At 37.2% G+C, this 47,218-nt stretch carries 43 protein-coding genes, 6 pseudogenes and 1 riboswitch; of the genes and pseudogenes, 39 read left to right on the forward strand and 10 right to left on the reverse strand.

The window, feature by feature from the left end:
• The gene (locus NGR58_RS04935) at nucleotides 1–93 is read left to right on the forward strand and encodes an IS3 family transposase (protein WP_407077141.1); all 93 of its coding nucleotides are present in this window, start codon (nucleotides 1–3) and stop codon (nucleotides 91–93) included.
• Nucleotides 94–162: 69 nt separating this feature from the next.
• On the opposite strand, the pseudogene NGR58_RS04940 reads toward NGR58_RS04935, so the two are convergent.
• Nucleotides 163–2,082 (reverse strand): annotated as a pseudogene (locus NGR58_RS04940) (sucrose-specific PTS transporter subunit IIBC).
• 234 nt (nucleotides 2,083–2,316) lie between these two features.
• On the opposite strand from NGR58_RS04940, the gene NGR58_RS04945 reads away from it, so the two are divergent.
• From NGR58_RS04945 to NGR58_RS04990, 10 genes are all read left to right on the forward strand, one after another.
• Nucleotides 2,317–3,795, forward strand: coding sequence for a sucrose-6-phosphate hydrolase (locus tag NGR58_RS04945; RefSeq protein ID WP_258088520.1), 1,479 nt, complete (start codon nucleotides 2,317–2,319; stop codon nucleotides 3,793–3,795).
• 53 nt (nucleotides 3,796–3,848) lie between these two features.
• A complete protein-coding gene (locus NGR58_RS04950; protein WP_258088521.1) occupies nucleotides 3,849–4,832 on the forward strand; it encodes a LacI family DNA-binding transcriptional regulator in 984 nt (327 codons plus the stop codon).
• 313 nt (nucleotides 4,833–5,145) lie between these two features.
• Complete coding sequence (gene treR, locus NGR58_RS04955; RefSeq protein ID WP_258088522.1) at nucleotides 5,146–5,850, forward strand: trehalose operon repressor; 705 nt, start codon at nucleotides 5,146–5,148, stop codon at nucleotides 5,848–5,850.
• A 13-nt stretch (nucleotides 5,851–5,863) separates the two neighbouring features.
• Nucleotides 5,864–6,352, forward strand: a complete 489-nt coding sequence (locus NGR58_RS04960) for a PTS sugar transporter subunit IIA (protein ID WP_258088523.1) — start codon at nucleotides 5,864–5,866, stop codon at nucleotides 6,350–6,352.
• A gap of 16 nt (nucleotides 6,353–6,368) precedes the next feature.
• Nucleotides 6,369–7,880: a PTS transporter subunit EIIC gene (locus tag NGR58_RS04965; RefSeq protein ID WP_258088524.1), complete on the forward strand. Its 1,512-nt coding sequence runs from the start codon at nucleotides 6,369–6,371 to the stop codon at nucleotides 7,878–7,880.
• Between the two features lie 21 nt (nucleotides 7,881–7,901).
• Nucleotides 7,902–10,211, forward strand: coding sequence for a glycoside hydrolase family 65 protein (locus tag NGR58_RS04970; protein ID WP_258088525.1), 2,310 nt, complete (start codon nucleotides 7,902–7,904; stop codon nucleotides 10,209–10,211).
• Between the two features lie 5 nt (nucleotides 10,212–10,216).
• On the forward strand, nucleotides 10,217–10,894 hold the full coding sequence (pgmB, locus tag NGR58_RS04975) for a beta-phosphoglucomutase (RefSeq protein ID WP_258088526.1): 678 nt from the start codon (nucleotides 10,217–10,219) through the stop codon (nucleotides 10,892–10,894).
• A gap of 534 nt (nucleotides 10,895–11,428) precedes the next feature.
• Nucleotides 11,429–12,841: an amino acid permease gene (locus NGR58_RS04980; protein WP_258088527.1), complete on the forward strand. Its 1,413-nt coding sequence runs from the start codon at nucleotides 11,429–11,431 to the stop codon at nucleotides 12,839–12,841.
• 17 nt (nucleotides 12,842–12,858) lie between these two features.
• Complete coding sequence (locus NGR58_RS04985) at nucleotides 12,859–13,287, forward strand: universal stress protein (RefSeq protein ID WP_258088528.1); 429 nt, start codon at nucleotides 12,859–12,861, stop codon at nucleotides 13,285–13,287.
• 183 nt (nucleotides 13,288–13,470) lie between these two features.
• The gene (locus NGR58_RS04990) at nucleotides 13,471–14,871 is read left to right on the forward strand and encodes a flavocytochrome c (protein WP_258088529.1); all 1,401 of its coding nucleotides are present in this window, start codon (nucleotides 13,471–13,473) and stop codon (nucleotides 14,869–14,871) included.
• A gap of 68 nt (nucleotides 14,872–14,939) precedes the next feature.
• Here NGR58_RS04990 and NGR58_RS04995 read toward each other — a convergent pair whose 3' ends face one another.
• Entirely contained in the window at nucleotides 14,940–15,698 is a 759-nt protein-coding gene (locus NGR58_RS04995) for an SDR family oxidoreductase (protein ID WP_258088530.1), read from the reverse strand.
• A 371-nt stretch (nucleotides 15,699–16,069) separates the two neighbouring features.
• Between NGR58_RS04995 and NGR58_RS05000 the strand changes: the two genes are divergently transcribed.
• The 4 genes from NGR58_RS05000 (at nucleotide 16,070) to NGR58_RS05015 (ending at nucleotide 20,161) form a co-directional block, all read left to right on the forward strand.
• The gene (locus tag NGR58_RS05000; RefSeq protein WP_258088531.1) at nucleotides 16,070–17,086 is read left to right on the forward strand and encodes a zinc-dependent alcohol dehydrogenase family protein; all 1,017 of its coding nucleotides are present in this window, start codon (nucleotides 16,070–16,072) and stop codon (nucleotides 17,084–17,086) included.
• A 3-nt stretch (nucleotides 17,087–17,089) separates the two neighbouring features.
• A complete protein-coding gene (locus NGR58_RS05005) occupies nucleotides 17,090–17,824 on the forward strand; it encodes a fructose permease (protein WP_258088532.1) in 735 nt (244 codons plus the stop codon).
• Between the two features lie 17 nt (nucleotides 17,825–17,841).
• The gene (locus tag NGR58_RS05010; RefSeq protein WP_258088533.1) at nucleotides 17,842–18,225 is read left to right on the forward strand and encodes a VOC family protein; all 384 of its coding nucleotides are present in this window, start codon (nucleotides 17,842–17,844) and stop codon (nucleotides 18,223–18,225) included.
• Nucleotides 18,226–18,418: 193 nt separating this feature from the next.
• On the forward strand, nucleotides 18,419–20,161 hold the full coding sequence (locus NGR58_RS05015; protein WP_258088534.1) for an ABC transporter permease/substrate binding protein: 1,743 nt from the start codon (nucleotides 18,419–18,421) through the stop codon (nucleotides 20,159–20,161).
• A gap of 96 nt (nucleotides 20,162–20,257) precedes the next feature.
• On the opposite strand, the gene NGR58_RS05020 is transcribed toward NGR58_RS05015, so the two are convergent.
• Together NGR58_RS05020 and NGR58_RS05025 are read right to left on the reverse strand one after the other, a co-directional pair.
• Nucleotides 20,258–22,486: a phospholipase D family protein gene (locus NGR58_RS05020; RefSeq protein WP_258088535.1), complete on the reverse strand. Its 2,229-nt coding sequence runs from the start codon at nucleotides 22,484–22,486 to the stop codon at nucleotides 20,258–20,260.
• A 233-nt stretch (nucleotides 22,487–22,719) separates the two neighbouring features.
• Nucleotides 22,720–23,220, reverse strand: coding sequence for a DoxX family membrane protein (locus NGR58_RS05025; RefSeq protein ID WP_258088536.1), 501 nt, complete (start codon nucleotides 23,218–23,220; stop codon nucleotides 22,720–22,722).
• 663 nt (nucleotides 23,221–23,883) lie between these two features.
• On the opposite strand from NGR58_RS05025, the pseudogene NGR58_RS10275 reads away from it, so the two are divergent.
• Nucleotides 23,884–24,818, forward strand: a pseudogene (locus tag NGR58_RS10275) (AEC family transporter).
• Nucleotides 24,819–25,348: 530 nt separating this feature from the next.
• Here the strand turns inward: NGR58_RS10275 and NGR58_RS05035 are convergent.
• Both NGR58_RS05035 and thiT read right to left on the reverse strand, forming a co-directional pair.
• Nucleotides 25,349–25,573 carry a hypothetical protein gene (locus NGR58_RS05035; RefSeq protein WP_258088537.1) on the reverse strand — a complete coding sequence of 75 codons (225 nt, stop codon included), beginning with the start codon at nucleotides 25,571–25,573 and terminating at the stop codon, nucleotides 25,349–25,351.
• A 291-nt stretch (nucleotides 25,574–25,864) separates the two neighbouring features.
• A complete protein-coding gene (gene thiT / locus NGR58_RS05040; protein ID WP_258088538.1) occupies nucleotides 25,865–26,434 on the reverse strand; it encodes an energy-coupled thiamine transporter ThiT in 570 nt (189 codons plus the stop codon).
• A gap of 73 nt (nucleotides 26,435–26,507) precedes the next feature.
• Nucleotides 26,508–26,609, reverse strand: a riboswitch (TPP riboswitch).
• Between the two features lie 643 nt (nucleotides 26,610–27,252).
• Here thiT and NGR58_RS05045 point away from each other — a divergent pair.
• From NGR58_RS05045 to NGR58_RS05100, 12 genes are all read left to right on the forward strand, one after another.
• The gene (locus tag NGR58_RS05045; protein ID WP_258088539.1) at nucleotides 27,253–27,501 is read left to right on the forward strand and encodes a helix-turn-helix domain-containing protein; all 249 of its coding nucleotides are present in this window, start codon (nucleotides 27,253–27,255) and stop codon (nucleotides 27,499–27,501) included.
• Between the two features lie 851 nt (nucleotides 27,502–28,352).
• Nucleotides 28,353–28,634: a hypothetical protein gene (locus tag NGR58_RS05050; protein WP_216811198.1), complete on the forward strand. Its 282-nt coding sequence runs from the start codon at nucleotides 28,353–28,355 to the stop codon at nucleotides 28,632–28,634.
• Nucleotides 28,635–28,639: 5 nt separating this feature from the next.
• On the forward strand, nucleotides 28,640–28,867 hold the full coding sequence (locus tag NGR58_RS05055) for a hypothetical protein (RefSeq protein WP_216814488.1): 228 nt from the start codon (nucleotides 28,640–28,642) through the stop codon (nucleotides 28,865–28,867).
• 20 nt (nucleotides 28,868–28,887) lie between these two features.
• Nucleotides 28,888–29,214 (forward strand): hypothetical protein, encoded by a 327-nt coding sequence (locus NGR58_RS05060; RefSeq protein WP_216814487.1) that lies wholly within the window; start codon nucleotides 28,888–28,890, stop codon nucleotides 29,212–29,214.
• 23 nt (nucleotides 29,215–29,237) lie between these two features.
• A complete protein-coding gene (locus tag NGR58_RS05065) occupies nucleotides 29,238–29,669 on the forward strand; it encodes a single-stranded DNA-binding protein (RefSeq protein ID WP_258088540.1) in 432 nt (143 codons plus the stop codon).
• A 9-nt stretch (nucleotides 29,670–29,678) separates the two neighbouring features.
• Nucleotides 29,679–30,698 (forward strand): hypothetical protein, encoded by a 1,020-nt coding sequence (locus NGR58_RS05070; RefSeq protein WP_258088541.1) that lies wholly within the window; start codon nucleotides 29,679–29,681, stop codon nucleotides 30,696–30,698.
• A gap of 286 nt (nucleotides 30,699–30,984) precedes the next feature.
• The gene (locus tag NGR58_RS05075) at nucleotides 30,985–31,293 is read left to right on the forward strand and encodes a hypothetical protein (protein WP_131473524.1); all 309 of its coding nucleotides are present in this window, start codon (nucleotides 30,985–30,987) and stop codon (nucleotides 31,291–31,293) included.
• A gap of 61 nt (nucleotides 31,294–31,354) precedes the next feature.
• A complete protein-coding gene (locus NGR58_RS05080; protein WP_258088542.1) occupies nucleotides 31,355–32,092 on the forward strand; it encodes a DNA/RNA non-specific endonuclease in 738 nt (245 codons plus the stop codon).
• Between the two features lie 2 nt (nucleotides 32,093–32,094).
• Nucleotides 32,095–32,775 (forward strand): hypothetical protein, encoded by a 681-nt coding sequence (locus NGR58_RS05085; RefSeq protein WP_258088543.1) that lies wholly within the window; start codon nucleotides 32,095–32,097, stop codon nucleotides 32,773–32,775.
• Nucleotides 32,768–33,115, forward strand: a complete 348-nt coding sequence (locus NGR58_RS05090) for a hypothetical protein (protein WP_115470850.1) — start codon at nucleotides 32,768–32,770, stop codon at nucleotides 33,113–33,115. The genes NGR58_RS05085 and NGR58_RS05090 overlap by 8 nt, the downstream gene beginning before the upstream one ends.
• Nucleotides 33,108–34,196 carry a MobP2 family relaxase gene (gene mobP2, locus NGR58_RS05095; protein WP_258088544.1) on the forward strand — a complete coding sequence of 363 codons (1,089 nt, stop codon included), beginning with the start codon at nucleotides 33,108–33,110 and terminating at the stop codon, nucleotides 34,194–34,196. Before NGR58_RS05090 ends, mobP2 begins: the two co-directional genes overlap by 8 nt.
• 519 nt (nucleotides 34,197–34,715) lie before the next feature.
• Nucleotides 34,716–34,808: a putative holin-like toxin gene (locus tag NGR58_RS05100; protein WP_219843355.1), complete on the forward strand. Its 93-nt coding sequence runs from the start codon at nucleotides 34,716–34,718 to the stop codon at nucleotides 34,806–34,808.
• An 858-nt stretch (nucleotides 34,809–35,666) separates the two neighbouring features.
• On the opposite strand, the gene NGR58_RS05105 is transcribed toward NGR58_RS05100, so the two are convergent.
• The gene (locus tag NGR58_RS05105) at nucleotides 35,667–36,842 is read right to left on the reverse strand and encodes an IS256 family transposase (protein WP_258088545.1); all 1,176 of its coding nucleotides are present in this window, start codon (nucleotides 36,840–36,842) and stop codon (nucleotides 35,667–35,669) included.
• A gap of 771 nt (nucleotides 36,843–37,613) precedes the next feature.
• On the opposite strand from NGR58_RS05105, the gene NGR58_RS05110 reads away from it, so the two are divergent.
• The 10 genes and pseudogenes from NGR58_RS05110 (at nucleotide 37,614) to NGR58_RS05150 (ending at nucleotide 44,177) form a co-directional block, all read left to right on the forward strand.
• On the forward strand, nucleotides 37,614–37,775 hold the full coding sequence (locus NGR58_RS05110; RefSeq protein ID WP_258088546.1) for a hypothetical protein: 162 nt from the start codon (nucleotides 37,614–37,616) through the stop codon (nucleotides 37,773–37,775).
• A gap of 12 nt (nucleotides 37,776–37,787) precedes the next feature.
• Nucleotides 37,788–37,868, forward strand: a pseudogene (locus tag NGR58_RS10280) (DUF1541 domain-containing protein); the annotation flags it as partial.
• The gene (locus NGR58_RS05115) at nucleotides 37,854–38,825 is read left to right on the forward strand and encodes a DUF1541 domain-containing protein (RefSeq protein ID WP_407077145.1); all 972 of its coding nucleotides are present in this window, start codon (nucleotides 37,854–37,856) and stop codon (nucleotides 38,823–38,825) included. The pseudogene NGR58_RS10280 and the gene NGR58_RS05115, both read left to right, overlap by 15 nt.
• 38 nt (nucleotides 38,826–38,863) lie before the next feature.
• Nucleotides 38,864–39,292, forward strand: a pseudogene (locus NGR58_RS05120) (DUF305 domain-containing protein).
• 187 nt (nucleotides 39,293–39,479) lie between these two features.
• The gene (locus NGR58_RS05125; protein ID WP_115470854.1) at nucleotides 39,480–39,935 is read left to right on the forward strand and encodes a CopY/TcrY family copper transport repressor; all 456 of its coding nucleotides are present in this window, start codon (nucleotides 39,480–39,482) and stop codon (nucleotides 39,933–39,935) included.
• Nucleotides 39,936–39,976: 41 nt separating this feature from the next.
• A pseudogene (locus NGR58_RS05130) lies at nucleotides 39,977–40,087 on the forward strand (cation transporter); the annotation flags it as partial.
• Nucleotides 40,088–40,177: 90 nt separating this feature from the next.
• Nucleotides 40,178–40,312 (forward strand): annotated as a pseudogene (tcrZ, locus tag NGR58_RS05135) (copper chaperone TcrZ); the annotation flags it as partial.
• Between the two features lie 138 nt (nucleotides 40,313–40,450).
• A complete protein-coding gene (tcrB, locus tag NGR58_RS05140; protein ID WP_258088548.1) occupies nucleotides 40,451–42,568 on the forward strand; it encodes a copper-translocating P-type ATPase TcrB in 2,118 nt (705 codons plus the stop codon).
• Between the two features lie 534 nt (nucleotides 42,569–43,102).
• The gene (locus tag NGR58_RS05145; protein ID WP_258088549.1) at nucleotides 43,103–43,693 is read left to right on the forward strand and encodes a site-specific integrase; all 591 of its coding nucleotides are present in this window, start codon (nucleotides 43,103–43,105) and stop codon (nucleotides 43,691–43,693) included.
• Between the two features lie 157 nt (nucleotides 43,694–43,850).
• Nucleotides 43,851–44,177 carry a helix-turn-helix domain-containing protein gene (locus NGR58_RS05150; protein WP_258088550.1) on the forward strand — a complete coding sequence of 109 codons (327 nt, stop codon included), beginning with the start codon at nucleotides 43,851–43,853 and terminating at the stop codon, nucleotides 44,175–44,177.
• 63 nt (nucleotides 44,178–44,240) lie between these two features.
• Here NGR58_RS05150 and NGR58_RS05155 read toward each other — a convergent pair whose 3' ends face one another.
• A complete protein-coding gene (locus NGR58_RS05155) occupies nucleotides 44,241–45,413 on the reverse strand; it encodes an iron-containing alcohol dehydrogenase (protein ID WP_150280105.1) in 1,173 nt (390 codons plus the stop codon).
• A 556-nt stretch (nucleotides 45,414–45,969) separates the two neighbouring features.
• Here NGR58_RS05155 and NGR58_RS05160 point away from each other — a divergent pair.
• Nucleotides 45,970–46,722: an alpha/beta hydrolase gene (locus tag NGR58_RS05160; protein ID WP_258088551.1), complete on the forward strand. Its 753-nt coding sequence runs from the start codon at nucleotides 45,970–45,972 to the stop codon at nucleotides 46,720–46,722.
• Nucleotides 46,723–46,794: 72 nt separating this feature from the next.
• Here the strand turns inward: NGR58_RS05160 and NGR58_RS05165 are convergent, their stop codons facing one another.
• Complete coding sequence (locus NGR58_RS05165) at nucleotides 46,795–46,917, reverse strand: hypothetical protein (protein WP_258088552.1); 123 nt, start codon at nucleotides 46,915–46,917, stop codon at nucleotides 46,795–46,797.
• Between the two features lie 205 nt (nucleotides 46,918–47,122).
• A complete protein-coding gene (locus NGR58_RS05170; RefSeq protein WP_407077141.1) occupies nucleotides 47,123–47,215 on the reverse strand; it encodes an IS3 family transposase in 93 nt (30 codons plus the stop codon).
• Nucleotides 47,216–47,218 lie beyond the last annotated feature (3 nt).

Consider the following 47,218-nt stretch of genomic DNA (forward strand, 5'->3'; position numbering starts at 1 on the left):
ATCTATTACTACAATAATAAACGGATTAAAACAAAACTGGCCGGAAAAACTCCGGTTCAATACCGAAATCTTTCCGACCAGCTAGTTGCTTAAACTTCTCTCCAATTTTTGGGGTTCAGTTCATGGTTGCCTTTTTTGTGCATAGTCTTGATTATTAAAAATTTAAGCTGTTACAGCAACTAATGGATCACTATTTTTGACCTGATTAGTTTCAATCGGTTCAACGTTGGCGAAGTCTGCGGTATTCGTAATTGCCATAATTAGTGTTGGGTCATAACCGGCGTCGGTAATTTTTTCAATCTCAAAACTACCTAATGCTTCACCTGCCGTAACATGTTGTCCTTAAGAAACTTTAGAATCAAAATATTGTCCTTTTAAATTAACAGTATCAATTCCTAGGTGAATTAAAATTTCCGCACCATTGTCTGATTTAATACCGTAAGCATGTTTTGTTTCATAAGCAACTGTAATTGTACCAGAAACAGGTGCGTAGATTGTTGTATCACTTGGTACAATTGCGGCACCATTACCCATTAATTTAGAAGAAAAGACCTGATCATTGACGTCTGCTAATTTAATTGCTTGACCAGAAACGGGTGCGTTAACAATTTCATCGGCTAAGTCAGTTTCAACCGGTGTATTGGCAGCTGGCTTAGCGGTATCGCTTTTATTACCACCATCGACGATGGCGAACTTCGCTGCATTTTTCTTACCGTATAGATAGGTCAGTGTAAAGGCAATTGCAAATCAAATCACTTCACATAATAGATATGCGGGAATTGATTTTGCATTAATTGATAGGAAACCAAGGAATCCTGCTGATCCAAGCGATACGGCGATGACATGCATTAATCCGGCTAATGCTGCGGCTACACCAGAACCGATAAGCGCACAGAAGAATGGGAACTTATATTTTAAGTTAACTCCAAATAATGCCGGTTCGGTAATACCCAATAGGGCAGATACAGTGGCAGAAGATGATAAGCCTTTCATCTTTTTGTTTTTTGTTAAAGCAAATACGCCAAATGTCGCAGCACCTTGTGCAACGTTTGCCATCGAAGCAACAACAAATATAAAGTCGCCGTAACCACTGTGATTTTGGGTGAATGCCGTAACTAATTGTGTTTCAATAGCTGGAAAACTTTGATGGAGTCCGGTTAAGACGATTGGTGAGTATAATAGTCCAAAAATACCCGTTCCAACAAAACCTAATGTTTGATAAATAAAGACAATTCCATTTGTAACCCCGTCTGAAAGTAGACGCATGACTGGTCCAACAAAAACAAATGTTAGGAATCCAGTCACCATTAATGAAATTAAAGGTGTAAAAGTAAAGTCAACGGCAGAGGGTAATCTTTTGTGTAAGTATTTTTCAATTAACGACAAAATATAAACAGCAGCTAGTACAGGAATAACTTGATAATAGTAGTTATTTTGTGAAACAGCTAAACCGAAGATGTCCCATGATTGGTTGGCTATTAAATCTGGTGATACCATGATCATAGCTAAAGCTGCACCTAGGTATTGGTTAGCACCAAAACGTTTGGCAGCTGAAATACCAACCAAAATGGGCATGAATATGAAGGGAGCAGCTGACATGACTTGAATCATTGCTGAGAATCCCTTAATGACTGGGAAACTGTCTACTAAGGCTTTTGGTCCAAACAAGTCAGGTGAAGTTAGAAAGTTATTTAGTGCCATTAACAAACCACCAGCAACTAAGGCTGGAATGATTGGCACAAAAATATCAGACAGTAATTTAATAAAAGCCATGATTGGATTTTTCTTTTTACCCTCTTGGGTGACATTTTTAAGTTCTTCAGTTGAAACTGGCGTCACATTTGCAATATTTATGAGTTCATCATAGACATTATTGACATCCCCAGGACCGATGATGATTTGATATTGACCATTTGTTTTGAATGTTCCTTTAACATCATCGTTATTGTCTAGAGCATCTTGATCTAGTTTACTTTCATCTTTGATAACTAATCGTAGGCGTGTAGCACAATGTGCAGCAGCAGCAAAATTATCCTTACCAACCGCTGAGACTATCTCATTAGCGACTTTTTTATGATCCATTTATCTACTCCTTGCTTTTGGAAGCGTTTTCTTTTTAATTACACTTATTAGAATACCTTATTTCTGTTATATGTCAATCGTTTGACACAATTTTTGATAATTTTAGCTTTTTTTAATTATTTATAGGTGCGTATATATGATAAACGTTTGACATATTGTGCGACATAACCTATGTTAGAAGTAATAATTTTCTAATTTAGTAACCACTGCCAATTTAATAGGGGATTAATTTATATGATTTGGACTAGAGACAAAAGATACCAACCTTACAGCGCATATTCAGAAAAAGATAAAGAAAATCTAGCAGATCAAGTATCGTCGTCAGTGTACAAGCCAGCGTTTCATATACATCCAACTTCAGGATTATTAAATGATCCTAACGGTTTTTCTTATTTTAATGGTCAATGGCATGTATTTTATCAAGCTTTTCCTTTTGGAGCAGTCCACGGTCTAAAATCATGGGTACATTGTGTTTCAGATGATTTAGTTCATTGGCATAATTTAGGTATCGCGTTAAAGCCGGGAGATCAATATGATTCGTATGGTGCTTATTCTGGGTCAGCGCACGTGATTAATGATAAGTTATTCCTTATGTATACAGGCAATGTACGAGATAAAGACTGGCAACGTCGTAGTTATCAACTTGGTGCTTGGATGGATGCAAATAACCAAATTACGAAAGTAAATGAACCGCTCATTGCAGCGCCTGATTATGTGACTGAGCATTTTAGGGACCCACAATTGTTAAAGGTGAATGATGAATATTTTGCTTTAATTGGTGCACAGGATAAACAAAATTTACGTGGTGAATTTTCATTATATAAAACTCAAAACTTAAAAGACTGGGAAGATATGGGGTATATAAAGCATAATCTTGGTGATATGGGATATATGGTTGAGTGTCCAAATCTAGTTTATGTTGATGATAAGCCTGTACTAATTTTTTGCCCACAAGGATTGCCACAGAATATATTACCAACAGAGAATATTTATCCAAATGTTTATACGGTTGGTAGGAATTTGGATTTTAAAACTGGTACTTGGTATTCTGACACATCAACGTTAATGCAATTAGATGCTGGCTTTGATGTTTATGCAAGTCAGGCATTTAATGCACCGGATGGGCAAGCATATTTGATAAGTTGGGTTGGATTACCTGAGATAAATTATCCATCGGATAGGGAAAATTGGGCTCATTGTCTTAGTTTGGTTAAGCGATTAAAAGTGGTCGACAATAAACTTTATCAAATACCAGTAACAGCTATGTCTACATTGACTGTTGCGGAACAAACGTTACCCCAAAATCAACAAGTATTAGTCACTGATACTAAGCAACAATACGAGTTAAAATTGGATTTGGCTCCTAATCAAAAAGGCAATTTATTATTAGCTAGTGATGGCACTAGTGACCACGGCCTACAATTACGATTTGACACAAATAATGATGGTTATCTAATTGTTGATCGATCAAATGTCGGTGAAAAATTTGCAACAAAGTATGGTGAAACACGCAAAGTAAATTTCGATCCTCATAAAAAGCTATCATTAGATATTTTCGTTGATCATTCAATTTGTGAGATTTTTATAAATGGTGGCGAGCAAGTCATGACGTTACGTTTCTTTGCACCACAAACACAGACAATGATTGCGTTTTCTGAACAAAATACGCTAAAATATTCAGGTAGCTATATCTTATTAAATGATATGGGATAGCTAATATTACGTAAATTTATTAGAAATTTGTATTGAAAAAAGGATGTGCCATTGTGAAACCAAAGTTATCTGATGTTGCTGAAGAAGCAGGTGTATCACCAACAACTGTTTCTCGTGTTATTAACAACCATGGTTATTTGAGTGCGGCAACAAAACAAAAAGTTTATGATGCAATGGCAACATTGAACTATCAGCCCAATTCTTTAGCAAGATCTTTGAAGGGAAAAAAGTCGCATATAATTGGTCTTATTTTCCCGGGAATTACAAATCCTTTTTTTGCAGAATTGATTGAAAAACTAGAAAAACAATTATTTTTGCAAGGTTACAAGGTTATTTTGTGTAATTCTGCGGATGATGTTGCGAAAGAGCGTAATTATTTACAAATGTTAATTGCCAATCAAGTTGATGGCATTATAACCGGCGCACATAATTTAGGGATTGAAGAGTATCAAGATACAAACTTGCCCATCGTTGCCTTTGATCGACGGTATACAGATGGTATGCCAACGATTAGTAGTGATAACTTGCAAGGAGGTATCTTGGCAACAGATACCTTATATCAGGCAGGTGCGAAAAGTATTTATTTTATGGGAAATCCCAACCAAAAAGGTAATCCCACCGATAGACGTTTGCAGGGATATCAGCAACGAATGGCTAAATTAGGCTTGGCAAATCATGTTTTTCCGATTTTCTTTGATGAAACCCCAAAAATAAAACAAGTCTCTATTCAACAATTTTTAAAGAAAAAGCAAGCCGATGGTATTATTTGTAGTGATGATTTAACGGCTATTCTTGTATTACAAACGGCTCGTGAATTGCATATTAAAGTACCGGATGATTTAAAAGTCATTGGTTATGATGGTACCGAGTTTATTCAAACATACTTTCCAGAATTAACCACAGTGGTACAGCCAATGGATGATATCGTGATGATGCTTGTTGAAAGTTTGATTCATCGGATAACAAAGCGTGAAGATAAACTTGAAGAAAGTGATTTTATTTTACCGGTCTCTTTATATCATGGTGGCACAGTATAAAATTAATAGACAAATGCAGTTTTGAAATGAAGTGTTCTTTATTTTCAAAACTGTATTTTTTTGTGTAAAAATTAGTCAGCTGTTTCATTACTGTCATGCTAGTCTTAGAAGAGCTTGGACATATTGAGATAGTGATAGATAAATAAAATAGAAGTAATCGGTTAAAATTTAAAAAACCTGACTAGTCTAGAAATGCTTGCCCGTATGCAGTTATTCATAACCTGACTAGTCTAGTCGTGAAAAGCTTGGCACAAATGAATTGAAACCGTTTTCATAGTCGTGTACACTGAACGTGTTGAAAGGGGATATGGAAATGGAAAAATATCAAAAAATATACTCTGACCTCTTGAAAGCACTACGAGATAATGTCTACCAGCCAGGTGATTACTTACCAAGCGACGGTCAGCTTGTCATACGATATCAAGTATCGCGTGAGACGGTGCGTAAAGCTGTCAAGACATTGGCTAATGATGGTTATGTGCAAAGGTTACCTGGACGAGGTTCAGTTGTTTTGGATCGAAAGCATTTTGTATTCCCTGTTTCAACGCTTGAAAGTTATCGTGAAATGGTTGCGCAAGCGAACCTAGATGCTAGTAATGATGTCATCGTTATTAAGCAAAATGTACCTGTTCCTGAAAACTTAACAGGAGGTGACTCACCAGTATTAAGCACATTGGTTGTACGTAGACGTTGGGTTGATGGTGAAGAAATGGTCATAGATTATGATTATGTTAATCAAGCTGTTATTGATCATGTTCCGCATACGGCTGCTAAAAATTCACTGTTTGATTATTTTGAAAATCAATTAGGTTTACAAATTGATTACGCAGTTAAACGTATGACAGTTGAAAAAGGAAATATTGAAGATCGACAGTTACTTCATATTGATGAGGGGATGTCGATGGTGGTTATTCGGAGTGAAACTCGTTTATCTGATAATCGCATCTTGTCTTATACTGAATCGCGACATCGTGCAGATCGCTTTACAAGCGTTGAATTTGCAAGACGTCATAAATAGGAGGGTTATATATATGTTTGGGTTTGGAAAGAAAAAAACGGTTGCTGATGACAACAACTTATACACGCCAGTAACAGGTGAGGTTATTCATTTAGAGAATGTTTCTGATCCTGTATTTGCTGGGAAAATGATGGGGGATGGCTTTGCTGTAGAACCTACTGATGGCACAATAGTTTCTCCCGTTGCTGGTAAAGTTACTATTCAGCAAGGTCATGCTGTTGGCTTAGAGCGGGCTGATGGTTTGGAAATTCTTATTCATATTGGTATCGATACGGTTTCACTAAACGGTGCGCCGTTTACACCAAATGTGAAAGTTAGGGATGTTGTCGATGGCGGCGATACTCTAGCAACGGTGGATTGGCAGCAGGTCGAAGATGCGAAGTTACCAAAGACAACGATGGTGCTCATAACAAATTCGGCTGAAAAATTAGATAGTTTGTCTGTAGAAGTAGGAAACTCATCTGCTGGTAGTCAGATCGGGCAAGCGATTGCCATAGGTTAAATGGGGGAGAATTAAGATGGCAAAACAAAATTATGATGAATTAGCACAGAACATTATTACAAATGTTGGTGGTAAGGAAAACGTTGATAAGGTCATTCATTGTATTACACGTTTGCGATTTTACTTGAATGATGAGAAAAAGGCAGATACGGATGCAATTCAAGATCTAGATGGCGTTGCTGGTGCTGTCTATAATGCGCAATTAGGTCAGTATCAAGTAGTTATCGGACAAGCTGTGGAAGATGTCTATGACAAAGTGATTGAACAACTGGGCGATGATGTTGTTGATGAAGAGGCCACTGATGCCGCCGTTGAAGCAACAGGTGGTAAGCAATCAAATAAGCCAGATGGATTCTTTGGCATGATTAAATATGGTTTCCAATTATTGATTGGAACAATCACTGGATCAATGATGCCAATTATTGGTTTGTTAGCCGCTTCAGGTATTTTAAAAGGTGTTTTAACGTTATTTACATTTAATTTAGGTTGGATCAATGAATCTTCGGCAACGTATCAAATAATTAATACTATTGCTGATTCGACATTTTACTTCTTGCCAATTCTTGTTGGATATACTGCTGCCAAGCAACTAAAGTCAGATCCAATTATTGTTGCTGCCATTGCGGGTGTGTTAGTTCACCCAACGATGGTGGACTTAGGAGAAAAAACGTCAAAGAATTTTGTTGAATTTCTTGGGGTAACCATGAATTCTAATTTCTTTGGTTTACCAATTCATATTCCGTCATATACGTACTCGATTTTCCCAATTATCTTTGCGGCATGGCTTGCACGCCCAGTAGGAAATTGGTTTAAGAAGGTCCTACCATTGAGTTTACGTTCAATTTTCCAACCACTATTCACATTATTCATCGTTTCAATTGTTGTGTTGGTTGTTGTTGGACCTGTGATTACGTTAATCTCATCTGGATTGGCAACATTTATTAATTGGTTAGTAACGTTGAATCAAGCTATTGCTGGATTAGTGATTGGTGGTCTTTATCAGGTACTCGTGATCTTTGGATTGCACTGGATGATTATCCCAATTATTTCTAACGATATTGCACAAACTGGTCATTCAGTTTTGAATGGATTGATTAACTTCACAATGATTGCGCAGGGTGCAGGAGCACTAGCCGTTTGGGCAAAAACAAAGATCACAAATATTAAGAGTTTGGCGTTCGCAGGTGCCTTGTCAGGATTTGCTGGGGTGACTGAGCCAGCAATGTATGGAATTAACTTGAAGTATGGGCGCGTATTCTGGATGGCTAATATTGGTGGTGCTGTTGGTGGATTGATTGCAGGACTATTAAATGTTGACATGTTTGGATTTACTGGTTCATGGATTGGATTCCCATCATTCTTTTCAAAGACTGATCCAAATAATATTTGGTACTTTGTCATCGCCGCTGCAGTAACCACAGTTGTTTCGTTCATTGCGGTCTACTTCTGGGGATTCAAAGATTCTGATGTCAAGAGTGCTAAGAATGCTGAAAAGAAGAACGTATTTAAGGACGCTGTTAATAACTAATTTTGACGAAAGGAGCTTTTGATGAATTCAAATAATTGGCAATTAAGTTATGACACGGTGTCACATGGTGTTCGTGCTTATGGTGAAGAATCATTACTCACTTTAGGGAATGGGTATCTTGGTTGGCGTGGTGCACCTATTATGACATCTTATAATGATGATCATTATCCGGGACTTTATGTTGCGGGTGTCTTTAATCAAACGTCAACACCAGTTGCCGGTCGTAATGTTATTAATGAGGATATAGTTAATTTACCTAATCCGCAGTTATTAAAGTTGTTTGTAGACGGCGAGCCAGTCGTGTTTGATCCCACAACACGAGAATCAATACTCCATTTCGACAGCGGTATGCTGTCAGAAAGCTATACAATACCAACTGTTAAGGGAGAATTGACATTAAAAACTGAGAAAGTAGTTAACCCATTTAAGATGCATCAAATTGGTTTATCTATTACGATTAGTGGTGATTTTACAGCGGATATAACTGCCCAAACTATTATTGATGGTCGTGTGGAAAATAAAAATGTTAAACGCTATCGTGATTTTGAATCAAGAGAATTTGATGTAACTGATTTAACAGCAAATAAATTAGTCGCTGAAACGCGACAATCAGCCATTAAGTTAGTCGTAGGTGCAAAAACAAGTAGTGATGCGGGTGAATTTTCGGTGACAACTGGTCAAGACCGGATAGTTGCTACAGGTGATTTTAAGTTGACCCCTGAGACACAGATTGACATCGAACGAATTATCGGTGTTGCCACAAGTTACGAAGAAACTGATCCAGAACAAGTAGTTGATGAACAATTGACAGATGTGACATTCAAAGAAATTGTTGCTGATTCTGTTAAGTATTGGCAGGATGTTTGGTCTGAAGCTGATATCAATTTAGATAGTGACGATCCTGATTTGCAAAGAATGATTCGAATGAACATTTTCCATCTGCGACAATCAGCGCAGCACTATGCTAATCAGCACCTAGATGCTTCTGTTGGTTCACGTGGTCTAACTGGTGAAGGATACCGAGGACATATTTTCTGGGATGAAATTTTTGTTGTCCCTTATCTAGCTGCTAATGACCCGCAGACGGCAAAGGATATTTTAAAATATCGTATTAATCGTTTAGCAGGTGCTCAAGCTAATGCCAAAATTGATGGTGAAAGTGGCGCTATGTATCCCTGGCAGTCTGGTATGACTGGTGATGAACAAGCACAAGTCATTCATTTAAACACCGTTAATAATGAGTGGGATCCTGATAATTCAAGACTTCAACGCCATGTATCCTTGGCGATTGTTTATAATTTATGGATATATGTACAGTTAACAGGTGACGAAAGCATTCTTCAGGAGGGTGGTCTCGATGTCGTTGTTGAGACTTCAAAATTCTGGTTAAACAAAGTGATCCTAGGTGATGACGGCCGTTATCACTTAGCAGGAGTGATGGGACCAGATGAGTTCCATGAAGCTTATCCCGATGCTGATACTGGTGGTATTACAGATAATGCTTATACTAATTTGATGTTAACTTGGGCATTGAATTGGTTACAGGAACTTAGTCAACAGCAATACTTGCCAGCCATAGATAAAGAATTGCTAGAAAAGGCGCAAGATGTCTCAACTCGTTTATCATTAGAAATCAATGATGATGGTATTATTGCCCAATATGCTGGTTATTTTGATTTGAAGGAAGTTGATTTTGAAGCATATCAACAAAAATATGGGGATATCCATCGAATTGATCGTTTGATGAAAGCGGAAGGCTTATCACCGGATGATTATCAAGTTGCCAAACAGACCGATACTTTAATGACGTTGTATAACCTAGGTGCAAATCACTTCGTAAAATTGGTTAATCAGCTTGGGTATACTTTGCCAACAAATTGGTTACAGAAAAATACCGATTATTATTTAGCCCGCACGGTTCATGGGTCAACGACTTCACGACCTGTGTTTGCTGGTATTGATATTACGTTGGGTAATAAAGAAAAAGCATTGGACTATTTAAAGACGGCTATTGGTTCAGATTATTACGATATTCAAGGTGGTACAACAGCAGAAGGTATCCATGTTGGTGTTATGGGTGAAACACTGGCAGTCATTCAAAATGAATTTGGTGGTGTTTCATTGCGAGACGGTCATATTGTAATCAATCCTAATTTACCTGATGGTTGGCGTAAGTTGTCATTTAAGCAAAAGTTTCACGGCGTTTTGATCTCGTTGGACATTTATCCTAATGAGGTAAAAGTCAAAGCAGATAAAGATACGACAGCAACTATTTATAGTAAGACTATTAATTTACATGCCAATGAGGAGCAACAGATTACTGGAGGTTAACACAAATGAGTGAATTTGATGTAATTAAAGGATTTGCTTTTGATATGGATGGTGTTTTAGCTGACACAGCTCGTTTTCATACCATTGCCTGGCGTAAAATTGCAGATGAAGTAGGGACAACCTGGACCAAAGAGTTAGAAGAGGGTCTTAAAGGAATTGATCGTATGGGGAGTCTAGCATTGATCCTATCAGCTGGTGGACATGATGATGAGTATGATCAATCAGCACGTAAGGCGTTGGCTGAAAAAAAGAATACTAATTATCGAGAATTAATTTCTACATTGACACCCGCCGATATTTTACCAGGTATGCAGCAGTTCTTAGATGAATTAAAGGCAGCAAACTATCAACTGAGCGTTGCTTCAGCTTCCAAAAATGCGCCATTTATAATTGAACGCCTTGGTTTGTCCGATTATTTTGCGGCGGTTGTGGACCCGGCATCAGTGGCGGCTGGTAAGCCCGATCCCGCTATCTTTGCAGCAGCAGCTAAGGTTTTAAACTTAGAACCTGAACAGGTGATTGGGTTAGAAGATTCCGTAGCTGGTATTCAGAGTATTAATGGAGCAGGCGAAATTAGTGTTGGGATTGGGGATGCAAATGTTTTAGCTGAAGCCGATGTGAACTTTGACAAAACAGCTGATGTGACATTAAGTGCAATTAAAACAGCTTTGGACGACAAATAAAAAATTCAAAAAGTGGCTAATTTTGGTTAATAATCAAAATTAGCCACTTTTAATTTGTCAAAATTTAATTCACCTATTTGATTGACTTACTTTGGTGGGAAAAATTTCCTAACAGAATAATTATATCCAGTTTTAGAGTCGATTTGTTGTGAATTCGTTAGGTTATCTGACATGCGTTACAATTTTTCTAATCTTTTTATAATTTAATTTTGGCTGGATTTTGGTTCCAACATGTTTTCCCATGAAAGATAGTTGAAAATTTCAAAATTTATTTAACAATATTATATTGTTTCTGTTTGTCATACTAGTAGATATTAATAATATGACTTTTTACATTAAAAATATTACCATATAGATTAATCCAGTACTTAATTAATCCGTTTCGTATAAGAAAACGCTTTCTTTAGAATGATGGAAATACGCAAATTTGTCATAAAAATATTACTTCATGTGATTGATTACTGGTGCTTTTTATTTACAAACATTTTCCGCGGTGATAGAATCATTAAAATCAAATGAGAAGGGAAAAAGATTATGTCATCATTATTTCGAAAGAAAGATATTAATAGACTAACGGAAAATGCTTCCCCGTTAAAAAGAACCTTGCATACTTGGGATCTGACTTTTTTAGGAATTGGAGCCATCATTGGTACAGGTATTTTTGTTTTAACTGGTAAGGGAGCTTTGACAGCTGGTCCAGCTTTGTCTGTATCGTTTTTAATTGCTGCTATCTGTTGTGGCTTTGCTGGTTTATGTTACGCTGAATTTGCGTCAATGGCGCCTGTAGCTGGTTCTGCCTATACTTATTCATACATTGCATTTGGTGAAATCATCGCTTTTATTATGGGGTGGGACTTGATACTTGAGTATGCCCTCGGAGCTGCGACGGTTTCAGTTGGGTGGTCTGGGTATTTTGTTAATCTGCTAGATAATATGGGTATCCATATACCAACTGCCTTAACAACTGCCGCCGGAACAACACCGGGTGTTCAGACTTTTTTTAATCTCCCAGCGTTTGTTATTGTTTTAATCATCACGTGGATCATTTCGGTGGGGATCACGCAAACAAAACGAGTTAATGATACGATGGTGATCATTAAGTTAGCGGTGATCGTTTTATTCGTTGTCTGCACGGTTTGGTTTATCAAACCTGAAAACTGGCACCCGTTTAGTCCATTTGGCCTTTACTCACATACTGACGGGGTGGCAACCGGAATTATTCCCGCAGCATCGATTGTTTTCTTCTCATTTATCGGTTTTGATTCTGTTTCTTCAAGTGCTGAGGAAACTGTTAATCCTAGCAAGACATTACCAAGAGGTATTTTATATTCGCTATTAATTTCAACAGTTCTCTACATTATCATGACACTCATTATGACGGGTGTTGTGAAGTATACTGTATTTTCAAAGTATTTGAATGCACCTATTTTAGCGATTTTGGCCAAGACAGGCCAAACATGGCTATCAGTTATTGTTAGCTTGGGAGCCATTCTTGGTATGACAACTGTTATTTTGGTTCAGCTTTATGGACAATCACGTATCAGTTATTCAATGTCGCGTGATGGCCTTTTCCCAGAATTCTTTGGTCACGTTGATGAAAAACATCAAACACCGTTTAAAGGTACGTGGTTCTTTGGTATTATCACTGCTTTAGCTGCTGGATTCATAAACTTAAATATTTTGTCAGAACTGGTGAATATCGGAACATTAACAGCATTTATCTTAGTGTCTGCAGGTATTATGATTATGCGTCGTACAAAGCCTGATTTACATCGTGGTTTTAAAGCTCCTTGGGTACCAATCACGCCAATCATTGCCATCGCTTTTTGTTTTGTTTTGATTGCTGGTTTGAACTGGGAAACATGGTTACGTTTCCTTGTTTGGTTGGCCCTTGGAATGGTGCTATACTTTGGTTATGGTAAACGTCATGCTGATACAAAGTTTTAAAAGCAAGGAGAAAATACATGATTTATAAAAGTATTTTAGTTGGCTTAGATGGTTCTGATCAAGCAAAGCGTGCTTTTGCAACCGGGCTTTCGTTAGCAAAAGTATTGTCTGCTGATTTGCATATTGCATGGGTAGTTAATCGTGATCGTGGCATGGATGCATCATTTGGTGTTAATGAAGACTTTTATCATGATATGGCAGAGCGGGTTCAACAAAAAATGACGCCATATATTAAAAAAGCACAAGAAGAGAATGTTAATGTTGTTGATCATACTGTCGTTGGTAATATCAAAATGGTATTAACGAAAGATTTGCCCGAAGAAAATGACATTGATTTGATTATTGTTGGCAAGACAGGTGCCAATGCCGTTGAAAAGATGTTGCAAGGATCACATAGTGGTTATATCGTTAGTCATTCTAATTGCGATGTCTTAGTCGTTGAGTAATAGACGGCAGAAACAAATTGAATAATCTTTAAATGAGATAGCGGTGGAATAACAGAAGGTGTTCTAATCGCTATCTTTTTATTATTTTAAAACGATTAACTGTCATTTGAGGGTTAAAACTGCCAGATAGGTGTGCTATCATTTGTGCAACATATAATTAAGTCTCGAGTTGGGAGTGAAGTAATGGCAAAATTTATTTTTCCAGTAACAAGCATTAACGATTTAAAAGAGAATTATGATTTAATCGTGGTTGGTTCAGGGGCAGCAGGTATGACGGCAGCAATTCAGGCACAAGAATTAGGATTGCATGTTGCTATTTTTGAAAAACTAAGTGCTTTGGGTGGTAATTCTAACCGTGCCTCAACTGGTATGAATGCTACGGAGACTTTGGTTCAATTGGCAAATCATGTTATTGATGACCAGGATAGTTTCTATGAAGATACATGGCAAGGTGGTGGCAAAACTAATAATCAAGAATTGTTATCATATTTTGTGACTCATTCTGAATCAGCAATCAACTGGTTAGAAAATCACGATATTCATTTAACAGATTTAACAGCCACTGGTGGGATGTCACAAAAACGAGCTCATCGACCCGATAATAAGTCAGCCGTTGGAAGTTACTTAGTGAAAGGTCTACAAAAACAATTACTGATTAAAAATATACCTTTGTTTTCAGAAACGACTGCTATTAAGATTATGAAACAAGACGGACAAGTAACCGGTTTAAAAATTAATAACCGTGAGATTGGTGAAAAAAAGATTACAACTAAAGCTGTTGTAATTGCAACGGGTGGTTTTGCACAAAACAAAACCATGTTGAAAAAATATGCCCCTGAATTATTACAGTTGAAAACCACTAACCACCCAGGTGCCACAGGTGATGGAATGAAGTTAGCTGTTACGGCAGGTGCAACGTTGGTTGATATGCATAAAATTCAAGTGCATCCAACAGTACAACAAGATACGAATCATGTTTATTTGATTGGTGAGGGTGTACGTGGTGAAGGAGCTATTTTAGTAAATCAAGCAGGTCAACGATTTGTGAATGAAATGACGACACGTGACAAAGTAACAGCCGCTATTGATAACTTACAAGAAGACGGAGCAACATTGGTTTTTGATCAAGGTATTCGAGAGGCATTTCCAGCGATTAATTTTTATGACTCGGTTGGACTTGTGATGACGGCTGAAAATTTAACAGATTTGGCTAAAAAGGCGCACTTGGATAGTGAGAAATTGATCGCCACTGTTGCGAAGTGGAATGATTGCCAGCTAACGGGAATCGATGCGGACTTTGGTCGTGAAACTAAAAAGGCGCGTAGCTTGGCTTTACCACCTTATTATGCGGTTCATATCAAACCAGCAATTCATTACACAATGGGGGGCATTAGAATAAATAAATTGACAGAGGCTATTAACGAAACTGGTGATAAGGTTAGTGGTTTATATGCCGCTGGTGAGGTTGCTGGTGGATTGCACGGAGATAATCGTATTGGTGGTAATTCAATAGCTGAAGCCGTTATTTTTGGTCGGCAAGCTGGTATACAAGTAGCAAAATATATCAGAGAAGTGAACAAGTGAGACAAAAATATCGGGTTCAGAACAATATCTTTTGTTCTGAACCCGATATTTATTTTTTAGGATGAATGTTATTGAGCGGTATAACCACCATCAACAACAAATTCTGATCCTGTTGCAAACTTTGATTCATTTGAAGCTAAGAACACACACATATAAGCGATGTCGTCTGGATCTCCCAAATGTCCCATTGGTGTCTTAGAACGTTGTGACATTAAGTCAACCATGCCATCGGCGTTCTCAACCATTGGTGTTTTAATATATCCTGGATGAACTGAGTTGATGCGAATATCATAATCTTTCAGTGCACAGTCAACGGCTGCTGACTTAGACATTAGTCGAACGGCCCCCTTTGAAGCGTTATAGGCACCCAGATTAGAATCACCAACAAATCCTTCAATAGATGACATATTTATAATAGATGCACCAAGACTTTTATTTTTCATGCGCTGGATAGCTAGGCGAGTACCAAAGAAGACACCATCTAAGTTAACAGACATAACCTTACGCCATTCTTCAGTTGTCGTATTTTCAATACTATTATCCACAGCAATACCAGCATTATTAACTAATGTTGAAACAGGTCCAAATGCTTTTTCGGTTTGATCAAATAAATCTACCCAACCATTTTCATCAGATGAATCATGTTGAATGAAACGAATAATGTCGGGTGTACCAATCTTTTTTGCAGCATCTTCCCCAACTTGTGCACGACGACCAGTGATAACGACTTTAGCGCCTTCTTGCACGAATCTATTGGCAATTGCCCAACCGATTCCTACAGAACCACCAGTAACAATTGCAACTTTACCTTTCAAACGCTCGCTCATTTTTAAATACCCCCAAAGTTTTTTATAATATGTGTATATGTGAATTATATCACAAAAATGGTGCGCTTAAAGGATTTTTTGTTACACATTTTTTGTAAAAAAGGGGGTATTACTCAATTATTGTCGGATGACATGCGGTTTTTTGAGTCTTTTTAATTGTTCAAAAAATCACTATTTATTTTTTAAAGTATAGAGAGTATACGCAAACAACGTAAGCGGTTATGTAAAGACTTAAACGTAGATAATGTGGAAAATGTTAATTTTTTTGTTAAATATAACTAATATGTCCTTAAAAAAAAGGACTTGCGGCCGTGTGAGTAAACGTTTACAATATTGATGAGGGTTATTTTTTATATAAAGGAGATTTTATCATGGAAGCACTTGTTTTAACTGGTACGAAAGAGTTGAATGTTAAGGACATTGATCGTCCAGAGGTATTGCCCAATGAAGTTTTAGTTCATACGGCATTTGCTGGTATTTGTGGAACTGATCATGCATTATATGCAGGATTACCAGGTTCTGCAGATGCTGTACCACCAATCGTGTTAGGGCATGAAAATTCGGGAGTCGTTGCAGAAGTTGGGGATGCAGTCACTAATGTTAAAGTAGGGGATCGGGTAACAGTTGATCCTAATATTTATTGTGGACAATGCAAGTATTGTCGAACAGGTCGTCCTGAATTATGTGAAAACTTATCAGCAGTTGGTGTAACTCGCGATGGTGGCTTTGAAGAATATTTCACTGCTCCCGCATCAGTTGTATATCCAATTCCAGATAACGTATCATTGAAATCAGCCTCTGTTGTAGAGCCCATTTCATGTGCAGTACATGGTATTAAGTTATTAAAGTTATCTCCATACCAAAAGGCACTAGTTATTGGGGATGGCTTCATGGGGGAACTATTTGTTCAAATCCTACAAGCTTATGGTATTCACCAAGTAGACTTGGCTGGTATCGTTGATGAGAAATTGGCTATGAATAAGTCACAATTTGGGGTTAAAAATACATTTAATACCAACAATGGTGATCAAATTCCTGCGGAAGAATACGATGTTGTTATTGAAGCAGTTGGTATGCCACAAACACAAGAAGAAGCTATTGCGTCAGCTGCTCGTGGTGCACAAGTTCTTATGTTTGGCGTAGGTGGTCCAGATGCAACATTTGAGATGAATACCTACGAAATTTTCCAAAAGCAATTAACCATTCAAGGATCATTTATTAATCCAAATAGTTTTGAAGATTCACTCGCATTGTTATCATCAGGAAAGTTGAATGTTGAAGCCTTGATGTCACATGAACTCGATTACAAGACGGTTGATGATTTCGTTAATGGTAAATTGGGGGTTGTATCAAAGGCCGTTGTTAAAGTCGGTGGTGAAGAGGCATAAAAAATGGAAAATATGGGGGATAAAAAGGCGCAGAGAAGCCTATCTATGAGTTCTTCAATTGCTTATTTCATTATTTCCTTAGTATTTAATTCTTTAGGAAATGTATTGACTTTAGTCACATCGGCCCATGTCCATCCGTCGTTTCTTGGATCAGCTTATTGGACAGCTGGTGAAGCTAATTTAGGTAATGCAATTTTGGGGGATAACTCATTAGCATTATTTTGGGCTTTTTTAGTCCTAGGTATGTTGGTTTCATTTTTAAATGCTTTATTAATGAAGCAACTTGATTGGAAACGCATTTTTGGTAATTTTATTTTTATGTTGCCGTTCTCAATCTTCATTCAATGGTTTTCTAATATTTTTAATCAAATCATGCCGGATGCAACAACATGGCCAATGGTTATTCTTTACACATTAATTAATTTTATTGGTGTTGGTTTTATTGCCACAGCTATCTCGATCTATCAACGGGTGAACTTAGTGTTGCATCCTGCCGATGATTTGATGCAAATTCTAAGATTTAAATATTTTAAAGGATCAGCATTTAAGGCGATGTGGGCATCTTATATCCCACCAACTATCTTTGCAGTAATTGCATTTATTATTACTTTCCCTTCACTTTATAATTTTGGGATTGGAACATTATTTGCCTTTCTTTTCCAGGGTAGTATAACAGGCGTTGCTGATCGTTATGTATTCCCTAATCTAAAACATCAAGCAATTGATGTTGGTAACTAAGTTTAAAGGAGTTAAAGATGGCTTTTACGGATTATTATTCAGGCTTACAACATGTTGGTATTCCAGCTTCATCATTGCAAGCATCAGAACGTTTTTGGGAAAAACTTGGATTTGAAAAAATTGGAGATTTCCCAGTTGGTAATGTTATTTTTATGCAACGTGAGAATCTTGTGATTGAAACGTGGACTGGTGATGAAATTGTTGGCAAGCCTGGAGCAATCAACCATATTTCGATGGATACTTCAGACGCTGATGCAGCATTTATCGCTGCCAAAGATGAAGGATTATCATTGCTCAGTAATGAGGTACAAACGCTGCCATTCTGGGATAAAGGTATTAAATTTTTTAATGTACAAGGTCCAGATGGGGTAATCGTTGAATTTTGTGAAATAGTTAAATAATAAGAATATTTTTGACTAAAGCCGGGACACAAGTCCTGGTTTTTATTTTTAAAAGACAATTATTCAGAAAATCATTAATATGACATTAAAAAATATTATATTTGACTAAAGTGACAACTTTATGTTTATAATTAGGTTGTCACTTTTTAAAAGAGCTTGATTTTTACTAAACAAGCAGGAGGAGAAGTATAATATGTTTGTTTTAGCAAATTTAATACCAAAAATACCATTTGGCCCGTGGGTCGATAGTGGTGTTGATTGGTTAACAAAGCATTTAAGCGGATTATTTAATGCTATTCAAAATGGTGGTAATGTCATGATGGATACCATGACTAATGCATTAACGGGTATTCCAACGTGGTTATTTATCATCGGATTAACTATTTTAACTGCTTTAATGTTTGGTAAAAAGTGGGGATTCCCACTCTTCACGTTTATTGGATTGATAATTGTTGAAAACCAAGGCTTGTGGTCAAACATGATGAACACATTTACGTTGGTTCTGATGGCAAGTTTGATTTCAGTTATTATTGGTGTGCCATTAGGTATTTGGATGGCTAAGAATGACGTTGTTAATAACATCGTGCAACCAATTTTGGACTTCATGCAGACAATGCCAGCGTTCGTTTATTTGATTCCTGCGGTAGCCTTTTTTGGAATTGGTGTGGTACCGGGTGTATTTGCTTCGGTTATCTTCGCGTTACCACCAACAGTTCGAATGGCGAATTTAGGAATTCGTCAAGTGCCAACTGATTTAGTTGAAGCAGCTGACTCTTTTGGTTCAACGGGTACGCAGAAGTTATTTAAAATTGAATTACCATTAGCTAAGAAAACCATTTTCTCAGGAATCAATCAAACGTTGATGCTTGCCTTGTCAATGGTTGTGGTCGCATCAATGATTGGTGCACCTGGTCTTGGACGTGGTGTGTTAGCCGCCGTACAGGACGCTGATATTGGTAAAGGATTTGTTAATGGTATCGCATTGGTTATTCTGGCTATTATCATTGATCGATTAACACAAAAGATGAATGCAACGCCTAATCAGAAAACTGATCAGCAACCAAAGCATTCGAAATATCATTGGAAGGCTTGGACAGCAATCGTCGTTGCACTTGCAATGATTGGAAGCGGTGTAGCGCACGCAATCACCACTGCAAAATCACAAGAGGAAACAGTGAAGATTGCGACGACACCATGGGATTCAGAAAAGGCTTCAAGTAATGTTCTTGCACAAGCCTTACGTCAACATGGTTATGAAGTTGAAATGACTTCATTGGATAATTCAATTATGTGGCAGTCAATTGCCAATGGGCAAGCAGACGTTTCAGTCTCAGCTTGGTTACCAATGACTCACAAAGCACAGTATAATAAGTATAAGAGCCAACTTGATATGATGGGTCCTAACTTGAAGGGTGCAACCAATGGGTTGACGGTGCCAACTTATATGACTGATGTCAATAGTATTGAAGATTTGCAAGACCAGGCTGGTAAGAAGATTACCGGAATTGAACCTGGTGCAGGTATTTCAAAGTTGACCAAGAATACGATTAAGGACTATGGCTTGGATCAAAAAGGTTGGAAGCTATCAGAGTCATCAACGGGAGCTATGACAGTTGCGTTGGGTAAGGCGATTAAGGAAAAGAAACCAATTATTGTGACTGGATGGCAACCACATTGGATGTTCCAAAAATATGATTTGAAGTATCTAAAGGACCCTAAGAAATCAATGGGTAGTTCAGAAAATATTTATACAATGTCTCGTAAAGGTATGAAGGAAGATAAGCCTGATGCTTATAAGGCTGTCGATAAGTTCCATTGGAGTAAAGATGATATGTCAAGCGTTATGCTAGATATGTCTAATGGAAAGTCAGCTAAACAAGCGGCAAACAAATGGATTAAAGAGCATCAATCACAAGTAGATGCTTGGTTTAAGTAAATATCCATTCAGTAATAAAACAAATATTTAGGCAAAAAGGAGCCATGTCATTCAAGGTTAATGACATGGCTCCTTTTATATAACGATCGAATAAGTTTAATTTCTTTTGAATCTACTTAGAAAAGTTCCTTTCAAAAACGGATTGTCCTCACCAATCCACTTAAAGAACTCCGTGCCCTTTAATTCCTGATCGATACTATTATCTGAACTAGCCTTAACCTTGGGTGATAAGGCATTAACATATGCGATGGATGGTTTAGTACCGTACCGGTTCACATTCTCATCTAATTTAGACATGCGGTAAAGTAAGCGATCTGTCTTTTTATTATAAACAAAATTTTCTCTGTCATAATCGAATAACTTACGCCACTTTTCTTGACCAGATTCATTGGCGTCATCATATCTATCTAAGGGAAAATACTTTGGTATTGGCTCATCGATTTCTTGATAATATTCTTTGAAAACAGTTCGTGTGATTGCTAAAAAGTCATTTTTATTACCGTTACGATAAGTATTCCAATTGGTTTCATCATCAGATATTTTTTCAGAGAATCGCAATACAAAATCTTGGAATAGTTCATTATTCGTTTGATCAATAATCTCATGATAGGTTTTTAATGATGCTTCTTTAAAGTCATCGTTGAACACAGCGTCATGCTTTAAATAATAGCTTCTACGGCGTGCGCGTTCATTTAAGGTATAATCTTCACTATTAGTTGTTGCGATCATTGCTGGGTAACTAGTGTGTTGCGTCGCTACATTATTATTCAGTGTCATAATTAGCTCTTCACCACGTTTAACATTGGTGAAAAAATCATTGGGTAATTCGTCAACCAACAGAGGTGTGACATTTTCTTCACTCAACCAGTCTTGTAAGATTTTAACCGTATTAGATCCTTTTTGATAATCATTTTGATAAATTAAATCATAAGCTATAAAATCATCTTGCTTCTGATTAAATTTCACCATTTTAGAGATTACTCTTAAAAGACTTGATTTACCTGAGTTGGCAGCACCACCAATGAATAGAATTTGTGGAATATCCCGTGACGCTTCGTCATCTGTACGGCCACTATTACTTCTAATAATGGAAATGAAAGGAGAGCTAAAAGCAAATAAAATGGCTTCGTAAATCCGCTGGCCATATTCATCTGAATAATCTAGAGTAAATTTATGATAACTTTCAATTAATTGATCGATAGTATGTAAACTATCTTTTAATGAATCATGTGAAATATGCTTTCCAAATGGTAATAATTTATTTTTATTTAGCGGGTCGATAGTAAACAGACCTGATTGGTTATGATCGGTATCAATATTGACCTTACTTAACGTTAAAAGCGGACGGTTAAGAGCTATACTATTGTTATCATGTGCATGGAGTTTAATCGAAAGGACTTTATTAGCTTTCTTTTTGGCTGTTTGTTTCGTTACTAATCTATGATTACCTTTATTTTTACTAATGATGTTACTCATTAATTCAAAAACCTGATCAGACTTAAGGTTGTCATTTTGTTTGTCTTCAAATTCCTGAGTGCCAGCGATATTTTCGTTATTAATTTGATTAACCAGTTCGCCTGTATTTTCAGGAATCAGGCCAATTTTCATGTCATCACGCAAAGTTTGCACCACATCACTTAAGTCACTTGTTTGAATATTATCTAAATCATTGGTAGTGAATATCGTTGCAGTGATCAATTTATCTTGTTCCGACAATTTAGAGTCATCACTTATGCGTTGTTGAATAACTTTAAATGTGTTCTTAGAAATGTAATCTGTCAAAATTGGCTCTAAATCATAAAAATAGCGACGTTGATAAAGGTCGAATAGGGGTGAGTTATCGTAAATCAGGACTTCTTCAAATTGATTGTATTGTGATTCAAAGGCCTGACTAGATAAATTAGCCGACCCAATAATTAAGCGGGTCTCTTCGGTTGCATCATTGCTAAGTAAATAAAATTTTGAGTGAATAACATTGCCAGGTTTGGGAACTTTAACTTGAATTTTTTTATCAATCACTTGTTTTTTAATCGGCGTATCTAATTCGCTAAGAAATTGCAGTGATTCGTTAGTAAGCTTACTTTTAAATGAGGACTTCAAGGTTTGCTTTAGTAATTCATCATTGGTAGCTGCCTGAACCCGTTCTTCGGGAATACCAATGACCATGTTGATACTATCAAAGTTAGATAGGTATTGATTAATAAATTTGGGTGAGGCGGAGAAGGTTACAGCAGTGAGTTTGTTATATTTATTCGAATCAAAAATCTCTTCAATTGCGTAATCAACAAGTTCATTATTATAAATAATATTAGTAGTCTTTTGCATCAGTTTTCCTCCGGGTTGAGAGATAACATTTTTTAAGAAGCAATCAATGTATAACAATAGGTCGCATATGATTGCCTATAAATATAGTTGATGACCCATGAAAAATCCACAAGCAACTCTTATAAGAAAATAGGCGGTGAATGACTGAACAATCACAGTCATTCACCGCCTAGCAAAAGATAAGTTATTTATTTTTTGCTATACCTCAATAAATTGTTTAAACAAGAGATAATCTATTCAACCGATTTCTTTAAAAATGGTAATTTTTCACGCATAAAGGGAACAACCCAACGGTCTAACCCGATTTTTCCAGCGTTAAATCCTGCGACAAGAATAATAAGTTCTAAGAATAATAGCAATGGATTAGTAGAAATCATTCCTGCTAGTAGGTAGTTGAAGTTTAATCCCATAGCAAAGAAAGTAGCAGCAGTTGTTAACGTTCCGAAAATCAAACCCAGACCAATGAACAATTCACCGTATTCAACCAAGAAATTGAAAACGTCGATATTAGGTTGGACGACTGATTTTAAGAATGAAGTGTAGAAATCATAAGCTGGTTGTCCATTAGCATCCGTAACGGGATTCTTAATTGCCATATCAATCATACTACTTGCTGAGAAGTTTCCAGAAGAAATCTTTCCAAACCCAGACAAAAACCAGACAACACCTACATATAAACGAATGATTGTACTAATCACCATGCTTGTTTTAGATGAACGTAACCATTTAACCATAAAAATACCCCTTTCAAAAAGTAAGTGACCTAAGTGTAGCGAAAAAAACTGGGGATGTCCACCCTTTGTAATAAAATGATATATATTGTAATGGGGTATTTAATTACAAATTAAATTGTAATCTAATCTTTTACTTTATATGCTTATTATAAGTAAGTCCCGATTATGTCGGTAGTTGTACATTAATCCATTAATTAATATATATTTATATAATTAAATGCTTTTTATCTACAAAAATAAAATATATTAATTATAAAAATGTTATTATTTTGTAAAAGTGTTATTAGAATGTAAAAAACAGATATTAAAAATATATGTTGAACATCTTTTCTTTTATAGTTTATTTCTACAAATAAAGTTGTAATTTTTGACCTTATTATTTGGAAAAGAGACAAATGAAAAAGCATGAAATTTTGGGCTTCGTGCTTGCGAAGTACATCGTTTCGATAAAAACAATCAGCCTTTTTGTGACGAAAAACTCAGGACTTTGATTCAATAATTTTATTTACTCATGCGTATACATATGTGTATTTGATAATTGACATATGAAGTTCTCCTTGCTCTTGTTAACTGGAATATAGATAAATAGTAAGGAAAAAGTTTATACTAAGTTGTGCGCTGTTTTTGTTCAAAACGATGATTTATTTTAAAGGAGGTGACAAAATGAACCTTGAACTGTTGTTTGGCCAGATCATTCTCATGTTTGCGTTAATGCTAGTAGGAGTGGGAGCTAATAAAGTGAAATTTATGCATGAGCAAACCGCTAGTGATTTAACTAATGTTTTACTATATGTTGTTTCACCGTGTTTAATCATAGAATCATTTGAAAAACCATATTCAGATAGTCGCGTTCATGCTTTGTTAGTGAGTGCGTTAGGACTGTTCGTTGTTTACGGGATACAAATTATAGTGTCAAAATTTGTCTTTAAAAAAATTAAAGATAAAAATTTACAGCGAATTGTAGAGTATGGCAGCATTTACTCCAATGCAGGTTTTATTGGCATTCCGCTAGTCAGTTCTCTATTTGGCTCAACCGGTGTTTTTTATGCTGTAGTGCCTCTGGCCTTTTTCAATATTTTTAATTGGACACATGGTGTAGGACTCTTTGCCAATGAAGAAAATGCAACCAGTCGTCTTGAAAATTGCGTAGTGTATTGTTTAATCCCAATATTATTGCTATTTTTATTGGATTAATATTATTTGTTTTTTCTATCAAATTACCTGGCTTACTTAGCCAAATTATCGGTTATATTAGTTCCATCAACACCCCAGTGTCAATGCTCGTAATTGGGAATAGTTTAGCTAATATCGCTCTGAAGAATTTTAAAATTGATCGTTCTATTTTGATGTCTCTATTTTTACGCAATTTAATATACCCTCTCGTAACGGCGTTAGTCATGCAATCATTAGGACTTACTGGTAATCCCTTGTCTACGATGATTCTAATGATGGCCTGTCCTGTTGGAGGAATGGTTGTGTTGTTTACTCTACAAAGTCATGGTAAGCAAGAACCAGCCCTCACGTTAATGGGAACATCAACACTATTGAGCTTATTCACGATTCCCACTGTATTTCTCATAAGTAATTTGTTTACTTAAACTTTTGAATATTTTTATTTCATGAGTGAATTTTTACATTATAGTGGGAGGCAAATAGCAACCGGTAGTAAAAAAGAACAATATGACCAGGTGGGTATTCAGCCGAATTATCTTCGCGGTGGTTTGAAGTTGATGCTAAGGCCACTGAAAGTGCTATAACAATGCTGTATGAATATAACTATATGGGGTGCAAAAATCCACGAGTTGATGTATATAAGGAGAGTATGAAGAATAGAATAGTTGAAACGATGTAATATCATGCGTTAAAAGCCGCCCTAAACTTAAATGAGTTGGGTGGCTTTTAATTATAATAAAGTAATTATTTTTGTTAAATCCTATTGTTGGAAGCAATAGTGCTTCCTAATAAGTTATTTCACTGTGTTTTTGTACTTACCAGTCATTAAATTATTTTATTCCCAATTATCATCATTTAACCACGCGGCTAATTTTTCTGGTGTGTCTAGATCCTCTGAAGGGACAAACTTTGAATAAAATTGAATAGCTTTAACATCTCGTTCCCTTATATAAACTTAAACTGGTTCATTAATTGAACCATCTGCATAAATCATAGTGAATCCTCTCAGCTCATCTTCTTCATAATTGAGAAAGAAGCACGGCATATCTGGAAAATTATTGAATTGATTACTTAAATAAGGATCCCGGTGGCTTTGATCTGATTGGTGTACTTTAGTTAATAATTGTTGAATTGCTTGTTTTTGTTCATCTGTTAATTTTGTTGTTGCTAGTATATTCATCAGTGGCTCCTGTTGTTTTAGTAGTTTTATTTTCTATGGGTTAAAAATGTGGAATAAATTAATGCAACTAGGTAAATAATGAGATAGGTAGATAGAGGTACACCAAAATCTAATTTCTAAATTAGCACGATGTTATCTATATTTTATTCGATTTATTTATAATTAGTCTTTTTTATATAAATTTGTATATTAAACTTCTGAATTTATTGTATATTAAAAATTAATTTATGGTTAATAAATTAAAATAGCATTATTAGAAATTGCTTTCCAATAATGCTACTTTTCATATTCTTATTGATTAGTTACTAGTAATCTTTTAAAAGCACTGAACATAGCCATGATGATCAGGGTAGTCAGAATAAAGCTTGGTACCATGTATGAAACATTGTAGATTGTGGCGTAGGAAAATACTGATTGATGACCTGTTGCGCCAGCGCTAAAATAAATCATCGCCGAAATAATATGTACAATTAAGCGTAATAAGCTACCTAATAGAGTTCCTATGAAGATAAGGAATATTAGACGACCGTTTTTCTCCTTAAATATTGCGGCTTGAATGGACTTTGAAAAAATTCCGGCGCTACCCACAAGCATGAATGCTAATGGATAATCTAAAAATGCTTGAATGGGATTAATGATGTAAGCCCCCAGTAACAATTGAAGAAATCTGAAGATTAGGCCTGTGATTGAACCTGCTTTTAAACCATGTCTAAATGCGATAATAAATATCGGAAGCATCTGAAGAGATATACTTCCTCCTTGTCCCCAAGCTTTAAAAGAAAACAGGTCTAAAATAACGCACAAAACTGAAAATAATGCTATTTCCACTAATAAGTGGGTGTTAAAATGTTGAGTCTTCATATCTCATTACCTCTATAAAAATGTAAATTTTACATAAAAAAACAACACCTAATAATTGACCACACAAAAATAGCCAATTATTAAGCATTGTTTCCTACGCGAGGCTTACCTCACAGGTTCAGAGAGTTTGGAAATTACATCTCAGCTTTTATATAAAGCACCCCTAAATGTTTTGATATTGTTTCTTACGTACTAAAAATTATATCTTATAACTATTAAAAACTCAATTGATAGTAGTTACAAATCCTAAATATTATATTGCTAAATTCTTATATTATATTGCCAATGACTATGGATTAAACCTAAACTTGAGCTATACAAAAGGTAATGACAAAGATCAATAATCTAAATTAATTAACAACAATAGAATAGCTAATCATATGTTCTGTATCTTTTCATTGGAATGCTAGGAAGTTAATCAGGGGAATTTTTATAGTGGCTACTTTTCAAAAATGTTTAACCCCTTTTTATTGTATTATTTTCTGATGATGCAGGTGGAAAAGGGCTCGCAGATAAGCTTAATAATTGATGGGACTGTAAATGGGGGACAATTGTTTGATCGACAATTATTTTAGTTTAGATAGAAAGTATGAACACAAAAGCCTAGTTGTATGAACTTTATTCTTAACTATACACAGTACTCTAAACGTTGATATAAAGGCGTTTAGAGACGTGTATAGTTTTTTTATTACATTGATTACAAAATAATGACAGACTGATTTTTAATCAAGTATATAGCTAGTCACCGGACTTAGTTCGGTTAATTTTTTGGTAAGAACTTCCATTATCGATATTAAAGAGTAAGGAGGTGAGAATTAATGGATTATAAAGAAAAAGAAACATTGGGGCAAGCAGTTAAAGCTTGGCGTGAAGATCATCATTATCGCATGGGTGACGCAGCTAAAGTAGCAAAAATTCCCTATGCAAGTTTTCAACGTATTGAGTATGATCAGGGAAATCCGCGTATTAAAAATTTAGCATTAATTGCACGAGCCCTTGATATGTCAACGGATGAAGTCATTGCCCGTTGGTTTAACGACGATGATGACAAACAAAAAGATCAATAACTGAAGATAACATCTAACACAGTAAATGAACGATGTTATCAACAGCTATTGATCTTGCACAATTTAATACATTACCCTCTGTTGCGATTAGTACTGGCATACTTTTTAAAACAGAAAGTAAGTCTATCATTTTCAAAAAAATGATGAAAATGAGCTGGTTTCAGTGTGCCATTTTTTAGCACCAAACCTGATGTAAATTCATTATAGCATAATATATTATGCCTTGTGAAGTCATGAATGAAGTGAATTCACAACTTAGGATTATAACTGGTGTTACAAGACGTTACTAAGAGCCGCAGAGGGGGTATAGTAGCGTTTTTTGACTATACCAAAATGTGGTTCTAAGCAGTTACATTATTATGCGACGTGGTAACTTGTATGAGCAACTAAGGGGTTCGCATCGCCTACACGTCGTCAGAAAGGTGCCAGAGAACGTTGTAGCGAACGTTTAAAGTAATGTGGCGTAATTGATAGCCACTGGTGGTGACAACCAGACAAACGCGTCAAAAGGTCAGGGTGGACGTACTGAAAATGGCGTCACACGGCAATCACAATGACTTCATGGTGCTTAGTTCATAATTCGACCGTATAACTCGAAATGATGTTGTGATGGTAGCTGGGCAGTGCTGGCTTTAAACGTGTGCCAATTCTTGTAATTGGACGACAAAACAGTGATTTTGATCACTCTGATCGCAGTTAGTGTTTTGTTGGAATAGCTCGCTCAAGGGCGAACTCTCCTAACTAACGCTACGCGTTGTTGATGAGTTGTTAAGCATCAGTCTAATTAATGATTAACTACATGAAGTATGTCGTTTTGTTGTCCAGCAAGTCGGACAGAACGGAGAAAGAATATGTTAGAAATTGATAAATTAAAAACGATTGAACGCATGGAGCATCAACCAACGGCGTATGTGTATGTTGCTTTCGATAAGACCTTTTCAACTATTAGAGCTTATGCCAATAAGCAAGCCGATTTACATAAGCAAGTCTTGGCAATGCAAGCACAAAAGGCAGAGATTTTTTGGTTAGGACGATTGTCTAAAGCAGCCTGGGATGATGTGATGCAGCATTGGCAAAAGGGGGTTAGATTGCAGGATTGTATTGTGTTAGAAACAGTGCGTGGGTGGAGGTGAATGAAATGAATTACCAGTACATTGCAGTAGATTGGCAACGACGTCATATCTTATTAAGTGCCGAGTCAATGGCCAGTTTGAATCGGCTAATCTTATCTGAAAAAGGGCAAGCATTAATTCACCAACAAGCTGTTTGGATATACCGGATTGAGGCAGAAGTATTTGGCAAAGTAGTACAAGAAATTGATCGAACTGGGGTCGCTTTTAGTCAATTAGTACGACCTGATCATTAGGTAATTGTGGGAGGTAGGTTATGTGGGAGCAATTGGATTTATTTGACCAGCAGTTAGGTGTTGCAGAACAAAAAACAATCTATTTCGCCAGACCATTAACCGGTACTGGTTTGAGTAGTGTGGGACAATTTGTCAGCGCAGTTAATGAAAGTGAGATACTAAATGGGCAGATAGTGACTACAATAGATAAGCAACTATTTGCGATTGAAAAACCCGTTGCTAGTACGCAAGTGATTCCAGAAAAAGACATCATTCAAGTTATTAAAACGCAGCAAAATCTAGAACAGTTTTTAAGTGATAAGTTACAAGCTAGTTACCCAATTATTCGGATATTATTTGATGAATAAGGGATTAAGAGGAGGAAAGAATTATGCAAACAAATATTCATGTGGGACTTCTGTTAAAAACATTTGATATGCAAATGGTAGGTGAGCAAAAAGACATTAAAATGGTGCGTTTAGGTTTGGCAGTCAAACGGTATTTGAGCCAGAAATCCCAAACTGATTTCATTTATTATGTGGCGTTTGGTAAGACGGCGGATATGTTATATCAGTATGCCAATAAGCAAGGGCTACCACTCGAAGTTCACTTTAATATTCAAAGTAATCACTATGAAACGACCGATGGTCAGCGTAAGTATCAAACCACTAATGTGATCACATCATTCATGCCTTGGTCAACTAATAATCAAAACAAATCTGGTGTAACGGATGATGAACTAGCAGCTGCAAATGATGAAACAGAGGCAGATATTTTACAAGGATTAGCCGGCCTAGTTGCAGATGATTTAGAAATAAGATAGGAGGCTTTCATGCAGCATGTCAAAGTTAAATATAGTGAAAAACCGCATCTAAAAGAAGGTGCTGGTTGGTTCAGTCGTTTGTGGTATCGCAAACGTATTAAGCATGATAATCGGCAATATAATCACTACGATCAGCAACGCAGAACCGTCACGTTACGTTTCCTAAGTTTACTCGGAATAGCTGCGGCTATTTTGATTTATTCTATGGTAATGCCACGGCCGTCAGGTACCGTTTCAACCAAATTAAATCAAGAGATGGCGTTTGGTAATCAAGGCACTAATGTTGCCTTAACGAAGAAAATTTTTAATGATGAAACGAGACTATTAGAATTACATTTTAAGTTCACCGGAAACGTTGATGATTCGATTACCACAGGCATTAATATGAAACGGTTTAAGTTGTCATTTGCTGGTGATCGGTATATTCAAAACGGGCAATCCGAGTATCATATTGTAGCAACTTCACCTAATACGATGGTCGTCCAATTTGAGAAATTAAAGACTAATTTTCAAGACGTACGTGTTAGTTTTGCAGACAAAACAATTGATACAGAAAGTGTCAAAACGGCCGCTAATGATGACAAAAGTACCACCAATAAACAAGCCAAAACAAGCGATCAATTAGCGACAATTATCATAAACAATGATGATAAATTGCCCACTAATCAACAGCGTAAAGTATTAAGCAAAAAGCAGTTAGTTGTGGCCCAAACAAGAACAAATATTCAAGAACATGAACACAATATTAAAGAGAATCGTGCTGCGATTAAAGAGTGGCAAGCGGCCATTAAAGAACAAACGGAAAACGTGCGGGCAACGCGTCAACAAATGCAAGATATGACTGATAAAGAACGGTCACAAGCTAACGAAACAATTGAGTCTTATGAATCAAAAATGACCGATCTCAAGAAAAATATTAGTGATGCCAAGACTGATATTCAGAGTGAAAAAGACAAAATTAAACACTTAGAAAAACAAAAAACCAAGCAACAAAATGGGCGACTAAATGTCCCTAAATTAGCGCAATAATTTTTGCGGAATTGCTGCAAAAAAACAGTAATTGCGCAATATTTTTAACCAAATACGTGGGCTGTCCAAGGGGTGTCTGGTGGTATGTCCAAGGGCTGTCCAGTGGGCTGTCCAAGGGCTGTCTTTAGAAAAATGGTAGTATCACCAAGAATGCCCGCACAGCGGGGTTATATCACAGCGTGGTATCATTCCCCCTTAACCTGTTATTTATTATTGATGTATTTGAACTTTAATTTGGGTGCAATAAAGAATTTGAATTTTGACTTAACGATGGAGGTTTAATTTAATGGCAAATCAATTTATAATGCGCAACTTATCTGACCATACTTTAAAGATTATTGATGCAGAAGCTGCACGAAATAATATCTCACGAAATGCTTTATTACAAATTGTGATTGAGAACTTTGCGAATAATTTAGAACAAGCCAATGCAAATGAAATTTTGTTGGAACCTTTGCAAGATGTTACTAAACAATTGAATACATTAACGCATGCAACAACCGAATCACAAGCAGCTATTTCCCATGATTTAACCGCACTAACCAACAGCATTCGACAACTCATTAAGTACATGTACGACGATACATTTGAATAAAAGGAGAAACAAAATGTATGGTTACCAACGACGATGGTTGCGTCGATTAATGGTGATAGTAATGACAGTGATAGCAGTCTTAATTTTTGTTAAACGAGATGCTATTTTAGATCATCTTTTTAATCAATTTAGTCAGTCAACAGCTGCACCTAAGACACCACAAAAAGAGGACCCACAGAAAAAATTAGCCGCACAAGATTTTACAAATCAACAAGTGATTGCAGTTAATGATAATCAACCTAACTTTACAACAAATGATTTAAAAACGACTGCAGGATCCTGGCAAAAATTATCTCATCGTGATTGGTTAGGACGACCTAGACAAGCCAATGCTTTGTTGAACAAAAAGCAAATGCCAACCATAGAACACAAAGCATTAACGGTGATAACACCGGGGTATCATGTCTATCAATTTAAGCAAAATAATCAACAAGTTTATTTATACAATCGGGCACATTTAATTGGGTATCAGCTGACTGGCTTGAATAATGATGCACGCAATTTAGTAACAGGTACGCGTGCCATGAATGCCATCCATGAACAAGATAATCAAGTTTCGATGGAAACTTATGAGAATCAAATTGCAACTTATTTAAGGCAATCATCAAAGCATTATGTTCGTTATCAAGTGACGCCATTATATCGAAACGTCGAACGCGTACCACGGGGTATTGAACTGGCTGGCCAATCAATTGGTGATGATGTGATTAAGTTCCATGTTTATATTTTTAACAGTCAACCAGGTTGGCAAATTAATTATTATACAGGCACAGCTTTACAACAAAGTAAGGAGAAATAATCATGCAAACATTAAGTGAATTTCGTCAAAAATTGCAGCGGGAAAATCAGAATCGTATCAAGTATTTACGAGCAAAATTTAAAAATTATGCCGATGAGGATTTGGATGAAAAAGTTTCCGATGAACTAAGAGGGTTGATCAACGTCACCGAAATTTTGAATCATGAACCAACCGAAGAAAATAGCCGTCGTCGACAAGTCGCTGTTAAAACTAGTCAACAAGAAGCCTGGTACCGTGATGCATTAAAAGATTGGTTAGGTCAGCATCCTGAAGTCGGGGTTAGTGGCGATAATAATGGTGGGATGTATCGCTTTGCCTTAACTTTTTTCGTTAATCAAGTGGTTTTAAATCCCAAAAACAATAGTCTGTCATATGCTGATTTATTAAAAGGCATGGATGAAATCAATGACCCAGATCCAATGTTAAATCAAATCAATTTACAGATGAACGATTTAAAAGAAATGACCTCATTTATTGCAGCCATGGATTACTTAGAAAATATGCAAGTCTTTGGTCCAACGCGACAAATTGATGAAATAATTCAAACGGATATTCGTTCAGAAATTGATGAGAGTAGTCAGTATGCCAAAGACTATGATGCCTACCAGAAGCGTCGTAAAAATGATCTCGCAAACAAACGTCAGCGCCGTCGCGGTGAAGGAATGGAGTTTAAACATGACTAATCAAAATTTTGATTTACAAGCAGCCTTAGAAAAATTACATGAAGAAGATTGGTTGCACCCGGGTCAAGCTGCCTTTCAAGATAAGATGATGGTTCAAGAAGTTGAAACGGAGAAGAAGTATCGGCAAAAAAATTATTGGCTTGCGCAATTTTCTCATTTATTAATGAACCAGTATCAACAAAGTAGTCACACGTGTGCCAGAATTTTGCATCAAACAAGTCATAAAAGTATTACGCGAGCTGTTGTCCGTTACCCGGAATCAGATTTTGCCACTTTAACTGATGTTCAGGAAAGTTTAGCAGCTTATGCACAACAACAAGGGGTGAAAACAGATGGTTAAAACAGGGGGCTTTGCGAATTTTGCAACGGGGGAAAAGAAAACAGGTGCTGTACTATTACCAACCCACTTTACGACAGCAGCACAAGCAACGAAAGCAGGTAAACAATTTGGTAATCTAGTACGCACTTATGCTGCTAAAAGTTCAAAAGTAATGGATGAAAATAACCAAGTTTTAATGGATGTGACCGATGCTGAACAAGCACAAAGCGCTAGTGATAGTTTTGGTTACAGTTCCCGTTTTTCCGCTACCGGTGATGAACACCCGTTGTTTGATAGTGATACGTTAAATATAACCGATGAGCAAATGGACAAACTAGAAGATACACTAAATTTAGCACAGGCAAATGGCAATATTTTACATGAGATGGCATTCTCGATGCGGGGTGATTGGTTAGTTGAAAATGGCTTGTATGACCCTGAAACGAAACAGTTAGATCAAGATAAATTGAAACGTGCTGAACAACATATCGTGAAAGATTTGTTCGAAAAAGGTGGCCCACAACCCTTAGGCGAAGGACCCGATGATGTGGTTTGGTTTGGCGCAGTACATCAAGACACTGATCACTTAAATATGCACATTTGGTATGCCAAGGTTTCACCTGAAACCCGCCCTAGTATGTTGCACAAAAATGGTGAACCTAAGGGGGTCATTGATTTCAAAGCGAAACATCAAGCTGAAAGTAAATTCCGTTATGAACTAGAGTCGGAAGCGACCAAAATGCAACGGGCAAATGTGTATGAAGCCGTCGGTAATTACCGAGGTCAAATTAAGCAAGATTCACTCACCAAACTGGATCAAGCTCATAAATATACGCCGGACCTGCAGAAAATTTATGACATTTTACCGCAAGATTTACGAGGACGTTGGAAAGTCGGTAACACTGATACGTTAGTGACGAATGACAAAAGCCGAATGGCACCAGCTAATCGTCGAATGAACACGTTAATTGATAAATTATTGACATATGAATTAAAAGACGACTACCAAGCATTTAAGACGACGGCCCAAAAGATGGATGCCATGATGACTGAAACACACGGGCAACAACATCAAGGCCAAGCGAAATGGTCAGAGATGTAAGACCAACGATTACGTAAAGAATTAGCGAATGGTATTTATCGGCAGTTTAACGAACAGTTTAAACTAGGCAGTCATCAAAATGATGATCAGTTCCATAAGCAAGCTAATGGTAATTTTGAAAAAGCGAAACAAAAACAACAACCAGCAGAAACGCCACAACCTAAGCACCATAAAGCGGCCCCCTTAGGTAAATTAAATAAGATTGCCAAACGGATGACGAAACAAAGTCGGCAAGAAATGCAACAAGTACAGAGGATGTTGCAAGAGACAATGGCAGAGCAAAGTCAGGATGTCAGTGATGAATCACTTTCACGGCATCTATGAGTTCTTACTAAAATAAATTATTAATCAATACAAAAAGTGCCACAAACACTGATATATTAGTGCTTGTGGCATTCTTTTATGTTATAATAGTTGTACAGGTTAAAGGCGGTGGCTGACTTTCTATTAGGAAGAAGGTGATGCCTATGAATGCAATTCATGGACACCAGAATCTAACGAAAGGAGGATCAGCCAGAAATGTCTGTTCACGATGCAATGTCCTTAGTGATATTGTTCGCGACTTTCTTGTTGGCGTTGTTGACGTATATCGACAACCACAACAAGAAGTAAGACAAACTAAAAAACCGCCCCATACTTTGACGAGTTAGGCGGTTTTAATTATTTTAAAATCAGTCACCATTAAAGTAACCTGGGCCTCGTGTTGGTAGCACGGGGCTTTTTGTTTACAAATAAATTATACCATAGCTATGAAAAATCCCCAAATTTTAAGGTGTCCGGAGTCTGTAGAATAATAAGCATAAGGTTTGATATGGAAGTTGAAATACTTCTGTAACATACCTTGTGCTTATATTTTTGTCAAAAAGGCTTAATTTATTAAGAAAACCTAAAAAATGAAAATAAGCACGAAAAAAAAGACCAACCAGTGGCTAGTCGATTATGTACTTTGAAAACTAGATATAAAAATTGATTACTATAAAATAATGTCTCGACAACCTTATTCAAAAATCAAATTTACTTAACTAATCTTCAATATGATAATTGTAAAGTATTTTGTGAATTATAGCAATCATGGTTAGCTGTTAATTAGCTAACTCGGAGCCTCTAAAAGAGTGTAGAGAGAACAGTCTAGGACAGTTACTAAAATCTAAGTAATTTTGTTACTCCGTTAGAAAAAACCTCAGTATCGATGCGATGTGTGCATACAGTGGCATGTATGTTACACCAAAGGTTCTGAGTCATGAAAACAACAAAATTATGAGAGATTATACATGCACAGAGATATAGTCAGTATGGTTTGTTGAATAACGTGCCAATTGTTAATTTTCAAAACAAAAATATAGTCACAAATTGATTCAATAGTAAAAAAAGTTTTATGAGAATGTTATTTAATGAGTAGTATATTTATTTAGCACTTACAATATTTTCTGGTAGCGTCAAGAATCTTGTGTAAATGAAATGCCCTCTAACTTAAATAAATGATGCTTCCAAGGTGTCCTGGAGTCCTTTGAACCCTCGGTGGATCCGCTTCAGAGACTTCTCGTTATAAACATTAAACTGAGAAACCAGGAAGCAATCCAGGGAATCTTCCGTTGGAAATTGTTCTTTGTGGTGGGTGGTGCGCTTGAGATGCTTATTAAAGTTCTCAATCAGGTTAGTGGAGTATAGTGATTGCCGGATAGCTGGTGGAAAGTCCTTGAAAGTGAGTAAATTCGGCATTTTAAGCAGATCTTTGATTAATTTGGGATAGGTCTGATGCCAGTTGTTGGCGAACTCATTCAGTTTCAGTTCGGCTGCTTCACGGTTGGCGGCCCGATGAACTTGTTTAAAGTCACTGATCACGGCCTTGCGGTCTTTTACGCGAACTTTGTTCACCAGATTCCGCCCAACATGAACCAGGCAACGTTGTCGTTTGGCTTTAGGGAAATGCCGATTCAAGCCTTCATCCAAACCAACTAACCCATCGGCCACAAACAACAGCACATCTTTAACGCCCTGCTTGATCAAGGTTCCCAGCAGTTCAGTCCAGATTCCAGTCGATTCCGTTGGCGCCACTTGGTAGTTCAGCACTTCTTTCGTACCATCTGGACGAATGCCAATCGCAATATGAACGGCTTCTTTTTGAACGGTATCCCGCTTTAACGGCAAGTAAGTGGCATCTAAGAAGATGGCCGCATATTGTGAAGCCAGTCGACGTTGCTGGAAAGCTTGAACCTGTTCATTGACGGCTTTAGTCATGTTGGAAACCGTGGCTTTGGAGTAGTGAGCACCGTACATTTTCTCAATGAGTTCGGCAATTTCAGCAGTGGTAATTCCCTTGGTATACAACTGAATGACCGTTGTTTCTAAATTATCACTGTGCCGACCGTAGGCTGGCAAGGTATGATTTTCAAACCGGCCATTGCGATATCGAGGAATGGTTAAGTTAAGTTGGCCGTACTTCGTATCAAACGAGCGCTCATAACTGCCGTTGCGGTTATTACCAGTGTTAATCCCAGCGTATGAGTAGCGTTCGTAACCTAAAAACTCTGCCAGTTCGGTTTGAAGCAGCTGGTTAATCGCAATTTCTAGGTGGTGACGAAAAACTTCGTCCAAATCTTGCTTTTGGGCTAGTGCAGCGATAATTTCTGTGGTAAGTTCATTCATGGGGAATGCCTCCTGTGATGTTTTCTGTGATTACTAAATATCATAAGGGAAGGCATTCCCTATTTCTATACAATTCAAAAATCTTTTATGCATTTACACAAGATATTTTACGCTCTCATTTGACGCTTTTTAAGATTTTGTGTATCAATAGACTATGCAAAGTTATTATGTCTTAAAGCGGCTTTTAAAGGGATTGAAAGGGCTTTGATTCAAAAGCTATTTCTGAAAATACTAATACTATGTTATTTGGATTAAAATTGTTTTGGTTTCACTAAATAGTCGACATCAGTCTGGGTTGCTCAGAAGTCCAAGCAGCCATTGGTTGGTATATCAATTTTTATAATCCCAATCGTATCTCAAATGTCGCCTAATTAACTGAACAAAAATAGTCCAATTTATTGACTTCTGAGCATTCAGTCAAGCCCATATCTTTCGTTAAGATTTATGTTGCAACCTATAGTTATAAGAAATGAATATGGCAAAAAGTGATTAGGTAATGTTTATTAATCCATGATCATTAGTCTTCATTTGTAATTGATAAAAATCAAAGTGCTTGACAATGATAAGGGGTAATTATAAACTACATGTAAGTTCATTAAACTACATTTGTAGACGAAGGTTGTATTACCAAAAGGAGACAAATCGTATGAAAAAAACAATTATAAGTAGTCTTTTATCTGTAGCATTATTAAGTTCTTATCCACTAGTGAATAGGTAGGCGCGAATACACTTGATGATGCAGATAATGCTGCTCAAGCTGGCTCGAAAACGGTGGCTAGCGAAGCAACGGATAAATCTCAAACAGGCCACGAAGGTATGAAACATGATGAATCTGGGAAAATTCCAGAAGGATTGGTAGAGGCAGAAAATCCAACTTATCCAGAAGGAAGCGAAGTAACGATTCAAACCGATCACATGCCAGGAATGATGTGAGCTACAGGTGAGGTTGTAGGTGCCTTTGATTCAATTACCTATGAAATCACCTATAACGATACCAAAACAGGAGAGGAAATCGCCAATCACAAATGGGTTGTACACGAGGAAGTTGAAAATGCCCAAGACGAGCCTTACCAAGTAGGTGACAAAGTCGTTCTAGAAGCTAACCATATGCCCGGTATGCAAGGGGCGACCGCAACCATTGATTCGGCAGAGGACACCACTGTTTATATGGTCACGTACACGGATACAGAAACAGACGATACTGTTGAAAATCATAAATGGCTAACAGAAGAAGAATTAGGGGAAGAAGAACAAGACTCAAGCCAATTTTGGAGAGCACGTACAGTAGAAGAAGTACAAGCAGATGTTTCCCAATACGATACATTAGAAGAACTTCAAAATTACGAAGTGGTTGGGGGAGATACTCTCTGGGCGATTTCTCAAAGTACTAATTTTTCAGTAGACGATTTAACTGAAGCATTTAATATTAAAAACGCTGATTTAATATTTGCTAACTACACACTTGAAAATCAACCATCATTAGAAGATAGCTATGAGAACCAGATAATTAGCGAGTCCAAAAAAACAAGAGATATGGATAATATGGGAGATATGAAGCATGATGAGTCGGGAGAAATTACAGAAGGCTTGGAAGGAGCTGAAAATCCGATGTACGAAGTAGGAGAATCTGTTATTCTTAAGCACGGTCATATGCCTGGAATGGAAGGTGCCGAAGCAACTGTTTCTGGCGTATTTGCTACGACGGCTTATGAAGTTTCTTTCAATCCAACCAATGGTGGAGAACGAGAGGAAAATCATCGCTGGGTTATCCACGAAGAAATTTCTGAGTCAACCAAAGGCGCATTTGAACCTGGAGAAGAAGTGACATTAGAAGCCAACCATATGGAAGGTATGGAAGGAGCAACTGCAATAATTGATGACGCTGTAACTACGAATGTTTATATGGTGGATTACCAGCCAACAGATGGCGGAGCAGTTGTTCGCAATCATAAATGGTTTGTTGAAGAAGAATTAGCTCAATAATTACTAGTGGTACATTAAAATACCTAAAATTTGCCCTCATGATTTTAACTTTAACAGTCATTATGTACTTTCTAATGTTTGTGAATGTCAATGAATTTGCGCACATTTACTTGAGTCAAACCCGTGTTTATATGGCTATTTTGATGGGCGCAGTCATGGCTATTATTATGATGGGTTTTATGTGGAAAATGTATGATAATAAAAAATTAAACGCCGTTATAATGGGGCTTTCAGTCTTACTCGTGCTGGGATCGTTTGGGCTTATTCAAAACCAAGTTGGCGTAGATGATACTGCTTGGATGAGAGCTATGATTCCACACCATTCTACAGCTATTATGACGAGTGAAAATGCCAATCTCATAGATTCACGGGTGCAGTAATTAAGCGAAGAAATTATCCAAGCCCAAGAAGAAATTGCTGAGATGGAACAATTAATTGAAGATATAGAAGAAAACGGAGAAGAATAAACATTCAATCAATTTAAGAAGTAAATCAATGGTAACCTTATAATTAGTATTGGGTAAAGATAGGAAAACAAAGGCAATAATAGCTGGTTACATTTATTTAAAAAAGACTTTACAAGAATGGTTTACAATAGTATAATTATCTCAAACATTTACGTTTACGCATGTAGACAATAAGGAGGGAAAGAGAATGAGTACAATAGTAGTTAACCCTCATATCACAGATGCTGAATGGGAAGTTATGCGTGTAGTCTGGGCGAATGGTCGAGTGACTAGTAAAGAAATCATCTCCATATTGAAAGAAAAAATGGACTGGAAACCAGCCACTATCAAAACGCTCTTAGGTCGACTGGTTGAAAAAGGCGTACTAAATACAGAGCAAGAAGGTAGAAAATTTATTTATACTACCAATATTGAAGAGAAAGAAGCCGTAGGAAATTATACAGACGATATTTTCAACCGTATTTGTCGAAAGAATGTCGGGAATGTAGTAGGGAGTATCATTGAAGATCATGTCTTAAGCTTCGATGATATCCAGCGACTAGAAGAAATATTAGAGATGAAAAAAGCTTTCGCAGTAGAAGAAGTGGATTGTCAGTGTACAGAAGGGCAATGCGAATGCCATTTACATCATCATGGAGGATAAGGAGCGAAAAATTGGAGAATAAATCGTTTGCCATAGAAGGTATGACCTGTGCGTCTTGTGCGCAGACAGTAGAAAAAGCGGCAAAAAAAGTACGTGGGGTCACACAGGCTTCCGTGAACCTAGCAACAGAAAAGTTGAGTATAGAATACAATGAACCAACTTTTTCGGTAGAAAATCTACAAAAAGCGGTGGATAATTCAGGGTATGAACTGATTGCCCAAGAGGGAAAGACGCAAACCTTTGCAATTGAAGGGGTTGAATCTGTAGAGGTTGATTTAGCGACTAAAAAAGCAGTACTTGAAAGTCAAACAGAGAATGATACCGAAACGCTCAATGCTGCTTTAGCAGAAACTAACTATTCAGTATTAAGTGCATAAAGTACGAACACCATTTACTTATAGATAGTAGATAGAGATAAAGTATAGAACCCTTTTCATGAGAATTATACGCAGTGTTAGATGAGAAAGTTCTAAGACTTTAAAATCAGTCTCTAATATAATAAGGAGGAATTAAAAATGAGGAATAACAAACAACATTCGTCACATAGTCATCATAATCACGGCGACATGGATCACTCAAAACACGACCATAATGAAATGGAACATAGTCAGATGGATCACGGTAAGATGAATCATAGTGTGATGGATCACAGTGAAATGGATCATAGTGCGATGGATCATGGCGCAATGGGAGGGCATGCCCACCACCATCACGGTAGCTTTAAGGAGATTTTCTTGAAGTCACTCCCATTAGGAATTGCAATCTTACTCATTACTCCTTTGATGGAGATTCAGTTGCCTTTCCAAATTATCTTTCCTTATGCAGACGTTGTAGCAGCTGTATTGGCAACAATTCTATACATTTTTGGCGGAAAACCATTCTTAATGGGTGCGAAAGATGAGTTTAATTCAAAAGCTCCAGGCATGATGTCCTTGATTACTTTGGGAATAACGGTTTCTTATGCCTATAGTGTTTACGCAGTGGCCGCTCGATATGTGACCGGAGAACATGTCATGGACTTCTTCTTTGAGTTTACAACGTTAATTTTAATCATGTTATTAGGACACTGGATTGAAATGAAGGCATTGGGTGAAGCAGGGGACGCGCAAAAATCATTGGCTGAGTTGGTGCCGAAAGATGCTCATGTTGTTTTAGAAGACGATTCGATTGAGATTCGTCCAGTTGCTGACTTGCAAGTAGGTGATTTGATTCGTGTTCAAGCCGGAGAAAATGTTCCAGCAGATGGAACGATCCAGCGTGGCGAATCACGTGTAAACGAAGCGCTTGTGACTGGGGAATCGAAACCAATTGAAAAAAATCCTGGAGATGAGGTCATCGGTGGATCAACCAATGGTGGCGGAGTCCTCTATGTGGAAATAAAGCAGACGGGCGATAAGTCCTTCATTTCTCAGGTTCAGACATTAATCAGTCAAGCTCAAAGCCAACCTTCTCGAACAGAAAATCTTGCACAAAAAGTTGCAGGATGGCTCTTTTATATTGCGGTTATTGTAGCTCTTATTACCTTTGTCATATGGATGGTTATAGCTGATGTACCAACGGCAGTTATTTTTACAGTCACCACATTAGTTATTGCTTGTCCGCATGCCCTGGGTCTGGCTATTCCATTGGTGACTGCTCGTAGTACCAGCTTAGGGGCCAGTCGGGGATTATTAGTGAAGGACCGGTACGCTTTGGAGTTGACTACAAACGCAGATGTTATGGTTTTAGATAAAACTGGAACTTTAACAACTGGTGAGTTTAAAGTATTAGATGTTGAACTCCTTAATGATAAATATACGAAAGATGAAATCGTTGCCTTATTGTCAGGTATCGAAGGTGGATCTAGTCACCCTATCGCTCAGTCAATTATTAGTTACGCAGAACAGCAAGAGATACGTCCAGTAAGTTTTGATTCGATTGATGTTATTTCTGGCGCTGGTGTAGAAGGTCAAGCTAACGGACATCGTTATCAATTAATCAGTCAAAAAGCATATGAACGTAATCTGGATATGGATATTCCAAAAGGAGCAACCCTCAGTGTCTTAGTAGAAAACGACGAAGCAATCGGTGCTGTAGCTTTAGGGGACGAATTAAAACCGACAAGTAAAGCCTTAATACAAGCCCTTAAAAAGAACAAGATTCAGCCGATTATGGCAACGGGTGACAATGAAAAAGCGGCTCAAGGGACTGCAGAAATTTTAGGTATTGATTATCTAGCTAATCAATCTCCTCAAGACAAATATGAATTAGTTGAAAAACTTAAAGCAGAAGAAAAGAAAGTTATCATGGTCGGTGACGGGGTCAACGATGCACCTTCTCTTGCATTAGCAGACGTTGGTATAGCTGTTGGTGCCGGAACTCAAGTAGCATTGGATTCAGCCGATGTCATCTTGACACAGTCAGACCCTGGCGACATTGAATCCTTTATCGAATTGGCTCAGAAGACCACACGTAAGATGAAAGAAAATCTTGTTTGGGGAGCAGGGTATAACTTTATCGCGATCCCAATAGCTGCAGGAATACTAGCACCAATTGGCATAACATTAAGTCCAGCAGTCGGTGCCGTCTTGATGTCACTTTCGACTGTAATTGTTGCCATCAATGCTGTGACATTGAAATTAGAGCCAAAATAAACAGTTATTTGGCACATGAAATAATTGAATAACCTTATCGTGTAAAAATACAATAGTTTCACAGGAAAGGAAGAGATGAAATAATTTAAAAAATCATCTCTTCCTTTTTGCTCAGAAGTCAATAAATTGGACTATTTTTATTCAGTTACTTAGGCAACATTTGAGATACGATTGCGATTATAAAAATTGATATACCAACCAATGGCTGCTTGGAAGACTGACATATTAGCCTCGATATCATCGAATAACTAAATACAGAAAAATACAATAAATATTATCAAACTAGGGACTATACTAGAAAACATCAGTACATTCCTTAACTCAGGGTCTATAATTACATAATCGCCCCTCGAAAAGACTATTAAAATAACCCTCATTATCTAGTGACTAGATAATGGGGGCTGTTTTTTTGTTAAGTGATATAATAAACCATAATAGAAGTTTAGAAATACGGCCCTGGTCATCAATAAATAAACAATTTAATTAATTATTTATTTAATTAATTATTTAATTTCAGAAAGGTATATATGAATCATGGTGCAACAAATTGTCCTACCCATCAAAGACTCCAACGTCTTAAAGATGGTACAAGATACACTTCTCGATAGTTTCCGTGCTGGTCGCCGAAATTACACCGTTTTTCAAGTTGGTAAGGCCACGCTACTACGTGTGAGTGATGTCATGACATTGAAAAAATCAGATGTCTATAATCCAGACGGCTCTGTCAAAAATACAGCCTTTATTCATGATAAAAAGACCGGTAAAGCAAACACGTTATATTTAAAGCCTGTTCAGCAAGACTTGTTGCAATATCATGATTGGCTGGTCCAAGAAAATATCAATTCTGAGTGGTTATTCCCCTCGATAGCCCATCATGATCGCCATATCACCGAGAAACAGTTTTATAAAGTGATGGCGCGTGTTGGTGATCTACTAGGTATCAACTATTTAGGCACGCACGCCATGCGTAAAACAGGCGCTTACCGTGTCTATACACAGTCAAATTACAATATTGGTTTAGTCATGCACTTATTGAATTACTCAAGCGAAGCCATGACACTGGCTTACCTTGGTTTAGATCAAGCCAGCCGTGAGACTATGTTGAATCAAATTGATTTTGGTTAAACTCATTAGCTATAACTACAGTTATAGTTGTAGTTATAGCTAAGGTTTTATAGCTAAAAAGCATAGATCATTAGACTCAAGCAATACTTTAGTGACTTATCAACCTGAACTTTACTATGCTCTGTATTAAAAACTATAAATGGTGGGAATTTAGCATATGCAAATAGGTGAAAAAATAAAAATTATTCGTGAAAACAAAAAGATGTCACAAGAAAACATGGCTAAAAGTTTACACGTATCATATCAAGCGGTATCTAATTGGGAACGTGGGAAAAGTTATTCCGATATCTCTAATATTATTATGATTTCAGATTTATACAGTATTTCATTGGATGAACTGATTAGGGAAGATAAAAACTATAAAGACATATTACTTGAAAAGAAAATATTAGGCATCGCAGATACTATACTTAATGTTATTTTCCTATTGTGCGCCGTAATGATAGTAATTTACATGATGAGACTCCTCTCTGACTATCTTTAAGTATACGCACAAACACTAAAAAAGCCGTCGAAATTCGGCGGCTTTTCATCATATTACGTTAAATTATTCAGCGTCGTAGGCAGCTTGGAAAATCTTGATGATATCTTCCTTTGTCCCCTTACGAGGGTTAGAGAAAGCGTTCCCATCCTTCAAGGCATTTTCAGCCATCAATTCAAAGTCTTCTGGCTTAGCACCAATTTCTTTGATTGAGTGAGGAATACCAACGTCTTCGGATAATTGCTTCATGGCCTTGATGGCTAATTCGGCAGCATCCCGCGTTGATAGGCCTTCAGTGTTTTCACCCATGATTTCAGCCAATTGGGCGAAACGATCTGGGCAAGCAATGATGTTATATTCTTCAACGTAAGGTAGAAGTAAGGCACAGCAAACACCATGAGGTGCGTCGTATTGACCACCGAGTTGGTGAGCCATGGCATGAACGTAACCCAAGTTGGCGTTGTTGAAGGCCATCCCGGCTAACATTTCAGCTTCGACCATCTTAGTCCGAGCGTCCAAGTTGTGGCCGTTAGCAACGGCTTCACGAAGGGAAGTTTCAATCAACTTGATAGCTTCCACACATTGTGAGTCGGTGATAGGGTTGTGGTCAACGGAAACGTAAGGTTCAACGGCTTGAACGAAGGCATCCATCCCAGTAGCTGCGGTTAAGCCCTTAGGCACATCGAGCATCAGAGTTGGGTCGTTGAATGAAACCAACGGAATGTTCCGCCATGAAACAACCACGAACTTCAAGTGGGTTTCTTCATTCGTGATAACCGCGTGACGGGTTAATTCAGAACCAGTACCGGCCGTCGTGTTAACGGCGATTAATGGTGGCAAAGCCTTGTCGAGTGTTTCAATCCCAGCCAACTTGGTAATGTCGTCGCCATTAGTTAAAATAATGCCGGCACCTTTACCAGTATCGTGAGCAGAACCCCCACCAACAGTGATGATGGAGTCCGCACCGGATTCTTCGTAAAGTTTCTTAACTTCTTTGATGCTACGAATCTTAGGGTTGGGTTCAACGTTGTTATAAACAATGTAGTCCACACCAGCAGCCTTTAAAGAATCCAAAGTCTGTTCCACGGCGCCGTCCTTTAAACCTTCAAGGAACTTATCCGTGACGATAACGGGCTTTTTCATCCCTAACATCTTTGCTCGATCACCAATCTTACTAATGACACCAGGGCCAAAGAAATTGACGCTGGGCATCAGAAAGTCATAACTACGTTCAGCCATTATATAAATACCTTCTTTCGGAAGTTTTGAAAACAATTGTTACTAATTTCACAAAGTAATTATAACTAATAAATTTACAGTTTGCAATCGTTTTTGGGTAAAAGTCCCTTAATTGTGCAATAAAGTGCTAATTTGTCGGCGGTTTAAACTGCTCAGAAGTCAATAAATTGGACTATTTTTATTCAGTTACTTAGGCAACATTTGAGATACGATTGCGATTGGGTATAAATAAAATAATTCAGGCACATGAATCATTCGAAAGAGTGAATTATGTGTCTGTTTTAATAAGATTTGATATTTCTGTGGTAAGGCTTATATTAAAGGTGTATGACACAACCAGAGACGATTGACACCTTAATTAGGCCCATGAGTTTCAATTTTGAACGTAAAGGGGAAATTCATAATGAAAGTGACACAAGCAGTACTAGACGATATTAAACGCACAACAGATCAGTGGCGCGCTTCAGATGAGAAATGAGATGCAGGACTACCAACGGAGTTTCCGGATGTCAAACGATATGACAACATCAGTTATGGTCCAGCTGGTGAAGAAAATTTGTTAGATGTTTATACACCTAAAGATGTGACACAAAGTGTGCCTACCATTATCGATATTCATGGTGGGGGGAACGTATACGGGTCCAAAGAGCTTTATCAGCATTACTGCCTTGGTTGGGCGAGACATGGATTTGGCGTTGTTAATTTCAATTATCGGCTGGCACCTCAATCCATTTTTCCAGGCGCACTGAAAGATACGGCACTCGTCGCAAAATGGGTTGCTGATCACGGGCAAGACTATCATTTAGATACAAATAATGTTTTCATCATTGGCGATAGTGCGGGTGGCACGCTCGCCTATCAGTATTTGACAGCATATGCGAATCCTAAATATCGTAAGGCGCTGGGATTAGTCTCTAGTGGGCAACTTGTTGTCCGAGGTGGAGCACTGAATAGTGGCTTTTATTTTGTAAAACGTCCTGGTGCCATAACACCGGAAAGTTTGATGAGCACCTATTTTACACCAGAAATGATGCAGAAATATGATCAGGAACTGCATACAGAAAACTATGTGACGCCTGATTTTCCACCAGTTTTTGTACTGACCGCCAATCATGACTTTTTACATGATGAGGGCGTGCGCTTTGATCAATTTCTATTGGACCATCACCTAGCACATCGATTTGCCAGTTTCGGTACGGAAAGTGATCCGCGCGAACACGTTTTTCAATTGAATCAACGTGATGCCGTGGCAGCTAAAGCTAATCAGCAACGGGGAGAATTTTTCAGAAGTTTGTTTGTAGAAAAATAAGGTGATCCTCGAAAATTAAGTAAACAAAAAGACCGGGATTATTGCACTCCCCGGTCTTTATTTATATGAACATTACTCAGCAATTGCTTGAAAGAAAAGTACGGTACCCCAAGTTTCACCTTTAATTAAGTTCTTGGCAAATTTAGCAGCGGCATCCAAATCGTTATCAGGGGTTACTTTGAATTCAAGTTTCATACCGGTTTTTTTAACGAATTCGTATTTGAAATCGCCTTCATATTCTGTCAAAAGCTTAATAGATTGAAGTCAATATTTGAGACAGATTTTCTTCTGCCCTGTAAATCTAGCATAAGAGCACCTTACTTAATGTCACTGTTCACCACGTGAATGTCTATCTAAAAAAAAGAAGGAATGAACTGAACCCCAAAAATTGGAGAGAAGTTTAAGCAACTAGCTGGTCGGAAAGATTTCGGTATTGAACCGGAGTTTTTCCGGCCAGTTTTGTTTTAATCCGTTTATTATTGTAGTAATAGATATA

The organism is Weissella fangxianensis, assembly GCF_024718545.1.
Classification (GTDB): domain Bacteria; phylum Bacillota; class Bacilli; order Lactobacillales; family Lactobacillaceae; genus Weissella; species Weissella fangxianensis.

What these genes read in the sequence shown, in the direction of transcription:
- NGR58_RS05145 (WP_258088549.1), top strand. Translation starts at nt 43,103, where the DNA reads ATGGTGCAACAAATTGTCCTACCCATCAAAGACTCCAACGTCTTAAAG.
- mobP2 (WP_258088544.1), top strand. Translation starts at nt 33,108, where the DNA reads ATGGTTAAAACAGGGGGCTTTGCGAATTTTGCAACGGGGGAAAAGAAA.
- pgmB (WP_258088526.1), top strand. Translation starts at nt 10,217, where the DNA reads ATGAGTGAATTTGATGTAATTAAAGGATTTGCTTTTGATATGGATGGT.
- NGR58_RS05085 (WP_258088543.1), top strand. Translation starts at nt 32,095, where the DNA reads ATGCAAACATTAAGTGAATTTCGTCAAAAATTGCAGCGGGAAAATCAG.
- NGR58_RS05125 (WP_115470854.1), top strand. Translation starts at nt 39,480, where the DNA reads ATGAGTACAATAGTAGTTAACCCTCATATCACAGATGCTGAATGGGAA.
- NGR58_RS05060 (WP_216814487.1), top strand. Translation starts at nt 28,888, where the DNA reads ATGTGGGAGCAATTGGATTTATTTGACCAGCAGTTAGGTGTTGCAGAA.
- NGR58_RS05035 (WP_258088537.1), bottom strand. Translation starts at nt 25,573, where the DNA reads ATGAATATACTAGCAACAACAAAATTAACAGATGAACAAAAACAAGCA.
- NGR58_RS04985 (WP_258088528.1), top strand. Translation starts at nt 12,859, where the DNA reads ATGATTTATAAAAGTATTTTAGTTGGCTTAGATGGTTCTGATCAAGCA.
- NGR58_RS05105 (WP_258088545.1), bottom strand. Translation starts at nt 36,842, where the DNA reads ATGAATGAACTTACCACAGAAATTATCGCTGCACTAGCCCAAAAGCAA.
- NGR58_RS05045 (WP_258088539.1), top strand. Translation starts at nt 27,253, where the DNA reads ATGGATTATAAAGAAAAAGAAACATTGGGGCAAGCAGTTAAAGCTTGG.
- NGR58_RS05150 (WP_258088550.1), top strand. Translation starts at nt 43,851, where the DNA reads ATGCAAATAGGTGAAAAAATAAAAATTATTCGTGAAAACAAAAAGATG.
- NGR58_RS05055 (WP_216814488.1), top strand. Translation starts at nt 28,640, where the DNA reads ATGAATTACCAGTACATTGCAGTAGATTGGCAACGACGTCATATCTTA.
- NGR58_RS05100 (WP_219843355.1), top strand. Translation starts at nt 34,716, where the DNA reads ATGTCTGTTCACGATGCAATGTCCTTAGTGATATTGTTCGCGACTTTC.
- NGR58_RS05000 (WP_258088531.1), top strand. Translation starts at nt 16,070, where the DNA reads ATGGAAGCACTTGTTTTAACTGGTACGAAAGAGTTGAATGTTAAGGAC.
- NGR58_RS05020 (WP_258088535.1), bottom strand. Translation starts at nt 22,486, where the DNA reads ATGCAAAAGACTACTAATATTATTTATAATAATGAACTTGTTGATTAC.
- NGR58_RS05005 (WP_258088532.1), top strand. Translation starts at nt 17,090, where the DNA reads ATGGAAAATATGGGGGATAAAAAGGCGCAGAGAAGCCTATCTATGAGT.
- NGR58_RS04945 (WP_258088520.1), top strand. Translation starts at nt 2,317, where the DNA reads ATGATTTGGACTAGAGACAAAAGATACCAACCTTACAGCGCATATTCA.
- tcrB (WP_258088548.1), top strand. Translation starts at nt 40,451, where the DNA reads ATGAGGAATAACAAACAACATTCGTCACATAGTCATCATAATCACGGC.
- NGR58_RS05075 (WP_131473524.1), top strand. Translation starts at nt 30,985, where the DNA reads ATGGCAAATCAATTTATAATGCGCAACTTATCTGACCATACTTTAAAG.
- NGR58_RS05090 (WP_115470850.1), top strand. Translation starts at nt 32,768, where the DNA reads ATGACTAATCAAAATTTTGATTTACAAGCAGCCTTAGAAAAATTACAT.
- NGR58_RS05050 (WP_216811198.1), top strand. Translation starts at nt 28,353, where the DNA reads ATGTTAGAAATTGATAAATTAAAAACGATTGAACGCATGGAGCATCAA.
- treR (WP_258088522.1), top strand. Translation starts at nt 5,146, where the DNA reads ATGGAAAAATATCAAAAAATATACTCTGACCTCTTGAAAGCACTACGA.
- NGR58_RS05155 (WP_150280105.1), bottom strand. Translation starts at nt 45,413, where the DNA reads ATGGCTGAACGTAGTTATGACTTTCTGATGCCCAGCGTCAATTTCTTT.
- NGR58_RS04995 (WP_258088530.1), bottom strand. Translation starts at nt 15,698, where the DNA reads ATGAGCGAGCGTTTGAAAGGTAAAGTTGCAATTGTTACTGGTGGTTCT.
- NGR58_RS05010 (WP_258088533.1), top strand. Translation starts at nt 17,842, where the DNA reads ATGGCTTTTACGGATTATTATTCAGGCTTACAACATGTTGGTATTCCA.
- NGR58_RS05165 (WP_258088552.1), bottom strand. Translation starts at nt 46,917, where the DNA reads ATGAAACTTGAATTCAAAGTAACCCCTGATAACGATTTGGATGCCGCT.
- NGR58_RS04970 (WP_258088525.1), top strand. Translation starts at nt 7,902, where the DNA reads ATGAATTCAAATAATTGGCAATTAAGTTATGACACGGTGTCACATGGT.
- NGR58_RS05025 (WP_258088536.1), bottom strand. Translation starts at nt 23,220, where the DNA reads ATGGTTAAATGGTTACGTTCATCTAAAACAAGCATGGTGATTAGTACA.
- NGR58_RS05015 (WP_258088534.1), top strand. Translation starts at nt 18,419, where the DNA reads ATGTTTGTTTTAGCAAATTTAATACCAAAAATACCATTTGGCCCGTGG.
- NGR58_RS04990 (WP_258088529.1), top strand. Translation starts at nt 13,471, where the DNA reads ATGGCAAAATTTATTTTTCCAGTAACAAGCATTAACGATTTAAAAGAG.
- NGR58_RS04960 (WP_258088523.1), top strand. Translation starts at nt 5,864, where the DNA reads ATGTTTGGGTTTGGAAAGAAAAAAACGGTTGCTGATGACAACAACTTA.
- NGR58_RS05065 (WP_258088540.1), top strand. Translation starts at nt 29,238, where the DNA reads ATGCAAACAAATATTCATGTGGGACTTCTGTTAAAAACATTTGATATG.
- NGR58_RS05080 (WP_258088542.1), top strand. Translation starts at nt 31,355, where the DNA reads ATGACAGTGATAGCAGTCTTAATTTTTGTTAAACGAGATGCTATTTTA.
- NGR58_RS04980 (WP_258088527.1), top strand. Translation starts at nt 11,429, where the DNA reads ATGTCATCATTATTTCGAAAGAAAGATATTAATAGACTAACGGAAAAT.
- NGR58_RS04965 (WP_258088524.1), top strand. Translation starts at nt 6,369, where the DNA reads ATGGCAAAACAAAATTATGATGAATTAGCACAGAACATTATTACAAAT.
- thiT (WP_258088538.1), bottom strand. Translation starts at nt 26,434, where the DNA reads ATGAAGACTCAACATTTTAACACCCACTTATTAGTGGAAATAGCATTA.
- NGR58_RS05070 (WP_258088541.1), top strand. Translation starts at nt 29,679, where the DNA reads ATGCAGCATGTCAAAGTTAAATATAGTGAAAAACCGCATCTAAAAGAA.